The organism is Tistrella mobilis (genome assembly GCF_039634785.1).
Taxonomy (GTDB): Bacteria; Pseudomonadota; Alphaproteobacteria; order Tistrellales; family Tistrellaceae; genus Tistrella; species Tistrella mobilis.
On sequence record NZ_JBBIAB010000008.1, the window covers coordinates 1 to 56650 of the forward strand.

56 protein-coding genes and 1 tRNA gene are annotated in these 56650 nt (G+C 67.4%); 21 read left to right on the forward strand and 36 right to left on the reverse strand.

The features are described from left to right. The 3 genes from WI697_RS12970 to WI697_RS12980 form a co-directional block, all read left to right on the forward strand. On the forward strand, positions 1-290 hold a 290-nt coding region (locus tag WI697_RS12970), incomplete at its 5' end, for an ISAs1 family transposase (RefSeq protein ID WP_345958754.1). A 172-nt stretch (positions 291-462) separates the two neighbouring features. Further along, positions 463-1677 (forward strand): argininosuccinate synthase, encoded by a 1215-nt coding sequence (locus WI697_RS12975; protein ID WP_062769523.1) that lies wholly within the window; start codon positions 463-465, stop codon positions 1675-1677. A 196-nt stretch (positions 1678-1873) separates the two neighbouring features. After that, on the forward strand, positions 1874-3289 hold the full coding sequence (locus WI697_RS12980; RefSeq protein ID WP_345958755.1) for a homospermidine synthase: 1416 nt from the start codon (positions 1874-1876) through the stop codon (positions 3287-3289). A 61-nt stretch (positions 3290-3350) separates the two neighbouring features. Here the strand turns inward: WI697_RS12980 and WI697_RS12985 are convergent, their stop codons facing one another. The 6 genes from WI697_RS12985 to WI697_RS13010 form a co-directional block, all read right to left on the reverse strand. Beyond that, positions 3351-3707 carry a hypothetical protein gene (locus WI697_RS12985; RefSeq protein ID WP_345958756.1) on the reverse strand — a complete coding sequence of 119 codons (357 nt, stop codon included), beginning with the start codon at positions 3705-3707 and terminating at the stop codon, positions 3351-3353. Then, positions 3697-4143, reverse strand: a complete 447-nt coding sequence (locus WI697_RS12990; protein WP_345958757.1) for a Panacea domain-containing protein — start codon at positions 4141-4143, stop codon at positions 3697-3699. The genes WI697_RS12985 and WI697_RS12990 overlap by 11 nt, the downstream gene beginning before the upstream one ends. Positions 4144-4279: 136 nt before the next feature. After that, positions 4280-4828: a 2'-5' RNA ligase family protein gene (locus WI697_RS12995; RefSeq protein ID WP_345958758.1), complete on the reverse strand. Its 549-nt coding sequence runs from the start codon at positions 4826-4828 to the stop codon at positions 4280-4282. A 31-nt stretch (positions 4829-4859) separates the two neighbouring features. Continuing rightward, complete coding sequence (gene folD, locus WI697_RS13000) at positions 4860-5756, reverse strand: bifunctional methylenetetrahydrofolate dehydrogenase/methenyltetrahydrofolate cyclohydrolase FolD (RefSeq protein WP_345958759.1); 897 nt, start codon at positions 5754-5756, stop codon at positions 4860-4862. Positions 5757-5840: 84 nt separating this feature from the next. Continuing rightward, a complete protein-coding gene (locus WI697_RS13005) occupies positions 5841-6191 on the reverse strand; it encodes a DUF167 domain-containing protein (protein ID WP_014746614.1) in 351 nt (116 codons plus the stop codon). Positions 6192-6195: 4 nt separating this feature from the next. Then, positions 6196-6510, reverse strand: a complete 315-nt coding sequence (locus tag WI697_RS13010) for a YggT family protein (RefSeq protein ID WP_014746613.1) — start codon at positions 6508-6510, stop codon at positions 6196-6198. Positions 6511-6710: 200 nt separating this feature from the next. Between WI697_RS13010 and WI697_RS13015 the strand changes: the two genes are divergently transcribed. Then, a tRNA-Ala gene (locus WI697_RS13015) sits at positions 6711-6786 on the forward strand. A 102-nt stretch (positions 6787-6888) separates the two neighbouring features. Continuing rightward, positions 6889-7368, forward strand: coding sequence for a preQ(1) synthase (gene queF / locus WI697_RS13020; RefSeq protein WP_062763057.1), 480 nt, complete (start codon positions 6889-6891; stop codon positions 7366-7368). A gap of 89 nt (positions 7369-7457) precedes the next feature. Here queF and WI697_RS13025 read toward each other — a convergent pair whose 3' ends face one another. The 20 genes from WI697_RS13025 to ccmA all read right to left on the reverse strand — a co-directional run bounded on the left by WI697_RS13025 (position 7458) and on the right by ccmA (position 24707). Next, a complete protein-coding gene (locus WI697_RS13025; RefSeq protein ID WP_296715592.1) occupies positions 7458-8666 on the reverse strand; it encodes an ABC transporter substrate-binding protein in 1209 nt (402 codons plus the stop codon). Positions 8667-8751: 85 nt separating this feature from the next. Then, positions 8752-9459 (reverse strand): ABC transporter ATP-binding protein, encoded by a 708-nt coding sequence (locus WI697_RS13030; protein ID WP_062763059.1) that lies wholly within the window; start codon positions 9457-9459, stop codon positions 8752-8754. Continuing rightward, on the reverse strand, positions 9446-10222 hold the full coding sequence (locus WI697_RS13035) for an ABC transporter ATP-binding protein (RefSeq protein ID WP_345958760.1): 777 nt from the start codon (positions 10220-10222) through the stop codon (positions 9446-9448). The genes WI697_RS13030 and WI697_RS13035 overlap by 14 nt, the downstream gene beginning before the upstream one ends. Continuing rightward, positions 10219-11262 (reverse strand): branched-chain amino acid ABC transporter permease, encoded by a 1044-nt coding sequence (locus WI697_RS13040; protein WP_345958761.1) that lies wholly within the window; start codon positions 11260-11262, stop codon positions 10219-10221. Before WI697_RS13040 ends, WI697_RS13035 begins: the two co-directional genes overlap by 4 nt. A 4-nt stretch (positions 11263-11266) precedes the next feature. Continuing rightward, positions 11267-12127, reverse strand: a complete 861-nt coding sequence (locus WI697_RS13045; RefSeq protein WP_345958762.1) for a branched-chain amino acid ABC transporter permease — start codon at positions 12125-12127, stop codon at positions 11267-11269. A gap of 283 nt (positions 12128-12410) precedes the next feature. Next, positions 12411-12587, reverse strand: a complete 177-nt coding sequence (locus WI697_RS13050; RefSeq protein ID WP_228382237.1) for an HNH endonuclease — start codon at positions 12585-12587, stop codon at positions 12411-12413. Between the two features lie 125 nt (positions 12588-12712). After that, on the reverse strand, positions 12713-13399 hold the full coding sequence (locus tag WI697_RS13055; RefSeq protein ID WP_345958763.1) for an ABC transporter permease: 687 nt from the start codon (positions 13397-13399) through the stop codon (positions 12713-12715). Between the two features lie 3 nt (positions 13400-13402). Continuing rightward, positions 13403-14125, reverse strand: coding sequence for an ABC transporter permease (locus WI697_RS13060; protein ID WP_296715587.1), 723 nt, complete (start codon positions 14123-14125; stop codon positions 13403-13405). Positions 14126-14265: 140 nt separating this feature from the next. Then, entirely contained in the window at positions 14266-15039 is a 774-nt protein-coding gene (locus WI697_RS13065) for an ABC transporter substrate-binding protein (RefSeq protein ID WP_062763068.1), read from the reverse strand. A 197-nt stretch (positions 15040-15236) separates the two neighbouring features. Further along, entirely contained in the window at positions 15237-15758 is a 522-nt protein-coding gene (locus WI697_RS13070) for a MarR family winged helix-turn-helix transcriptional regulator (protein WP_062763070.1), read from the reverse strand. Between the two features lie 137 nt (positions 15759-15895). Next, positions 15896-16672, reverse strand: a complete 777-nt coding sequence (locus tag WI697_RS13075; protein ID WP_345958765.1) for an ABC transporter ATP-binding protein — start codon at positions 16670-16672, stop codon at positions 15896-15898. A gap of 129 nt (positions 16673-16801) precedes the next feature. Then, a complete protein-coding gene (ccmI, locus tag WI697_RS13080) occupies positions 16802-18226 on the reverse strand; it encodes a c-type cytochrome biogenesis protein CcmI (RefSeq protein ID WP_345958766.1) in 1425 nt (474 codons plus the stop codon). Beyond that, complete coding sequence (locus WI697_RS13085) at positions 18223-18927, reverse strand: cytochrome c-type biogenesis protein (protein WP_345958767.1); 705 nt, start codon at positions 18925-18927, stop codon at positions 18223-18225. The genes ccmI and WI697_RS13085 overlap by 4 nt, the downstream gene beginning before the upstream one ends. After that, positions 18924-19460 carry a DsbE family thiol:disulfide interchange protein gene (locus WI697_RS13090; RefSeq protein ID WP_014746598.1) on the reverse strand — a complete coding sequence of 179 codons (537 nt, stop codon included), beginning with the start codon at positions 19458-19460 and terminating at the stop codon, positions 18924-18926. The genes WI697_RS13085 and WI697_RS13090 overlap by 4 nt, the downstream gene beginning before the upstream one ends. A gap of 12 nt (positions 19461-19472) precedes the next feature. Further along, positions 19473-21488 (reverse strand): heme lyase CcmF/NrfE family subunit, encoded by a 2016-nt coding sequence (locus WI697_RS13095; RefSeq protein WP_345958768.1) that lies wholly within the window; start codon positions 21486-21488, stop codon positions 19473-19475. Beyond that, positions 21488-22048 (reverse strand): cytochrome c maturation protein CcmE, encoded by a 561-nt coding sequence (ccmE, locus tag WI697_RS13100; protein ID WP_014746596.1) that lies wholly within the window; start codon positions 22046-22048, stop codon positions 21488-21490. Before ccmE ends, WI697_RS13095 begins: the two co-directional genes overlap by 1 nt. Next, positions 22032-22286, reverse strand: coding sequence for a heme exporter protein CcmD (gene ccmD, locus WI697_RS13105; RefSeq protein ID WP_323755106.1), 255 nt, complete (start codon positions 22284-22286; stop codon positions 22032-22034). Before ccmD ends, ccmE begins: the two co-directional genes overlap by 17 nt. A gap of 196 nt (positions 22287-22482) precedes the next feature. Further along, positions 22483-23211 carry a heme ABC transporter permease gene (locus WI697_RS13110; protein WP_062763076.1) on the reverse strand — a complete coding sequence of 243 codons (729 nt, stop codon included), beginning with the start codon at positions 23209-23211 and terminating at the stop codon, positions 22483-22485. Between the two features lie 162 nt (positions 23212-23373). Then, a complete protein-coding gene (ccmB, locus tag WI697_RS13115; protein ID WP_345958769.1) occupies positions 23374-24048 on the reverse strand; it encodes a heme exporter protein CcmB in 675 nt (224 codons plus the stop codon). Next, complete coding sequence (gene ccmA, locus WI697_RS13120) at positions 24045-24707, reverse strand: heme ABC exporter ATP-binding protein CcmA (protein ID WP_345958770.1); 663 nt, start codon at positions 24705-24707, stop codon at positions 24045-24047. Before ccmA ends, ccmB begins: the two co-directional genes overlap by 4 nt. Before the next feature lie 154 nt (positions 24708-24861). Between ccmA and WI697_RS13125 the strand changes: the two genes are divergently transcribed. Further along, on the forward strand, positions 24862-25509 hold the full coding sequence (locus WI697_RS13125) for a LysE family translocator (protein WP_014746591.1): 648 nt from the start codon (positions 24862-24864) through the stop codon (positions 25507-25509). A 27-nt stretch (positions 25510-25536) separates the two neighbouring features. Here WI697_RS13125 and WI697_RS13130 read toward each other — a convergent pair whose 3' ends face one another. Then, complete coding sequence (locus WI697_RS13130) at positions 25537-26256, reverse strand: GntR family transcriptional regulator (protein ID WP_345958771.1); 720 nt, start codon at positions 26254-26256, stop codon at positions 25537-25539. 124 nt (positions 26257-26380) lie between these two features. Here WI697_RS13130 and dctP point away from each other — a divergent pair, with 124 nt between their 5' ends. The 6 genes from dctP (at position 26381) to WI697_RS13160 (ending at position 31956) form a co-directional block, all read left to right on the forward strand. Continuing rightward, on the forward strand, positions 26381-27403 hold the full coding sequence (gene dctP / locus WI697_RS13135; protein ID WP_345958772.1) for a TRAP transporter substrate-binding protein DctP: 1023 nt from the start codon (positions 26381-26383) through the stop codon (positions 27401-27403). Positions 27404-27477: 74 nt separating this feature from the next. Further along, positions 27478-27999: a TRAP transporter small permease subunit gene (locus WI697_RS13140; protein WP_345958773.1), complete on the forward strand. Its 522-nt coding sequence runs from the start codon at positions 27478-27480 to the stop codon at positions 27997-27999. Beyond that, positions 27989-29305 carry a TRAP transporter large permease gene (locus tag WI697_RS13145; protein WP_062763086.1) on the forward strand — a complete coding sequence of 439 codons (1317 nt, stop codon included), beginning with the start codon at positions 27989-27991 and terminating at the stop codon, positions 29303-29305. The genes WI697_RS13140 and WI697_RS13145 overlap by 11 nt, the downstream gene beginning before the upstream one ends. Before the next feature lie 10 nt (positions 29306-29315). After that, positions 29316-29480, forward strand: a complete 165-nt coding sequence (locus tag WI697_RS13150) for a hypothetical protein (RefSeq protein WP_345958774.1) — start codon at positions 29316-29318, stop codon at positions 29478-29480. A gap of 5 nt (positions 29481-29485) precedes the next feature. Further along, positions 29486-31216: an L-arabinonate dehydratase gene (gene araD, locus WI697_RS13155; protein ID WP_345958775.1), complete on the forward strand. Its 1731-nt coding sequence runs from the start codon at positions 29486-29488 to the stop codon at positions 31214-31216. A 14-nt stretch (positions 31217-31230) separates the two neighbouring features. After that, the gene (locus WI697_RS13160) at positions 31231-31956 is read left to right on the forward strand and encodes a ribonuclease activity regulator RraA (protein WP_345958776.1); all 726 of its coding nucleotides are present in this window, start codon (positions 31231-31233) and stop codon (positions 31954-31956) included. Positions 31957-32064: 108 nt separating this feature from the next. Here WI697_RS13160 and WI697_RS13165 read toward each other — a convergent pair whose 3' ends face one another. The 7 genes from WI697_RS13165 to WI697_RS13195 form a co-directional block, all read right to left on the reverse strand. Then, on the reverse strand, positions 32065-33306 hold the full coding sequence (locus tag WI697_RS13165; protein WP_345958777.1) for a phenylacetate--CoA ligase family protein: 1242 nt from the start codon (positions 33304-33306) through the stop codon (positions 32065-32067). Positions 33307-33374: 68 nt separating this feature from the next. Continuing rightward, entirely contained in the window at positions 33375-34226 is an 852-nt protein-coding gene (locus WI697_RS13170; RefSeq protein WP_041606622.1) for an ABC transporter ATP-binding protein, read from the reverse strand. Between the two features lie 94 nt (positions 34227-34320). Then, the gene (locus tag WI697_RS13175; protein WP_345958778.1) at positions 34321-35553 is read right to left on the reverse strand and encodes an ABC transporter substrate-binding protein; all 1233 of its coding nucleotides are present in this window, start codon (positions 35551-35553) and stop codon (positions 34321-34323) included. Positions 35554-35710: 157 nt separating this feature from the next. Continuing rightward, a complete protein-coding gene (locus tag WI697_RS13180) occupies positions 35711-36781 on the reverse strand; it encodes a branched-chain amino acid ABC transporter permease (RefSeq protein ID WP_345958779.1) in 1071 nt (356 codons plus the stop codon). 10 nt (positions 36782-36791) lie between these two features. Then, positions 36792-37685 carry a branched-chain amino acid ABC transporter permease gene (locus tag WI697_RS13185; RefSeq protein ID WP_014746579.1) on the reverse strand — a complete coding sequence of 298 codons (894 nt, stop codon included), beginning with the start codon at positions 37683-37685 and terminating at the stop codon, positions 36792-36794. A gap of 99 nt (positions 37686-37784) precedes the next feature. After that, positions 37785-39713, reverse strand: coding sequence for a long-chain fatty acid--CoA ligase (locus tag WI697_RS13190; RefSeq protein ID WP_345958780.1), 1929 nt, complete (start codon positions 39711-39713; stop codon positions 37785-37787). Then, entirely contained in the window at positions 39713-40510 is a 798-nt protein-coding gene (locus WI697_RS13195; RefSeq protein ID WP_345958781.1) for an ABC transporter ATP-binding protein, read from the reverse strand. The genes WI697_RS13190 and WI697_RS13195 overlap by 1 nt, the downstream gene beginning before the upstream one ends. An 890-nt stretch (positions 40511-41400) precedes the next feature. Between WI697_RS13195 and acnA the strand changes: the two genes are divergently transcribed. Beyond that, complete coding sequence (gene acnA, locus WI697_RS13200) at positions 41401-44103, forward strand: aconitate hydratase AcnA (protein ID WP_345958782.1); 2703 nt, start codon at positions 41401-41403, stop codon at positions 44101-44103. A 231-nt stretch (positions 44104-44334) separates the two neighbouring features. Next, the gene (locus tag WI697_RS13205) at positions 44335-45879 is read left to right on the forward strand and encodes an MFS transporter (protein WP_345958783.1); all 1545 of its coding nucleotides are present in this window, start codon (positions 44335-44337) and stop codon (positions 45877-45879) included. Here the strand turns inward: WI697_RS13205 and htpG are convergent. Then, on the reverse strand, positions 45867-47813 hold the full coding sequence (gene htpG / locus WI697_RS13210) for a molecular chaperone HtpG (protein ID WP_345958784.1): 1947 nt from the start codon (positions 47811-47813) through the stop codon (positions 45867-45869). The two genes, WI697_RS13205 and htpG, sit on opposite strands and share 13 nt — an antisense overlap. A gap of 245 nt (positions 47814-48058) precedes the next feature. Between htpG and WI697_RS13215 the strand changes: the two genes are divergently transcribed. The 7 genes from WI697_RS13215 to WI697_RS13245 all read left to right on the forward strand — a co-directional run bounded on the left by WI697_RS13215 (position 48059) and on the right by WI697_RS13245 (position 55036). Continuing rightward, a complete protein-coding gene (locus tag WI697_RS13215) occupies positions 48059-50701 on the forward strand; it encodes a helicase-related protein (RefSeq protein WP_345958785.1) in 2643 nt (880 codons plus the stop codon). After that, positions 50698-51132, forward strand: coding sequence for an RNA-binding S4 domain-containing protein (locus tag WI697_RS13220; RefSeq protein WP_345958786.1), 435 nt, complete (start codon positions 50698-50700; stop codon positions 51130-51132). Before WI697_RS13215 ends, WI697_RS13220 begins: the two co-directional genes overlap by 4 nt. 248 nt (positions 51133-51380) lie before the next feature. After that, the gene (gene fdxA, locus WI697_RS13225; RefSeq protein ID WP_062763106.1) at positions 51381-51719 is read left to right on the forward strand and encodes a ferredoxin FdxA; all 339 of its coding nucleotides are present in this window, start codon (positions 51381-51383) and stop codon (positions 51717-51719) included. A gap of 454 nt (positions 51720-52173) precedes the next feature. Continuing rightward, positions 52174-52671 carry a CarD family transcriptional regulator gene (locus WI697_RS13230; protein WP_014746569.1) on the forward strand — a complete coding sequence of 166 codons (498 nt, stop codon included), beginning with the start codon at positions 52174-52176 and terminating at the stop codon, positions 52669-52671. Between the two features lie 237 nt (positions 52672-52908). After that, positions 52909-53808, forward strand: a complete 900-nt coding sequence (locus WI697_RS13235) for an RNA polymerase factor sigma-32 (protein WP_062763107.1) — start codon at positions 52909-52911, stop codon at positions 53806-53808. A gap of 296 nt (positions 53809-54104) precedes the next feature. Continuing rightward, complete coding sequence (locus tag WI697_RS13240) at positions 54105-54539, forward strand: PaaI family thioesterase (protein ID WP_345958787.1); 435 nt, start codon at positions 54105-54107, stop codon at positions 54537-54539. Between the two features lie 17 nt (positions 54540-54556). Then, a complete protein-coding gene (locus WI697_RS13245) occupies positions 54557-55036 on the forward strand; it encodes a PaaI family thioesterase (RefSeq protein WP_345958788.1) in 480 nt (159 codons plus the stop codon). A 13-nt stretch (positions 55037-55049) separates the two neighbouring features. Here the strand turns inward: WI697_RS13245 and WI697_RS13250 are convergent, their stop codons facing one another. Then, positions 55050-56567 (reverse strand): M48 family metalloprotease, encoded by a 1518-nt coding sequence (locus WI697_RS13250; RefSeq protein ID WP_345958789.1) that lies wholly within the window; start codon positions 56565-56567, stop codon positions 55050-55052. Between the last annotated feature and the right edge of the window lie 83 nt (positions 56568-56650).

The window sequence follows — 56650 nt, forward strand, 5'->3', positions numbered from 1 at the left end:
CTACCCGCTATTACCTCTCCTCCGCCCGCTTGTCCGCCGCCGCCTTCGCCAAGGCCGTCCGCGGCCACTGGGCCATCGAGAACGGCCTGCACTGGGTTCTCGACACCACCTTCCGCGAGGACGAGGCCCGCGCTCGCAAGGACCACGGTCCGGAAAACCTCGCCATCATCCGAAAACTCGCCCTCAACGTCCTCAAAACGGCCAGGCCAACCATCTCCATCCGTCGCAAGCGAAAGCGATCCGGATGGTCCGACGCATTCGCCCGATCCGTCATCGGGCAAATGCGATAGCCCTGCGGACCGTCCCCGCACCGGTTGCCGCCGCGCGCGTTTGCACTATACTGCGCCGATCCGCGGCCCCTCGGGGGCCTGGGCGGCGCGTTTGCGGCCGTCCGCATGGTTCCTGCCGCCGCGATGCCCGCACCTTCCGCCCACATCCTGTCGTTCCCGGGGGCTTCAGATCATGAGCCGCGACGTCAAGAAAGTCGTCCTCGCCTATTCCGGCGGTCTCGACACCTCGATCATCCTGCGCTGGCTGCAGGAGAATTACGGCTGCGAGGTCGTCACCTTCACCGCCGATCTCGGCCAGGGCGAGGAGCTGGAGCCGGCGCGCGCGAAGGCCGAGATGATGGGCGCATCCGAGATCTTCGTCGAGGATCTGCGCGAGGAGTTCGTGCGCGATTACGTCTTCCCGATGTTCCGCGCCAATGCCCTTTACGAGGGCGTCTATCTGCTCGGCACCTCCATCGCCCGGCCGCTGATCGCCAAGCGCCAGATCGAAATCGCCCGTCAGGTCGGCGCCGATGCGGTCGCCCATGGCGCCACCGGCAAGGGCAATGATCAGGTCCGTTTCGAGCTTGGCTATTACGCGCTCGAGCCCGGCATCAAGGTGGTCGCACCCTGGCGCGAATGGGATCTCAACTCCCGCACCAGGCTGATCGACTATGCCGAGAAGCATCAGATCCCGATCGCCAAGGGCAAGCGCGGCGAGGCGCCGTATTCGACCGACGCCAACCTGCTGCACATCTCTTATGAAGGCCGCGCCCTGGAAGATCCCTGGGTCGAGCCGGACGAGGAGATGTTCACCCGCTCGGTCTCGCCCGCCGCGGCCCCCGACGAGCCGACCTATGTCGAGATCTCGTTCGAGCGGGGCGATGCGGTCGCGATCGACGGCGAGGCGCTGACGCCTGCGGCCCTGCTGACCCGCCTGAACGATCTGGGCGGCGCCAACGGCATCGGCCGGCTCGATCTGGTCGAAAACCGGTTCGTGGGCATGAAGTCGCGCGGCGTCTACGAGACCCCGGGCGGCACCATCCTGCTGGTCGCGCATCGCGCGATGGAGAGCCTGACCCTCGACCGCGGGGCCTCGCACCTCAAGGACGAGCTGATGCCCCGCTATGCGGAGCTGATCTATAACGGCTTCTGGTTCTCGCCCGAGCGCGAGATGCTTCAGGCGCTGATCGACCGGAGCCAGGAGAACGTCACCGGCACCGTCCGGCTGAAGCTGTTCAAGGGCAATGTGATCGTCGTCGGCCGCAAGTCGCCGAAGAGCCTCTATGACGAGGCCTTTGCGACCTTCGAGGCCGACCAGGTCTACGACCAGCGCGATGCCCAGGGCTTCATCAAGCTGAACGCCCTGCGTCTGCGTCTCGGCGCGCGCCGCGGCGATCGCCGCTGAGCGGACCCGGCGGGGGCGGCGCCGGTTTCGTGAACCGGTCCCGCCCGCATCGCTTGATGACAAAGCCTTGAAATCTGTGACGCGCGCGGTGGACAAGCCGCGCGCGTCGCCGTTCCATAGAGAGCTGACCGTCCGCATCCGCGGACGGACGGACGGCCGGCGCCGCCGGCGTCTCCCAAGGAGTGCATTTCGCATCATGACCAAGCACGCCGCACTTCCCGGCCGCCTGCTGATGCTCGGCTTCGGCAGCATCGGACAGGGTGTCCTGCCGCTGATCCTGCGCCATATCGACATCACCCCGGACCGGATCACGATCATCTCGCCCGACGATGCCGGCAAGGCCGTCGCGGAGGAATACGGCGTCACCTTCCTGAAGATGGCGCTGACCCGCGAGAACTATGCGGCCGAGCTGGAGCAGCGGCTGGGCCAGGGCGATTTCCTCTGCAACGTCTCGGTCGAGGTGTCGAGCGTCGCCCTGATCCGCAAGTGCCGCGAGCTGGGTGCGCTTTACGTCGACACCTGCGTCGAGCCCTGGCCGGGCGGCTATACCGACCCCGACCTCTCGCCCTCGCAGCGCAGCAACTACGCCCTGCGTGAGAGCGCGCTCGACGTGAAGCGCGAGCTGGGTGCCGGGCCGACCGCGGTCATCGCCCATGGCGCCAATCCGGGCCTGGTGTCGCATTTCCTGAAGGCGGCGCTGCTGGACATCGCCGCGGCGAGCGGCATGGATGCGACGCGGCCCGAGAGCCGCGAAGGCTGGGCGGCGCTGGCCCGGGATCTGGGCGTGAAGGTCGTCCATATCGCCGAGCGCGACACCCAGAAGGGCCTGCCGCCCAAGGAGCGCGGCGAGTTCGTCAACACCTGGTCGGTGAACGGCTTCGTGGGCGAGGGCTGCCAGCCGTCGGAACTCGGCTGGGGCACGCACGAGCCGGAGCTGCCTCCGGAGGGCCGCCGCCACGATTTCGGCTGCGATGCCGCGATCTACCTGATGCGTCCGGGTGCCGGCACCCGCGTGCGCACCTGGGTCCCGAGCGAAGGCCCGATCCACGGCTGGCTGATCACCCATAACGAGTCGATCTCCACCGCCGACTATTACACGCTGCGCGACGAGGCGGGCGAGGTGGTCTATCGGCCGACCTGCCATTACGCCTATCACCCCTGCGACGAGGCCGTGCTGTCGCTGCACGAATTCGCCGGCAAGAACTGGGAACTGCAGCCCCGCGTCCGCATCCTGATGGACGAGACCCAGCCCGGCGGCGTCGACGAGCTGGGCGTGCTGGTCAACGGCCCGGCCAAGGGCAGCTACTGGTACGGCTCGCAGCTGACCATCGACGAGGCCCGCGAGCTGGTCCCGCACAACAACGCCACCAGCCTGCAGGTGACGGTGTCGGTGCTGGCGGCGATGATCTGGGCGATCGAGAACCCGAATGCCGGTGTGGTCGAGCCCGAGGATATCGACGAGCGCCGCATCCTCGAGATCTCGACCCCCTATCTCGGCACCATGGCCGGCTACTGGACCAACTGGACCCCGCTTCAGGACCGCGAGACCCTCTTCCCCGAGGATCTGGACCGGAACGAGCCCTGGGCGTTCAAGAACGTCATCGTGCGCTGATCCGCAGCGCGGATCGGTTCTGACGACAAGGCCCGGCCCGCGATTGCGGGCCGGGCTTTTGTCATGATGAGGGTGATCCAGGACGATTCTGGATTGCCTCTGTGATGCGGCCAACCAATTTGTCGATCAGCATCTGGAACTCTTCAATCCCCATGCGACGAGCGAGAACGAGCAGCAGGATTGTTTGAAGGACTATCAGGGAGAGCGGCCCTGTCCAGCTATCCAGAACGGAGAAAAATACGACGTCAAGGAGTATGATGATGATCAGAATAAAAATGAAACGCTCTTCGCGTCGAGCGTCTCGTTCTGCCTCCAGGTTCTGTATTAAATTTGCCAGGCTTGCGTCTTCGGAACGCTCCAGCTGATGGGAAATCTTCCCTAAAACAGCCGATGTGTCATCCTGTTCATCATGAACCACTTTTCAGCCGCCTTGCGTATTCTTCGAGGATGGCTTCATTGGGGATGACTGCGCCTCTAGTGTCAGGGCGGTAATGCTGCGCCCAGGCACCTTGATCCCAATGCGTGACACCCACCAACTGTCCTGGCGTCATATTGCGCAAGCTTTGGAAGGTGCGTTCCATAACGTCTTTTGCTACCGGATCCGTGACTGGTGCAACCGTGTGGAATACCGGACCAATCTCATTGCGACCGAAGGCTTTCACGTGATGGTAGAGCGACGGCTCAACCGGACCGTAATCCCATGCTTCAAAATGGCCGTCTATCAATGGCGTTCCAGTCCGACCAAGATGCATCATATGCGAGATATAAAGGAGCTTCTGGAGTTTAAGATTACTCAGGCTCCATTCGGATGCTTCACACAGATACTTCGCGGCACTCAATGTCGGAACGGTCATCGCAATCTCCTCGCCCGAATGTTTTTGTTTTGTTCTGCGGACGTTACGAATCTTCCAGGCAGGTATATTATATAGTGCTGACTATGAGTTTTGTCAAAGCATCACCGTGGGCATGGTTGATTTTCATAAAAAATAATCAATCAAAACTTCTGTTGGTTGTATGAAGCTCATACTTCGCAACCTCATTCATCTGAAAACCATCAATCCCGACAAGACGTATAGCCTCCATCCGCCCCCGCACCGGCAACGGCCAGGCGTCGGCGGCGAAAGCCGCGGCGGCTGCCGTGACCGGCTCCGCTTCCAGGGCACCGGTCAGGGTCAGATGCGGATCGAAGGGGGTGTCCGGGCGGCGGGTCGGAAGGCCCGGACCATCATGCAGGGCGGCGTGAAGGCGGGTGAGCGGCCCCCTGCCGTCGAGCGCGCGCAGATAGAAGGCGTATTCGCGCCGCCCGTCGTCCAGATGGGTGTGCGGATCGCCCAGGGTCAGATCGAAGGCCGGTTCCGTGGCCGCAAGGGCAGCCAGGGCGGTTTCAAGGGCCGGCCGACAGGCCATGGCGGCACCGAAGACCAGTGTCAGATGCGGGGGCACCAGGGTGGCCCGCGCCGGTTCGTGGCGGCGGCGGAAGGCATCGATCCGATCGGCATCGGCGGCAGCGAAACGCGGGAGGCAGAGGACATAGAGCATCGACCGTCGCTCCCCTCCCCTGACGTTCCGCTCAGAGCTGGGTCATGTCGATGCCGCGGCGGGCACAGGCCGCCTGCAGCGTGTTCGAGAGCAGGCAGGCGATGGTCATGGGGCCGACGCCGCCCGGCACGGGCGTGATATGCGCCGCCACCGCCTTGACCTCGTCGAAGGCGACGTCGCCGACCAGGCGGTCCTTGCCGCCGTCGGTCGCCGGCGGCAGGCGGTTGATGCCGACATCGATCACGGTCGCACCCGGTTTGATCCAGAAGCCGCGCACCATCTCGGGCCGGCCGACGGCGGCGACCACGATATCGGCGGTGCGCACCATCTCGGGCAGATCCTTGGTGCGCGAATGCGCGATGGTGACGGTGCAGTCGCGGCCGAGCAGCAACTGGCCCATCGGCTTGCCGACGATGTTGGAGCGGCCGATCACCACGGCATGCCGGCCGGCCATGTTCTGGCCCAGGGTCCGGTCGAGCAGCATCAGGCAGCCGAGCGGGGTGCAGGGCACCAGGGCCGGCTGACCGGTGGCCAGACGGCCGGCATTGACCGGATGGAAGCCGTCGACATCCTTGGCCGGATCGATCGCCTCGATCACCTTCTGGGCATCGATCTGGCGGGGCAGCGGCAGCTGGACCAGGATGCCGTCGACCTCGGGATCGGCGTTCAGCTGCGCCACCAGGTCGAGCAGGGCCGCTTCGGAGGTGTCGGCAGGCAGCTTGTGTTCAAGGCTGCGCATGCCGGCCGCTTCGGTCTGGCGATGCTTGTTGCGGACATAGACCTGGCTTGCCGGATCCTCGCCGACCAGCACCACGGCGAGGCCGGGGCGGATGCCATGGCGGGCATAGAGGCCGCCGACGCGGGCCGCGGTGGCGGAACGCAGATCCGCAGCGACGGCCTTGCCGTCGATGAGTTCAGCTGAAGCCATGGGGTGTGTCTCCTTCGGGAGTCGGGCTCAGTTACCGAGGTCGGGCTCAGTTACCGGGGTCAGGCTCAGTTACCGATGTCCGGCTCAGGCGCCAAGGCCGCGGGCGCGGGCGGCGATGTCTTCGGCATCGGCGAAACCCTCGCCCTCGATGCCCAGCCGCTTGGCACGATCGGTCACGCCCTGGACGACGCGGACCCGGTTGCGGGCGATGCCCAATGCCTCGGCGACCAGCCGCTCGACCGCGGCATTGGCCTTGCCGTCCTCGGGGGCGGCGGTCACCTTCACCTGGAGCCGCATCCGGCCGTGGCCGTCATCGCGGGCAGGTTCTATGGCGGCCTTGCGCGCCTTGGGCTGCACCTTCACGAAGATCGAGACATTGGCCGGCCCCTCGCGTTCGACCGCGGGAGCCGCCATGCCGGTCATATCGTCGCTCATCGGATCAGTACATCATCCCGTAGGCATAAGGTGCTAGCCAGCCATTGACCACGATCTTGAGGAAGTTCAGCAGCAGCAGCAGGATCAGCGGCGACAGGTCCAGCCCGCCGAGGCTGGGCAGGAAGTTGCGGATCGGGCGCAGCACCGGTTCGGTGATCCGGTGAATGAAGCTGCCGATCGCGTAGACGACCTGATTGTTGGTGTTGACGACGTTGAACGCCACCAGCCAGCTCAGGATGACACTCGCGATCAGGATCCAGGTGTAGATCTCGATCGCGGCATTGAACAGGAAGAGCAGGCCTTGGAGAAGCGACGCCATGCGGGGCTCCCTCGTACTCGGGCTGCCGCATGTCCGATGCGGCGTTCTGACGGGTCGGGGCGGAGTATAGCGCAGCCGTCGCGGGCGGCCAGTCGATTGTGACGATTCTCTGAGAGAGGCGCTTGACAGCATCCCGCCCTCACGCCAATATCCGCGCCGTTCACCACCGGTGCCCGACGGGCTTCCGGCGGGGCGGGTGCGGGGCCGTAGCTCAGTTGGGAGAGCGCTAGAATCGCACTCTAGAGGTCGAGGGTTCGACTCCCTTCGGCTCCACCAATTCCCGCTTGAACGCGACTGACTGACGAAAAGGCCGGCTTCTGCCGGCCTTTCGTGTTTCCGGACCCGTGTTTGTCCGGAAGGCGCTGCCCCGAGGAGGTGATGCCCGTGACCGGACCGTCCGAAACCATCTATGCCGGGCTGGAACAGCTGGGACGGAGCACCGACCTCCCGGCCTCGCCGGATCAGGCGGTGCTGGAGCGGGTGGCGAACCCGCATCCGGGCACGCGCTATGCGGTGCGCTTCGTCTGCCCGGAATTCACCTCGCTCTGCCCTATCACCGGCCAGCCGGATTTTGCGCATCTGGTGATCGACTATGTGCCGGGCGACTGGCTGGTCGAGAGCAAGTCGCTGAAGCTCTATCTGCACGCCTTCCGCAACCATGGCGACTTCCACGAGGCCTGCACTGTGGGCATCGGCAAGCGCCTGGCGGAGCTGCTTGCACCGGAATGGCTGCGGATCGGCGGCTACTGGTATCCACGCGGCGGCATTCCGATCGACGTGTTCTACGCCACCGGGCCGGTGCCGGCCGATCTCTGGATCCCGGATCAGGGCGTGCCGCCCTATCGCGGCCGGGGCTGAGGACGGAAAAACCGGGCTGAGGATGGAAAGCCCGACCGTCGGGGCCGACGGCCGGGCTTTTGCGGGCGGATATAAGGGGCGTTGCCGGCTTACTTGAACGGCAGCGGCACGTATTTGCCGTTCTCGACCACCGTCATCTGGAAGGCGCTGGCCATGTTGTTCTCGGCGTCGACGCCGGTCAGCTCATAGGGGTTGCGGTCGGCGGGCAGGGTCTTGGAGGCTTCGGCCAGCGCACCCATGATCTTCTCCGGATCCTCGGTGGTGCCGGCGAGTTCCATCGCCCGCACGAAAACCATCAGCGCGGTATAGTTCAGGCCGATTTCCGCCACCGCTTCCTCGTTGGCGCCATACTTCTCCTGGTATTTCTTGATGAAGGCCGGCGCGTTCTTCGAGGGGTAGTATTCGAGCGGCAGATTGCCGACCAGGCCGTTCATCATCTCGATGGGGACGATGTTGTCCATCTCCTCGGGCTTGGCCTGATCCATGATCACGAAGCCGCCCTTGAAGCCCTGCTCGCGTGCCGCCTGCACGATCAGCGCGGTCGGCTGCGACGGGCCGCCGATGAACAGCACATCGGGCTTTTCCGACAGCGCCTTGGCGACCGCGCCCGAGAAGTCGGTGGTGGTGCGATAGTCGACGGCGTTGTCCGTCAGCACCTCGCCGCCCATCTCCTTCCAGGTGGCGCTGAAGCCCTTGGTCCATTCCTTGGCATAGGCGTGGGTGCCGGGGATCATGCCCAGCCGCTTGCCGAACCGGCTCATCGCCGCCTCGGCATAGGGCTTGAACAGGGCATTGTAGCGCGGCGGGATCATCATCTGCAGCGGGTTGCCCTGCTTCAGGATCGCGGGCTCGCTGGTATAGGCGCCGATGATGAATTTCTGCGGCCCCTTGGTGTTGAAGCCCTGCGCCGCCAGGATGCCGCCCGAATGGGGGATGAACACGATCCGCGCGCCGTTCTGATAGACCAGACGCTGGGCGTTCACCGCCGTCTCGTTGGGCAGGTAGCGGTCGTCCAGAGACTGGATTTCCAGCTTCACCTTCTGGCCGCCGATATCCATGCCGCCGGCCGCGTTCACGTCGTCGGCCGCCATCTCCAGGCCGCGGAGCGCGTTGCGGCCATAGAGCGCCGCACCGCCCGACAGCGGGCCCGAATAGCCGATCACGGCGCTGTCGGCGGCCTCGGCTGCGTTGCCGGCGAACAGCGTCGCGCCGGGCAGCGCCATCACCGCCGCCACGGCCGCCGCGATCAGAACCCGCCGGCGGGTCGTCTTCCGGATCTCGTCGATGACCATCTTCATGACATCTTGCCTCCCTTGACTGTCCCGGTTCCGTGCCGGGTTTGCCGATCCCTGGTGCGATCCGAGCGTCGTCGTCCTGTCTGCGTCAGGCGCCGACATAGGCGCGGCGGACCTCGTCGTCGGACATCAGCGCCTCGCGCGTGCCCTCGGTGGTGATGTGGCCGGTCTCGATCACATAGCCGCGGTCGGCGATGGCGAGAGCGGCATGGGCGTTCTGCTCGGCAAGCAGCACCGTGGTGCCGCTGCGGCAGATCTCGGCCGCCGCATCCAGCACCTGGCGGACCACCAGCGGTGCCAGGCCCAGCGTCGGTTCGTCGAGCATCAGCAGGCGCGGCCGGCCCATCAGGGCGCGGCCGATCGCCACCATCTGCTGCTGCCCGCCCGACAGCGAGCCGGCCGGCTGGTCGGCCTTCTCCACCAGAATCGGGAACAGCTCGTGGACCCGGGCGAGGGTGCGGGCGACGGCGGCCTGGTCGCCGCGGCAGGTATAGGCGCCGAGCATCAGGTTCTTGGCGACCGACAGATCGGGGAACAGCCGCCGGCCTTCGGGGCAGTGGGCGATGCCCCGGGCCACGATCTTTGCCGGCGCCGCTTTGGAAATGTCGTCGCCATCGAAGACGATCCGGCCGCGGGTGACACGGTGCAGCCCGCTGATCGTGCGGAACAGCGTGCTTTTGCCGGCGCCGTTGGCGCCGAGCAGCACCACCAGCTCCCCCTGACCCACCGTGATCGAGATGTCCTGCAGCACCCGGAAGGCGCCGTACTGGACCGAAACCCCGTCAAGCGTGAGCATGGGCGTCGCTCCCCAGATAGGCGGTGATCACCGCATCGTCGGTGCGGATCTGGTCGGGCGTGCCCTCGGCGATCTTGCGGCCGTGATGCAGCACCATGATCCGGTCGCAGAGCCCCATCACCATCTTCATCTTGTGCTCGATCAGGCAGACGGTGACCCCGGCCTCGGCGATGCGTCGGATCAGCCGACCCAGATCATCGGTCTCTTCCGGATTGATGCCGGCGGCGGGCTCGTCGAGCAGCAGCAGCCGGGGGCCGCCGACCAGGCCGAGCGCAATCGCGGCGCGCTTCTGCTGTTCCTGGCTGATCAGCCCGGCCGGGCGATGGGCGACATCGGCAAGGCCGACGAAATCCAGCGCCTCCATCGCCCGCATGCGGGCCTCGGCGCTCTCGCGGCGCTCGCGCGGGCTTGCGATGAGGGCATCGAGCAGCCCTGCCCGGGTGCGGTGGCGATAGCCCACGATCACATTCTCGAGCACGCTCGCCTCGGCGAAGAGATGCGTGGTCTGAAAGGTGCGGGCCATGCCGCGCGGCGGCATGTCGTGGGTGCGCAGCCGGGTGACGTCCTCGCCGCGGAAGGTGATGGTGCCCGATGTCGATCGGTAGAACAGGCTGATCAGGTTGAAGAAGGTCGACTTGCCGGCGCCGTTGGGGCCGATGATGCCGGTGATGCCGCCTTCCTCGACGGCAAAATCCACATCACCCACCGCAACGAGCCCGCCGAAGGCCTTGGTGAGGCCGCGGGTTTCCAGGATGGCGGTCATGGACGGACGGTCTCCCCGGTCTGGCCGCGGACGGGGGCGGCGCTGCGCGGGCGCGGCCGGTCGGGCATCAGGCGGTGCAGGATCAGACCGGCGGCGCCGGCGATGCCATAGGGCATGAAGATCACCAGTGCGATCAGCGCCGGGCCGAAGGCCAGCATCTGGTACTGCTGGAAGGCCTGCAGAAACTGGGTAAGGGTGTAGACCAGCAGCGTGCCGATCAGCGGCCCCGAGATCGAGGCGATGCCGCCCAGCAGCACGTAGAGCAGCATGTTGAAGGTGATGTCGACCGAGGCGATGTCGGGGCCGAGGAAGCCGATGAAGCTGGAATAAAGCCCGCCCGCCACACCGGCATAGATGCAGGCCATGGTGAAGGCCAGCCGCTTGGCCGACATCACGTCGATACCGGATGCCGAGGCGAGCGGCTCGCTCATCCGCACCGCGAGTAGGGTGCGGCCGAAAAGCGACGACTTGATCCGCCAGGCGCAGAGCATGGCGAGCAGCAGGAAGCCCGCGGTCAGATAATAGCGCGAGGTGAAGTCGTCGAACGTGATCGGCCCGATGGGGCTGGGGCCTGGAATGCCGACCACGCCGATCGGGCCGTTGGTCAGGCTCTCCCACTTGTCGAGCACCTGGTAGATGATCATGCCGACGGCGAGGGTGAAGATGGCGAGGTAGTGGCCCTTGGCACGCAGGCAGATGCTGCCGACCACGAAGCCGATCGCCCCGGTGACCAGAATGGCGACCACCAGCGCCGGCCAGAAGGGCCAGCCCAAATCGGTGGTGAGCAGGGCCACGGCATAGGCGCCGATGCCGAAGAAACCGGCATGGCCGAGCGAGAGCAACCCGGTATAGCCGAGCGCGATGTTGAGCCCGTAGGCGCCGATGGCGAAGATGAAGCCGGTCAGCACCACCTGCATGTGATAGGGGTTGGTGACGACCAGGGGCAGGGCCAGCACGGCCACCAGGAACAGGCCGAGCCAGACCCGGCTGACCAGCCGGCGCCGAGGGTTGACCGGCGGGCGGGGATCGGGATGTGTCATCGCCTCAGGCCCCCTTCGCGAACAGGCCGGAGGGACGAACGGTCAGCACGAGCGCCAGGATCGCGAAGGCGATCAGATCCTGATAGTCGGTCGCGAGATAGGTACCGCCCAGGCTTTCGGCGAGGGCGAGGCCATAGCCGCAGACGATGGCGCCGGCCACACTGCCCATGCCGCCGATCACCACGATCACGAAGGCCTTGAGGCCCACGACCAGCCCCATGGAGGGCGAGATCAGGTTGATGGGTGCGATCAGTGCCGCAGCAGCCGCGGCGAGGCCGGCGGAGAGCGCGAAGGTGATCATCGAGATCCGCTCGGGATCGATGCCGACCAGCTGCGCGCCCACCCGGTCCTGCGACACCGCTTCGATCGCAGCACCGAGGGCGGTGCGCTTCAGGAACAGGAACAGCACCGCCATCAGCCCCATGCCGGCGACGATCAGGATCAGCTTCTGTTCGGTGACCGTGGTGCCCCAGAGATCGACGACCGCACCATAGGGCGAGGGCAGCCGGCGGAAATCCGCCCCCCAGACCAGCTGCGCGAAGGCCTCGAGGAACAGCATCAACCCCACGGCCGCAATCATCATGTTCACATGGGGGGCGTGACGCAGTGGCCGGAAGGCCAGCCTTTCGACCAGGACGCCGACCACGGCGAGGGCGGCCACCGCCAGCACCATGCCGATCCAGTAGTGCAGGTCCAGCCCGGTCACGGCGGCAAAGGTGACATAGGCGCCCAGCATATAGAGATGCCCGTGGGCGAAGTTCGGGATCTCCATCGTTCCGTAGATCAGTGTCACGCCAAGGGCCACAAGGCTGTAGACACTGCCCAAGACCAGACCATTCATGACCTGTTGGGCAAACAGCTCCATCGCGCGCATCCCTCCCAGGGTGTACCCGGCAGGCCTCGGGTGGTGGCGGCTGCGTGGCGCGCGCACGTCTTCCCGGCCCTCCGGTGGCCGGGCGCGAAACACGCCGGCCATTTGTCCCGGAAGCTTAGCGACGGATTTTCATCTCGGTCAAACGTCTAATTGAAATAGATGTCTGTGGCGAAATTCTGCATTGCACAAAAATTTCGCGTTCGGTGATCAGATCGGCGCAGGATTGCGCGGCTCGTGGGCGGACATGCAGCGCAATATGTCTCGGATACCGATGTCAGCGCCGGCGTCGGCTGCGGCCGTGTCGGCCCGGCAGTTCGGGCCAGTCGACCAGCTCTGGCGGCCGCTTCGCGATCCAGCGCAGGAAGCCCTGCATCTCGGGCGCGGCCCGCAGCGCCTCGGCGGTGTTCAGGTCGCGGGCCAGGCGCTTCTCGTCGAACAGGCGGTGGATCATGCGATGGCAGATCCGGTGCAGCACGGCCTGTTCGCGCCCGCCTTCCGAGACCGGCACCCAGTGGTGCCGGTCGGTGGCCGCCGCCAGATCGGGCAGCGGCCGGCGGCAGATGGGGCAGATCGGGGTCAGCGGCGGGCCATGTGGCGGTTGAGCCGGGCCTCCACGCGGGCGAAGACCCGGGTCAGCAGCAGGGTGATGACGAGATAGATCACCCCAGCGGCCAGGAACAGTTCGGTCACGGCGAAGGTCCGCGAGATCAGGGTGCGGGTGACCCCCATCAGGTCGAGGATGGTGATGGTGCTGGCGAGCGCGCTCGCCTTGATCATCAGGATCACCTCGTTGCTGTAGGCCGGGAAGCCGTAGCGGATCGCGATCGGCAGGATGATCCGGCGGAAGGTGAGCGCCCGGCTCATGCCCAGCGCCTGGGCCGCCTCGATCTGGCCGCGGGGCACGGCCTGTATGGCGCCGCGCAGGATTTCCGCGGTATAGCCGCTGGTGTTGAGCGCGAAGGCGATGATCGCGCACCAATAGGGCTCCCGCAGGATCGGCCACAGAAAACTGCTGCGGATCGCCGGAAACTGCGACAGGCCGTAATAGATCAGGAACAGCTGCACCAGCAGCGGCGTGCCGCGGAAGAAGAAGATATAGCCGCGACCGAACCAGGCGAGCAGCGGGTTCTGCGAGATGCGCGCCATGGCGACCACCAGGGCGAGGGCCGCCCCGATGATGAGCGCCAGGGCGACGAGCTGGAAGGTGGTGCCCAGACCGCCGGCCAGCCGCTCCCAATTGTCGAAGATGACTTCCCACCGCATCGCTCAGGCCCTCGCGCCGGTGGCGGGCGCCGGTGCGGCGCGCCGGCCGGTGCCGCGGGCGGCCCAGCGTTCCATGCGGGCGATGCCGATCTCGGCGATCAGGGTGAAGAACAGATAGATGAGTGCCGCGGCGAAGAAGAAGGTGAAGGGCTCCCGCGTGGCGCCGGCGGCGACATGGGCCTTGCGCATCAGCTCGTCGAGCGCCACCACCGACACCAGGGAGGTATCCTTCATCATCACCAGCAGCAGATTGCCGAGGCCCGGCAGGGCCAGCCGCCAGACCTGCGGCAGGACGATGCGCCGGAAGGTCAGGCGCGGGCTCATGCCCAGCGCCCGGGCGGCTTCGATCTGGCCCTTGGGCAGGGCCGCAAGCGCGCCGCGGAACACCTCGGTCGCATAGGCGCCATAGGCGAGGCCCAGCGCCACCACACCGGCGACGAAGGGGCTGACCGAAACCTGGGTCTGGGCGCCGGCGGCGGTGAGGGCGTTGTTCACGATCACCGGCAGGGCGAAGAACACGAACAACACCACCAGCAGCTCGGGAATGCCGCGGATGACGGTGGTATAGGTCTGGCCGATGCCGCGCAGAACCCGCGACCGGCTGGATTTGGCAAGAGCGCCCGCAAGGCCCAGCACCAGCCCCAGCGCCAGCGACGGCGGGATCAGGGCGAGCGTGATTGCCGCCCCCTCGATCAGCAGGCCGCCATAGCCTTTGAAGTCGAACATCGAAGCGGGACCGTTCCCTGAAAGCGGTGCATCGTCCCGGCGTCGGGCCGATGCCATCGAACCGCGAAGGCCGGGACATCGCTGCCCCGGCCATCCGACGGTTCCGGTCGACAGGCCCCGGCCATGGGCCGGGCAGGCGGTCACTCGCCGTAGATGTCGAAGTTGAACCACTTGTCGTTGATCTGCTTGAAGGTCCCGTCGGCGCGGATCGCGGCGATCGCCTCGTTGAACTTCGTCACGAGCGCGGTATCGCCCTTGCGGACCGCAACGCCGATGCCTTCGCCGTACCACTTCGGATCGGCAACCGGCTTGCCCACGAAGTGGAAACCCTGGCCGTCGCTGGTTTTCAGCCAGTCACCCAGGATCGGCTGGTCGGCAAGCGTGAGGTCAGCGCGGCCCGAGACCATGTCCAGATTGGCCTGATCCTGGGTGTCGTAGAGCCGGATATCACTGTCCTTGTAGTTGTCTTCCAGATAGGTGACGTGGGTCGTCGACCGCTGGACGGCGATCACCTTGCCGGCCAGTGCCTTGGGCGAGGTGTCGTCATAGGTCTTGTCCTTCGGCGCCACGAACTGGCCGGCCGACAGGGCGTACTTGCTGGAGAAGTCCACCGACTGCTTGCGATCCTCGGTGATCGACATCGCCGCGATGATCGCATCGTATTTGTTGGCGAGCAGGCCCGGAATGATGCCATCCCAATCCTGGGCGACGATCTCGCACTCTGCCTTCATCTTTGCGCAGAGGGCATTGGCGATGTCGACGTCGAAGCCGTCGAGCTTGCCCTGCTCGTTCACGAAGTTGAACGGGGGATAGGCACCCTCGGTCGCGATGCGGATCTTGTCGGCCGCGGCAGCACTGCCGGTGGCCAACCCCAGTCCGATGACGGCGGCGCTCAGGATACGGAAAATGCCCACGTGTCGATCTCCCTCGACGATACTCGATCCTTCCGCACCGTCCGGGGCCGGCCTTCAGGCACGGCCCACCGGCTCCCCCGAACCGGCGGCCGGACCCTGGGGCCCCGCCGCTGACGGATGCGGTATTGCTAAGATCTAGTAAAGCCGGGCCGCAGGGGCCGGTTCAACGACAAAACGCGGGCAAGGCCTGTGAAACGTCAGGATGCGTGGGCAGTGGCCCCATGCTCGTGATGGGCGCGACCGGCAACCCGCATCGCGGGGCGATCGATCTGGCCAAGCCGGGTCGGGTCGGCCGCCAGAACCTCCATCACCTGCCGCCAGGCTTCCGCCGCACCGGGGCCGACGGCCGCGAAGGCCTTGTCGAGATAGCCGGTCTGCAGGGCCGACAGCCGGGCTTCGAGCTTCGCGCCTTCGTCGCTGAGCCGCACATTCAGCATCCGCCGGTTCGACGGCACCGGCGTCAGCAGAACCAGCCCCTGATCCAGCAGCTGGCGCATCGGCCGATGCAGCGCCTGACGCGACACCCTGAGCTTGTCCAGCAGGTCGGTCAGCGTCATGTCGGGGCCCCCATGCCCCACGAAATACAGAATCCGATGGTGCGACCGGTTCAGACCCCGTTCGGCCAGAATGCGATCAGGTTCCTCGACGAGGAAGCGAAACGCGAAGTGGAACAATTCCAGATCACGATCGTTGCTGCCGCCCTCAGTGCAGGATGCCATCAGCTTTGCTCCATGCGCTCGTTATGTTTCTTGCGCAACTGGTTTCTGGCAGATCATGAAGCGACATGCCTGATCAGTCACGACCTGTACACAAGATATAACACGAGAGTTAACTATGTGTATCCGGCGCTCCAGAATTATCGCAGCCGGCTTGCAAGAAACTGACGACAACGGTCGTTGACTGGGTTTTCGAAGACCTGTTCAGGGGGGCCGTCTTCGGCGATGACCCCCTGGTCGAAGAACGCGACCCTCGAAGACACCTCCCGCGCAAAGCCCATCTCATGCGTGACGATCAACATCGTCCGGCCTTCTTCAGCAAGACTGCGAATGACACGCAATACTTCGCCGACCAGTTCGGGATCGAGTGCCGAGGTCGGCTCGTCGAACAGCATCACGCGGGGATCCATGGCCAGCGCCCGGGCGATGGCTGCGCGCTGCTGCTGGCCGCCTGAAAGTTCCGCAGGATAGTGCCCGGTCTTGTCGCCGATGCCGACCTTCTCGAGCAGGCGACGGGCGGTATCGGCGGCCTCGTCGCGGGGGCGGCCGAGCACATGGACCGGCGCCTCGGTCACGTTCTCGAGCACCGTCAGATGGGGCCAGAGATTGAAGCTCTGGAACACCATGCCCAGCCGGGCGCGGATACGGTCCAGCTGGCGGGGATCGGCCGGCTCCATGCCGCCGCCACGTGCGGGCTTCAGGCGGATCTCCTCACCATCGACACGGACGACGCCCTGATCGGGCATTTCCAGCATGTTGATGCAGCGCAGGAAGGTGCTTTTGCCCGATCCGCTGCTGCCGATGATCGAGATCACATCGCCTTCGGCCGCCTGGAGAGAGACCCCCTTCACCACCTCCAGATCACCGAAGCGCTTGTGCAGGCGCTCCACCTCCAGCGCCCAGCGTGTCGTCGTCATGTGCCCCCTTCATGGCCGCCGCCGGCCGTTCTGGTTTCGCCGATCCCCGCCGCCCCTTCGGACGAGGCCTGTCTCTGGGACGGGATTATGACGGGCGGGCGGCCCGGAGGAAACCGGCAGTGGCACCGATCACTCGGCAGGTGGCGGCACGTCGCTGGTGGTATCGTCGAGCGCGGTGATCCGGGCCTCGACCTGACGCCGGTCGGGCGAGTCCGCGGGCAGCACGTCGAGCAGGCGATGCCACAGGCTGCGGGCCTGATCCAGCTCGCCGTCGCGGGCATGGACCTCGCCCCCCAGCCAGAGCGCCATGTCGTGTTCGGGCGCCAGCGCCAGCGCCCGGTCGCGGGCGGCGCGGGCGGCGGTGATGATCCGCGGGTCGAGGTCGCCGTCGTCCGGAACCTCGACCCGTGCCTGCATCAGGGCGAGCTGCAGGTCCATCACCCGCGGATTGGCTTCGGCGCCGCGGGCAAGGGCAGCGCGCGCCGCCGCCGGATCACCGAGAACGGTGTAGGAGCGGGCGAGACGCAGCCAGCCATCGGGGTCCTCGGGCGCGTTTTCCAGGCGCGAGGCCAGCCCCTGAACCATGCCGCGGATCATTTCGGCCTGGGCGGGCGGCACGGCCATGCCGCCGGGTGCCTCTGCGGCCTCGCCCGGGCTGCGCCAGCTTTCGGGGATGAGGCCTGCGACCGGCCGGCCAAGATCGCCGGCGGCGCGGCGGATCTGACGTTCCAGCTCGGCCCGCCACGGGGCGTCGGCGGGGGTGTCGGCGGCAAGCGCCACCCAGCGTTCCAGCGCCTCGGCAATCCGGCCGCCCTGGGCATCGGCAAGGCCCAGATAATAGCGGGCCGCGGCATTGCCGGGATCGCGGGCGACGGCACGGTCGAACAGCACCCGGGCATGCTCGTCGACCTGTCCGCCGCGGGCGATCACCTCGGCGGCGGCGGCGCTGGTCAGCAGGTCGACGTCATCGGGGGCCAGGGCCAGCGCCCGGGCGAAGGCGCGGGCGGCCTCGTCATGGCGCCCCAGGCTGCTCAGCGCGCGGCCGAGCAGGGTCCAGCCACGGGGGTCCTCGCTGTCGGCGCCTTCAAGTTTGGTCGCAAGCTCTTCGGCCAGCTTCGCCAGATCGGCATCGCTCGCCCGGGCAAGCGGCCGTTCCGCCGCCGGATGGTCGGGCAGGCCGGGCTGGCCCAGACGCAGATAGACGCCGACGGCGATCATCGGCACCAGCAGGATCAGGATCGCCGCCAGGCGGTTGGCCCGGCGTCGTTCCTTGCGGCCTGAAGGCGCATGATGCGGTTCCGCCCCGCGGGCGGCATCGGCGGCAAGCAGCCGGCGCTGGATCTCGAGCCGCGCGGCCGTCGCCTCCTCGGCCGTCAGCCGGCCCTGGGCGAGTTCGGTATCGACCTCGGCCAGCTGATGGCGGTAGATCGCGATGTCTCCCAGCCGGGCGGCCCCGCGTTCGCGGGCGCGACCTTTCAGCACCGGCAGCAGCAGCACGGTCAGGGCAAGCAGAGTGACCAGGGCGATGACCGCCCAGAACCAGAGACCGGTCATGTCTGGGGGCGTCCGTCCTTGGGCGGCGTGTCGTCTTCGTCGGATCCGGAGGCATCGGGGGCGCCGTCATCCGCGCCGGCCGCCCGGGTCTTGTCCGGCGCCGGATCGAAGACCTCGTCCGTGCCGGATGGGGCGGGACCGGTTTCGTCGAGCAGCCGGGCCAGGCGCCAGGCCTCGTCGTCGTCGAGCGGGCGGGCGAAGCCATCCTCGGCGGCGCGGGCGGCATAGGCGCGGCGCTGGCGGCGGATGAAGCCGATCGCGATCGCAGCCCCGACCAGCAGGGCCAGCGCCGGGGCGCCCCAAAGCAGATAGGTGGTCGACTTGACCGGCGGCCGCATCAGAATCCAGTCGCCATAGCGGTCGACCATGAAGGTCAGAATGTCGTCGCGGCTGCGGCCGGCCGCCACCTGCTCGCGCACAACCTGACGCAGGTCGCGGGCCAGTTCGGCATTGCTGTCCTCGATCGACTGGTTCTGGCAGACCAGGCAGCGCAGTTCCTTCGAGATCTCGCGCGCCCGGCGCTCTTCCGCCGGGTCGGCCAGCGGAACCTCGGGCTGGGCGAGCGGGCCCGGGGCCACGCTGCCGGGGGCCGGCATTTCCTGGGGCGCACGCTGTGCCGGGGCGTCGGTCTGCTGGGCCAGCACCTGCGGGGCGGAGACGACCAGCAGGGCGGCGATCGCGAGGCAAGCGGCGCGGGTCATTCGGCCGCCTCCTTCAGCAGCGGACGGATGCGGTCTTCCAGCGCCTCTTCGGTCAGCACGCCGATATGCTGGGCCAGGATGCGGCCCCGGCCGTCGACCACGAAGGTTTCCGGCACGCCCGAAATGCCGAACTCGATGCCGGTCCGGCCGTCGATATCGGCACCGATGCGGGTATAGGGGTCGCCATGGCGGTCCAGCCAGCGGCGGGCATCCTCGGGCCGGTCCTTGTAGTTGATCCCGACGATGCGCACACCCTCTTCGCGGGCCATCTTCATCAGCAGGGGGTGTTCGGCCAGGCAGGGCACGCACCAGGACGCGAAGAAATTGACCAGAACCGGCCGGCCGTCAGCCAGATCCGCCGCGGCGAGCCCCTGCTCCCGGCCCTCGATCGGCCCGAGCGCGAAGGCCGGGACCGGCTTGTCGATCCGGCCCGACGGCACGGCCCGGGGGTCGAGGTCGAGCCCGGTGAGAAACACCCCGGCCAGTGCCAGGAACACCAGCACCGGCAGGACGTAGATCAGACGCTTCAGCATCGGCGCGGCCACTCACTCGGCGGGGGCGGGGGGCAGAGAGCCGGTGGTCTGCGGGGTCCGGGCGCGGCGCGGCGCCCCGACCCTGAGGCGCCGGTCGCTCAGCGATATCATGCCGCCGAGTGCCATGACCAGCGCGCCGCCCCAGATCCAGGGCGTCAGCGGGTTGTGATAGAGCCGGAAGCTCCATCTGCCGTTGACCGGCTCGGCACCCGCCAGGGCCACATAGACGTCGGCGATGCCGTTGGTCCGGATGGCGGCCTCGGTGGTGGTGGTGCCCTGGGCGGGATAGAAGCGGATCTCGGGGCTGAGCTTCGCCACCGCCCGCGCGCCCGGTCCGTCGCCCGACATCAGGCGCAGATCGCCCATGGTGCTGCGGTAATTGGGCCCCGGCTGCTGGGTGACGCCGCGGAATTCGACCACCCGGCCGCCGATCTCGGCGCGCTCGCCGGGGGCGAGCGTCACGGTCTTTTCGGCCTGCCAGATCGACGCGCCGGTGATGCCGAGCACCAGAATGCCGACGCCCAGATGGGCGACCGCCGTGCCCCAGGCGGCGCGCGGCAGATTGCGGGCACGGCGCCAGGCGGTGCCGGCACCCTTCGCGATCTGGATGCGCTCTGCGACATCGGCCAGGCTGGCGGCCACCAGCCAGACGCCGAGCATCAGGCCAAGCGCGCCGAGCGCACCATCGACCGAGATGCCACCGACGAAGAACCCGGCCGCCGCGGCAAGCAGGGCCGCGACCATGGCGAAGCGCAGTCGCTGGAGCACGGCCCCCAGATCGCCACGCTTCCAGGCCAGCGACGGGCCCATACCGGCCACGATCAGCAGCGGCACCGCCAGCGGCACGACCGTGGCATCGAAGAAGGGCGGGCCCACGGTGACCTTGGCGCCGGCGAAGGCATCCAGGAACAGCGGATAGAGCGTGCCGATCAGCACGGTGGCGGCCAGAGCCGACAGCAGCAGGTTGTTGACCACCAGCCCGCTTTCGCGGCTGACCGGGGCGAACAGCCCGCCGGGCTTCAGCGTCGGCGCCCGCCAGGCATAAAGGGTGAGACCGCCGCCCACCACCACGCACATGAAGCCGAGCACGAAGACGCCGCGGGTCGGGTCGCTCGCGAAGGCGTGGACCGAGGTGATGACGCCCGAGCGGACCAGGAAGGTGCCGAGCAGGCTGAGCGAGAAGGTCAGGATCGCGAGCAGGATGGTCCAGGATTTCAGCGTGTCGCGCTTCTCGACCACGATCGCGGAATGCAGAAGGGCGGTGCCGGCCAGCCAGGGCATCAGCGAGGCGTTTTCGACCGGGTCCCAGAACCACCATCCGCCCCAGCCGAGCTCGTAATAGGCCCACCACGAGCCGAGCGCGATACCGATCGTCAGGAACACCCAGGCCGCCAGCGTCCAGGGCCTGACCCAGCGCGCCCAGGCGGCATCGACCTTGCCTTCGATCAGGGCTGCGATTGCGAAGGCGAACGCGATCGAGAAGCCGACATAGCCGAGATAGAGGAAGGGCGGATGGAAGGCGAGGCCGGGGTCCTGGAGCAGCGGGTTGAGGTCGCGCCCCTCTGCCGGCGGCGGCATCAGCCGGTCGAAGGGGTTGGAGGTCAGCAGCATGAACAGCAGGAAGCCGATCGCGATCATGCCCTGGACCGCAAGCACCCGCGCCCTGAGCGAGGGCGGCAGATTGCGGCCGAACAGCGCCACCGCGCCGCCATAGAGGGCCAGGATCGTGGCCCAGAGCAGCAGCGAGCCCTCGTGATTGCCCCAGACGCCGGTGATCTTGTAGAGCAGCGGCTTGGCGGTGTGGGAATTGGCCGCGACCAGCAGCACCGAAAAATCGCTCTGGACGAAGGCGACGGTCAGGGCCGCAAAGGCGCCCAGGATCGACAGCATCTGGGCCATGGCCGCCCCGCGGCCGGCGGCCATCAGCGCCGCATCGCCGCGCGCGGCCCCGATCAGCGGCACCACCGCCTGGACGATGGCCATGGCGAGCGCCAGGACCAGGAGGTAGTGGCCGAGTTCGGCGATCATCAGCTGGGATCCCCGCTGCCGGTCTTCAGAAGCTTCTGGTGGCTGCCTTCGGGCGTGCCTTCGCCGTGCCAGGTGCCGGCACGCTTCATGGCGTCGACCACCTCGGGCGGCATATAGGTCTCGTCATGCTTGGCCAGAACCTGTTCGGCGGTTACGGTGCCGTCGGGTTCCAAGCGGCCTTCGGCGACGATGCCCTGGCCTTCGCGGAACAGATCGGGCAGCAGGCCGTCGTAATGGATGACCAGGGTCTTGGCACCGTCCGAGACGGTGAAGGCGACATTGGTGCCGGGGCCGCGGATCACGCTGCCGGCCTCGACCAGGCCGCCGACCCGAAGCCGGGTGCCGGGTTCTACCTGCTTCGCCTGAATGTCGCTCGGGCTGTAGAAGAACAGCAGATTGTCGCGGAAGGCGCCCAGAACCAGGGCGACCGCCACGGCGACCAGCAGCAGGATGCCGCCCAGCGCATACATCCGGCGACGCTTGCGGTTGAAGCGCCGGGGGGCAGGCGTGCGGGCGGCGGTGCCGCGTCCGGCGGCGGAAGCTTCAGGCGCGGGCGGCATCGTCGGTGGCTCCGTCGGTGCGGGCGGCGGTGCCCGGTGCGGAAGGGGCAGGGCGGCGGCGGCGTGCGCGCCGGTCCAGCCCCAGCGCCTCTAGCCGGGCCAGGCGGGCCTCGGCGCGGCGCAGCGCCACGCGGGCCTGCAGCCACACCCCCGCCAGCACCACAAGGGCGAAGCCGAAGGAGGGCCACACATAGGCGGCATAGCCGCCCATCGCCAGGAAGGTTTCGAGGTCGTTCACCGCCGTCATGTCCTCAACAATGATCGTCGTCCGGCGGGCCCGGCGCGATCTTGCGCAACAGATAGTGTCAGGCCGGGGCCCGCGTCCAGTGCTGCGGCAGGCTTGCGCCGCTATGTCGCGGAAGTTGCGTGACAAAAATCCGCGGGGGTCGGGTCGGTTCCGGTCTTTGGCCTGTTCCGGTTATCTACTGTTCCCGTCACTCGGCGCGGCCGAGCGCCGCCTGCATCTCCAGGCTGCGCGCCCGGCGTTCCAGAAGTTCCGTCCGCGCGCGCAGGCAGACGATCGCCACGAAGATCAGCGTGAAGCCCAGCGCCATCGCCAGCAGCGGCCAGAGCATGGACGGGTGGATCGAGGGCGCATCGAGCTTCGAGATCGTCGCCGGCTGGTGCAGCGTGTTCCACCAGTCGACCGAGAACTTGATGATCGGCAGGTTGACCACACCCACCACCGCCAGGATGGCCGCCGCCTTGGCACCGCGTTCGGGCGCATCGAAGGCGTCGCGCAGCACCATATAGCCCAGATACAGGAAGAACAGCAGCAGCACCGAGGTCAGCCGCGCATCCCAGACCCACCAGGTACCCCACATCGGCTGGCCCCAGAGCGCGCCGGTGACCAGCGCGATGGCGGTGAAGGCGGCCCCCGCCGGCGCGATCGCCTTGGCGGTGACGTCGGCCACGCCGTGGCGCCAGATCAGGTAGACCGCGCTCGACACCGCGAGGCCGGCATAGGAGAACATCGCCATCCACGCCGCCGGCACATGGACATACATGATCCGGAAGCTTTCGCCCTGCTGATAATCGGGCGGCGCCACGAACAGGCCGAGATAGAGCCCGACCAGGATCAGGGCCAGCCCCGCCAGCGCCGCCGGGCGGCGGACGCGGTCGACGATGCGGCCATAGAGGGTGGGATTGGCGTAGCGATGCATCGCGGACGGGACCCCGCCGGCTGAAGGAAGAGATGGAACACGGGTTCCGGAACCCGCACCCGCGAGGAGGTGCACGCCTGGCGGCCGGGCGTCAAGCCTTGCCGGGCCTGCGCGACCATCGGACGCGGTCCGGAACGCCCAAGTGTCGCGCGCAGGCCCCGATCAGTCCAGCCCCGCGCGCAACCCGGCAGCCGCGGCCAGCGGTGCCAGCGCGAGGGCGAGCACCGAGCCTGCGGCAAGCAGCATCAGATGCGGCCCCATGGGCAGGCCGTTCGCCGCCGCTTCGACGGCGCCGACCCCGAAGATCAGCACCGGAACATAGAGCGGCAGCAGCAGCAGCGGCATCAGCGCCGCCCCGCGCCGGGCGCCCAGGGTGAGGGCGGCGCCGATCGCGCCGATCAGCGACAGCGCCGGCGTGCCGAGGGCGAGCGAGGCCATCAGGGCGGGGATGAGCCGCAGCTCCGCCTGCAGCATGATCGCGACCAGCGGTGCCATCAGGATCAGCGGCAGGCCCGTGGTCAGCCAGTGGGCCGCGGTCTTGGCCAGCACCACGACCGCGAGCGGCGCGGGGGAGAGGGCCAGACCTTCGAGCGCCCCGTCATTGCGGTCGGCATCGAACAGCCGGTCGAGCGAGAGCAGCACGGCGAGCAGCGCCGATGCCCAGACCACGCCCGAGGCGATCCGCGCCAGCACCTGCGGGCCGGGGCCCACACCCAGCGGGAAGAGGGTGGCCGCCACCACGAAGAAGGCGAGCACGGCCACGACATCGCCGGACCGGCCGGCGGTGCGAGCCAGATCGCGGATCAGGATGGCGCTGAAGGTGCCGGCCAGGCTCATGGCGCCGCCTCCTCGATGTCGAGCGGCACGGCCCGGTCGTCCAGGCCGAGGGCCAGATGGGTTGCGGTGACGACCATGCCGCCCTGGTCGAGATGATCGCCGATCAGCCGGGCGACCAGGGACTGACCGTCGCGGTCGAGTGCTGTGGTGGGTTCGTCCAGCACCCAGAGCGGACGCCGGGCGAGCAGCAGGCGGGCGAGGGCCAGGCGCCGGCGCTGGCCGGCCGAAAGTACCCGCACCGGCAGCTCGGCCAGATGCGGGATGTCGAGAGCCTCCAGCGCTTCGGCCACCCGTGCCGCCCGCAGCGGCCGCGGCACGCCCAGGATCGCTGCCCAGTGCCTGAGATCGGCGCCGGCTGCGAGTTCGGCGGCGATGCCATCGCGATGGCCCAGATAGTGGAGCCGTTCCCGCCAGGGGATGTCGTGATCCTCGCGATCGACGCCGTTCCAGAGCACCTGCCCCGCATCGGCGCGCACGAAGCCCGCCAGGATGCGCAACAGCGTCGATTTGCCGGCGCCGTTGCGGCCGGTGACGACCAGCGCATGGCCGGCCTCCAGCTCCGCATCCAGGCCGATGAAGATCGGCCGGTCGCCGCGGAAGCATGCCAGCTCTTGCAGCGTCAGCCGGTCTGGGGTCTCATCCAGCGGGTCCGTGGTCACGCGATCCTCATGAAACGGCCTCGGTCGACGGCTTCCGGGCTTGCCTTCGGGGCGCCACAATGCATAGACCAAAGGGCGCTTTGCGAAAAGGCCGGGATCCGATCCAGATGGCAAAGACGACAGGAGGACAGATGGCGGAGCGGACGATCGGCGCATGATCCTGTCCAGCTTCCTCGCGGGCATCGGCATCGGTCTGGTGGTCGCGGCCCCGGTGGGGCCGGCGGCGGTGATGGTGATCGGGCGCAGCCTGGACCGCGGCTGGCGGGTGGGCTTCGTGACCGGCCTGGGCGTCGTGCTGGCCGATCTGGTCTATGCCGGCATCGCCGTGGCGGGGCTCGGCTGGATCGAGCAGATCTATGCCTTCGAGCGGCCCTTGCAGCTGTTTGCGGGCCTGCTGCTGCTGATCATGGGGCTGGTGACCGCGACCGGCGCGCTCAGCCGCGACGGCGGCCAGATCACCGCCTTGCCCAACCCGACCTATCACGGTCGCAACCGGGTGATGGCCGCCTGTTCCGGCTGCATCGCCACTTTCGCGCTCACCATCGTCAACCCGACGGCGGTTGCGGCCTTCCTTGCCCTGTTCGCGACCCTCGGCCGCTTCGCCGAAGACAAGATCCCGCTTCTGGGCGGCATTGCGGCGGGTGGTGCGCTGTGGTGGGCGGGTCTTGCCTGGGGCGCGGCCCATGCCGGCCGCAAACTCGCGCCGCGCTGGCCGATGCGCATCAAGCGCGGCGCCGGTGCCGTGCTGGCGGCGATCGGCGCCGGCGTGCTGGTCTATACCGGGATCGACTACTGGTCCTGACTGGTCCTGACGCTGGCGGACCTGCCCTCAGAAATAGTCGGGATGGCGCTCCATGATCCGGGCGACGGCGCTGAGCGTGCCCGAAAGATGGCCGCGTACCGCCTCTTCCACGCCGGCCGTATCGCCCGCATCGATCCGGTCCAGAATGCGGCCGTGATAGTCCAGAATGCCCTGGGCCTTGCCCGGATCGACCAGGTTCAGTGCGCGAAGCCGGTCGATATGGCCGGACCGTTCGGCGATCATGTACCAGAGATCGGGATGGCCGACGGCGTCGTAGAGCGCCAGATGGAAATGCCGGTCCAGGATGGAGAACCGCTCGATATCCCCATCGGCGAAGGCCTGGCCCTGCAGATGCAGCAGGCGACGGGCATAGGCCGTCAAGTCCGCCGGTGTCTGGTGGCGGGCGATGGTCTTGGCGACCTCGATCTCGATCGCGAGCCGCAGGAACTGGGTCTCGCGGGCATGGGCGATATCGATCTTGGCAACCACCGTGCGCGACTGGGGGAAGATCTCGACCAGCTTCTCCCGTTCCAGCCTCAGGAAGGCGTCCCGCACCGGCGTCTGGCTGACGGCATATTCCTCGGCAAGCTGGGTGCGCGACAGCAGGGCCCCCGGCTTCAGCTCCAGGTCGATGATCCGGCGCCTGAGTGCGGCATAGATGCCCTGCGATGCCAGCGGCCGCCGGTCCAGATCGGCCAGCGTGGCGATGTCGGTGAAGTCGGGCAGGACGGATCGCCTGGGGGACATGGGCGGCGGGCTCCCTGAAGCACTCTCTTCCCGGACCATATCAGATGTTGCGTCAGGGCAACTAATATATTAGTGCTTTTGTCAACGAGGTGATCAAACCCTCGATGCCCAGGGAGGATATGGAATGCGCCCGACGATCACGGCCCTCGCGGGCCTGGTGGCCTGCGCCTTCGCGGCACCGGCCACGGCCGCGACCTACACCATCCAGACGTCGTTCAATGCCGGCGACTTCTCGACCCAGTACCTTACCGAGCACTGGCTGCCCAGGATCGCCGAGATGACCGGCGGCCGGGTGGAAATCGCCCTCACGCCCAACGGGTCGGTGGTGCCGGCCAAGGAGACGCCCCATGCCGTCGGGCTGGGCGTGATCGACGGCGACTGGACCTCGGTCAACTATTTTTCGGGGCTGGAGCCCGCCTTCGCCATCCTGGGCGATCTGATCTCGGGCTACGACACGCCGCAGCAGATGGCCGGTTTCTGCGAAAACGGCCCTGGCGAGGCGGTCTGGCAGAAGGCGCTGGACGAGGTGTCCGACGGCGAGGCGCATCTGGTCGGCTGCGCGCCTTACAGCCGCGAGGCCCTGCCGGCGCGGGTGCCGATCCAGACCTTCGACGATCTGAAGGGCAAGAAGATCCGGGCGCCCGAGGGGCTGGCCTCCGCCGTGTTCCAGGCGGCCGGCGCAAGCCCGGTCTCCATCCCGTTCTCGGAAGTCTATGGTGCGCTTGAAAAGGGCATCGTCGATGCCGCCGACGCCTCGGCCTATGTCAACAATGCCAGCACCGGGCTGAACGACGTCGCGCGCTATCCACTCTATCCCGGCATCCATTCGATGCCGTCGATGCAGCTCTCGTTCAATCGCGAGAAATGGGAAGACCTTTCCGAGGCCGACCGGAAGGCGCTGCGGGACTGGTTCTACATGGCGATGGCCGATCTGACCCGGGTGGTCGCCGAACAGGATGCGGCGCTGGCCGCGAAGGATGCCGCCGCCGGTAAGGTCGAGGTCATCGACTGGGCCCAGGCCGACCGCGACAGGCTGCGCGACGTCGCCCGCATCGAATGGGAGAAGTTCGCCGCCAAGGGTCCGCTCGCCAAGGAGGCCCTGGACGCCAACCTGGCCTATATGAAGCAGATCGGCCTGCTGAAGTGATCGCCGGCCGGTCGCGGTGTCGCCATGGCGGTGCCGCGACCGGCCTGGAGTGGATTCCGTCAGCGGGAGGCCCGATGAGACGGTTCTTCGCCTGCTGCGCCGCGGCCATGGACCGGGTGAGCGTCTTCACCGGCCAGGCCTGTGCGTCGCTGTTCTTCGCCTGCATCGCCCTCTCGGCCCTGGAGGTGGTGATGCGCTACGGCTTCGATCACCCCACAAGCTGGTCAATCGAGGTGACCATGGCGCTCTGCGCCACGGCCTGGGTGCTGTCGGTCGGCTATGTCACCGAGCGCAACCGCCACATCTCGATCACCATGCTCGAAATCCTGGTCGGCCCGAAGCTCTGGCACCGTTTCCGCCTGATCCAGATCCTGGTGTCGATCGGCGCCGTAACCGGCCTGATCCTGGCGATCTGGAGCCCGGCCATGCGGGTGATCGCGCGGCCGGAATATTCCGGCACGGCGCTCAATTCCATCCAGCCCAGCTACCTCAAGGTCGTGCTGCTGGCGGGGTGCGTGCTCTATGTCGCGCAGCTCTTCGCCAACCTGATCCGCTGGTTCCAGGGGACCGAGAAGGAAGACGGCGGTGGGCATTGAGATCATCACCATCCTGATCGTCCTGGGCCTGCTGGCCCTGATGGCGATCGGCATTCCGCTCGGCGTCACCACGCTTACGGTGTCGCTGGTGACGGCGGTGCTCTATTTCGGTGAACGCGCCGGCTTCTTCATCGTTTCGGCCAATGTCACCGAGGTCCTGCACAAATACGAACTGATCGCGGTGCCGTTCTTCGTGTTCATGGCCAATGTGCTGGAACGATCGGGGATCGCGCATACGCTGTTCGAAAGCATGGCGATCCTGGGCGGGCGTTTCCGCGGCTCGGTCGCCGTGCAGACCACGGTGGTGGCCGTTGTCCTGGCCGCGATGAGCGGCATCATGGGCGGCGAAATCGTGATGCTGGGGCTGATCGCCCTGCCGCAGATGCTGCGTCTCGGCTATGACCGCAAGATGTCGATCGGCATCATCTGTGCGGCCGGTGCGCTGGCGACGCTGATCCCGCCCTCGGTGGTGCTGATCGTCTACGGCCTGGCCGCCCAGGTCTCGATCACGAAGCTGTTTGCGGCCTCGGCCGTGCCTGGGCTGCTGCTCGCCTCGCTGTTCATCGCCTATGTGCTGGTGCGGGTGCGGCTCAACCCGTCGCTGGCGCCGATCTACGACATCCCCGAAACCGGCCTGCCCTTCGTGCAGCGCCTGCGCTTTCTGAACGGTGCCATCCTGCCGGCCGTGCTGATCATGGCGGTTCTGGGGGTGATCTACAGCGGCGTCGCCACGGTGACCGAGGCGGCGGCGATCGGTGCGGTCGGATCGCTCGTGGTCGCCGCGGTGCGGGGTGAGCTGTCCTGGACCATGGCCCGCGACGCCATGCGGCGCACGGCACTGACGGTCGGTTCGATCATCTGGCTGGTGCTGGGGGCGGTGTCGCTGATCGGCATCTATAACCGGATCGGCGGCGGCGACTTCCTGCGCGGCATGCTCACCTCGCTCGACATCGCGCCGATCTGGGTGATCGTGGTGATGATGGCGATCGTGATGGTGCTGGGCACCTTCCTTGAATGGATCGCCATCCTGTTCATCACCGTGCCGATCTTCGCCCCCGTGGTTCAGGATCTGGGCTACGACCCGGTCTGGTTCGGCGTGCTGTTCGCGATGAACATCCAGATCTACTACCTGTCGCCGCCCTTCGGTCCGGCCTGTTTCTTTCTGAAATCGGTGGCCCCCAAGGATGTCGAACTGCAGGAGATCTTCGCCGCGGTGATGCCGTTCATCGCCCTGCAGGCGGTAGGCCTGCTGCTGGTGCTGGCCTTCCCCGACATCGCCCTCTGGCTGCCCTCGCTGGTGGAATGAGGAGGCATCGATGCGACCCGACGACCCGATCCAGGATCAGGACGAGGCGGTGACCGCCGCCGATTTCGCCGCGGCCGAGGCGGCCGACGGCTTCGATTTCGGCAACTGGCCGGAAATTGCCGGCGGCCTTGCCGCCGCTGCCCTCACCTGGCTGATTTTCGCCTTTACCGGATGACCCCCATGACCAGGACCTATGACGAGCTGCGCTCGGCGCGCTGGTTCGCGCCCGACAATTTCCGCGGCTTCGGGCACCGCTCCCGAACCCTGCAGATGGGCTATGACGAGCAGGACTGGGCAGGCAAGCCGGTGGTGGCGATCCTGAACACCTGGTCCGACATCAATCCCTGCCATCAGCATTTCAGGCAGCGCGTCGACGACGTGAAGCGCGGCGTGTTCCAGGCCGGCGGCTTTCCGATCGAGCTGCCGGCCCTGTCGGTCAGCGAGAATTACGTCAAGCCGACGACGATGCTCTATCGCAACATGCTGGCGATGGAGACCGAGGAGCTGATCCGCTCCCACCCGGTCGACGGCGTGGTGCTGATGGGCGGCTGCGACAAGACCACCCCCGGCCTGGTGATGGGCGCGATCTCGGCCGGCTTGCCCGCGATCTATCTGCCGGCCGGGCCGATGCTGCGCGGCAATTGGGAAGGGCGCACCCTGGGCTCCGGCTCGGATGCGTTCAAGTACTGGGACGAACGCCGCGCCGGCACCATCACCGAGGCGCAGTGGAAGGGCATGGAGCGGGGCATCGCGCGCTCTTACGGCCATTGCATGACCATGGGCACGGCGTCGACCATGACGGCGATCGCCGAGGCGCTTGGGTTGACGCTGCCGGGGGCCTCGTCCATTCCGGCCGCCGATTCCAACCACATCCGCATGTCGGCCGACTGCGGGCGGCGGATCGTGGGCATGATCTGGGAGGATCTGACCCCGGCCAGGATCCTGACGGCGGCGGCCTTCGACAATGCGGTGACCGTCGCCATGGCCACCGGCTGCTCGACCAATGCGGTGGTGCATCTGATCGCCATGGCCCGGCGGGCCGGGGTCGATCTCACCCTCGACGACCTGGATGCCAAAAGCCGGGTGACCCCGGTGATCGCCAATATCCGCCCGGCCGGATCCACCTATCTGATGGAGGATTTCTTCTATGCGGGCGGCCTGCGGGCGCTGATGGCGCGGCTGGGCGACAGGTTGCATCGCGACTGTCTGACCGTGACCGGGCGCACGCTGGGCGAGGGGATCGAAGGTGCCGAGGTCTGGAACGACGACGTCATCCGCACGGTCGACAACCCGATCTACAACGAGGGGTCGCTCGCGGTGCTGAAGGGCAACCTCGCCCCCGACGGTGCGGTGATCAAGCCGGTGGCCTGCGATCCCAAATTCCTGGTCCATGAAGGGCCGGCCATGGTCTTCGACAGCTATCCCGAGCTGAAGGAAAAGCTGGACGACGAGGATTGGGACATCACCCCCGATGCCGTTCTGGTGCTGCGCAATGCCGGCCCCAAGGGCGGACCGGGCATGCCCGAATGGGGCATGATCCCGATGCCCAGGGCGCTGCTGAAACAGGGCTGCCGCGACATGGTCCGGCTGTCGGATGCCCGGATGTCGGGCACCTCGTTCGGTGCCTGCGTGCTGCATGTGGCGCCGGAATCCTATGTCGGCGGCCCGCTCGCCCTGTTGCGGACCGGCGACATCGTGCGCCTCGACGTGCCCGGCCGCCGGCTGGACATGCTGGTCGATTACGACGAGATCGCCCGGCGCCGGGCGGCCTGGACCCCGCCGCCGCCGCGCTTCCACCGGGGCTGGGGCTGGATGTTCACCAACCACATCCAGCAGGCCGATAAGGGCTGCGATTTCGACTATCTGGAGACGTCCTTCGGGGCGCCCGTCGACGAACCCGTGATCTATTGAAGGCAGGCCGCCAGATGACCGGACATCCGCTGAAGGACGAGACGCGCGTAAAGCTTGCCCGCGTTTCGACCGCCTCGCTCGCGACCGCGCTGTTCAAGCGTGGCCTGCGCAATCAGTTCATCCAGGGCGCCGTGCCAGTGGCCTGGAAGGGGCGGAGCATGGTCGGCCCGGCCTTCACGCTCCGCTACATCCCGGCGCGGGAGGATCGCAACCCGATCACGGTCTTCCGCGATCCGGAGCACAGGCAGCGCGTGGCGGTGGAAACCTGCCCGCCGGGCCATGTGCTGGTGATCGATGCCCGCAAGGATGCCCGTGCCGCCTCGGCCGGCTCGATCCTGGTCACCCGGCTGGAAATGCGCGGCTGCGCCGGCATCGTCACCGATGGCGGCTTCCGCGATGCCGAGGGGATCGGCCGGCTGGACATGCCGGCCTATCACGCCCGCCCCTCGGCCCCCACCAATCTTACTTTGCACGAGGCGATCGAGATCAACGGGCCGATTGCCTGCGGCGATGTCGCGGTCTTCCCCGACGACGTGCTGGTCGGCGATGCCGACGGCGTGATGGTGATCCCGGCCCATCTTGCCGACGAGCTGGCGGCGGAATGCACCGCCATGGAGAGCTATGAGGATTTCGTGCTGGAGCGGGTGAAAGCGGGAGACACGATCATCGGCCTCTACCCTGCGACGAAGCAGGAGAACCTCGACGCTTATGAAGACTGGCGGCGCGACACCGGGGAATGATCCTGGAGGGTGAGCCGCCCTTCATCCATCCGCTCAAAAAAAAGCGGGGCGCGGCCTTGGGCCGGCCCCGCGAGATGGGCTGCGGGAGGATGGATAAGGAAGGCTCACTCAATCATAGACCCGGGCGTCCTCGATAACCTTGCCGTCGCCGGGCAGGGCGCCCGGGGTCACCAGTTCCACCTCGGCCCGGAGATTGGCTGCGGTGCGGAAGGCGTCGGCCAGCCGGCCGGCAAGACCATCGGCACCGGCTTCCGGCACTTCACAGCGCAGGACCGCCGTGTCCCGGCCCTCGGGGTTGGTGACCACCAGCCGGGCGCGCGAGATGCCGCCCACGGCCTTCAGCGCCTGGGCGACCTGCCCCGGATGGACGAACATGCCGCGGATCTTGGTGGTCTGATCAGCCCGGCCCAGCCAGCCGCGCAGGCGCATGCCGGTGCGTCCGCAGGGGCTGGTGCCGGCCATGAAGGCCGACAGGTCGCCCGTTGCGAAGCGGATCAGCGGATAGGTGCTGCTGAAGGTGGTGACGACCACCTCGCCGATCTCGCCCTCGGGCACCGGATCCCCCGTGCCGGGGCGGACGATCTCCACAATCAGATCCTCGTCCAGGATCATGCCTTCAGAGGTCGGGCCCTCATAGGCAATCTGGCCCAGATCCGCCGTGCCGTAAACCTGGCCCACGGTGACGCCGCGCCGCCCCAGTTCCTGACGCAGGGTCTGGGTCAGGGCTTCACCGGTCACGAGCGCCTTGGTGATGGTCACGGCCTGCCCGGCCTCTTCCTGCCGCTCCAGCAGCAGCTTCAGGAAGGAGGGCATGCCGGTGAAGGCGGTGGGCTTCAACTGGGCGATGGCCGCCAGCTGCTGTTCGGTATTGCCGCCACCGGCCGGGATCACCGCGCAGCCGACGGCACGGGCACCGGTGTCGAACATCCAGCCGCCGGGGGTGAAGTGGTAGGCGAGGGTGTTGTGCACCACGTCGCCGGGGCGGAAACCCGCCGCCCAGCAGGCGCGGGCGAAGCGGAACGGATCAGGCCCCGCGCCCTGCGGGTCGTAGATCGGCCCCGGAGACATGAACAGATGGGCAAGCTCGCCCGGTGCCTGGGCATTGAGCCCGCCGAACGGGGGCTCTGCCGCCTGACGGGTGGTCAGTTCGGATTTGCGCAGCACGGGCAGCGTGGCGAGGGCGGCGCGATCCCGAATCGCCGGGGCGTCCACCGCGGCCAGCAGCCGGGCCATGGCCGGAGCCTTGGCCTTGGCGAGGGCGATCTGCGCCGGCAGCCGTGCGAACAGTCCCGCCTCCCGCCGCTCGGGATCCATGGTCTCACGGTCGTCGTAATGGATGCTGTCGGTCATCGTCCTGTACCGGATGCGGGGGCGGCGGGCGCCCGTCGGTGTCTGGTTGCGGGAGAAGTGGCCGGAGATCAGAGCCAGCGCTTGCGGCGCTTGAACGACTTGATCGACTTGAACGACTTGCGCTCACCGCCACCGGTGCCGAGGTAAAATTCCTTCACGTCCTCGTTGCCCATCAGGTCATCACGGCTGCCGTCGAGCACGATCTTGCCGTTTTCCATGATGTAGCCGTAAGAAGCGTGCTTCAGGGCCTGACGGGCATTCTGCTCGACCAGCAGAATGGTCATGCCCTGTTCTTCGTTGATCTGCTTGATGATCGAGAAGACCTCTTTCACCAGCAGCGGTGACAGGCCCATCGACGGCTCGTCCATCAGGATCAGTTTGGGGCGCGCCATCATGGCGCGACCGATCGCCAGCATCTGCTGCTCACCGCCCGAGAGATAGCCTGACAGCCCGGTGCGTTCCTTGAGGCGCGGGAAGTAGTGATAGACCATCTCGATATCGGCCTTCACCCCGCTGTCACGACGGGTATAGGCACCCAGGCGCAGGTTCTCGGCGACGGTCATATCCTCGACCACGCGCCGGCCTTCCATCACCTGGAACAGGCCGCGCTTCACGATTTCCTGGGGTTCGAGCCCGCTGATCTTCTCGCCCATGAACGTGACGTCGCCGCGGGTGATCTCGCCATCCTCGCTCTTGAGCAGGCCCGAGATGGCCTTGAGGGTGGTCGACTTGCCGGCGCCGTTGGCCCCCAGCAGGGTCACGATCTGACCCTGGGGCACGTTCAGGCTCACGCCATGCAGCACCAGGATCACGTCGTTGTAGACGACCTCGATGTTGTTGACGGTCAGGATCGGCTCGGCTTCCGCTGCTGGGCGGGCGCCGGTGCCGGGCCGGGGGCCGGATGTGGCGGTCTGGGTCATCGACATGCGAGGTCTCGTGCAGGAAAGAGTGGTCGGGTCGGGAAGAGGGGAGGCCCCGTCCGCCGCCGTGACGCGGCAGACGGGGCCCGTCGGATCACCAGCCCAGCCACTCGGGGCGGCGGTCGATCCGGGTTTCGGCCAGGCGGTTCATGGCGAACTTCCCGTCCTTCACCTCACCCTGATAGACATACATGTCGATCGTCCCGCGATGGTCCTCGGGCGTCCAGGTGGAGGGGAAGCACACGCCTTCCAGGCCGGCCGGCACCCAGTCGGTCTTCTGGTACATGCCCTGCTTGATGTTCGGCCCGGTGACGCCGCCATTCTTGTCGGCCCACTCCATGGCTTCCTTCATGTAGAAGGCCGTGCAGACGCCGCGGACATAGTGGACCGGGCGATAGCCGTCGCCACCGGCGATCTCGTGCACCAGCTTCATGCCCGGGGCATCGTCCTGCCAGGTGGCGGAACCGACCACCCAGACCACGCCGTCGGCGGCGGAACCGGCGGCCTCGGCGGCGCTCTCGTCGAAGCCCCAGATGTTGGCCATGAACTGCGCTTCGACGCCGACGGTCTCGCAGCTCTTCAGCAGCGAAATGTTGGAACCGGCCGTGTTGCCCAGGTAGGCGTAGTTGGCACCGGATTCCTTCAGCGTCAGGCACTGCGCCTTGAAGTCGGCGGGGGCGAGCGAGTACTGGATCGCCGGCAGGACGTCGAAGCCCAGCTCCTTGGCGTATTCCTCACCGGCCTTGCGGGCGGCATTCGGGTAGGGGTGGTTGTCGCCCATATGGACGTATTTGGGCTTACCTTCCTTGCCCTGCTTCTTCCAGTCCTCGGCGGCCCACTGCAGCATGCCGCGCAGCGCATCCGAATAAGACACGTTGTAGAAGAAGTTGTAGGGAGCCGGCGCCTTGACCACGCCCGACTTGCCGGTCGGATCGGTCAGATGGGCGGAATAGGAGCCCGAGTAGTAAGGCATCTCGTCCTTGGCCAGGAAGCCGACCAGGGCTTCGGTGTCGGCGGTGCCCCAGCCTGCGATCGCCACGGCGCCGAACTCCGACACCCAGCGCTTATAGGCGGCAATGGCGCGCGGTGCCTGATAGGAATAGTCGACGGTATCGGCGTTGATCTGCTTGCCGTTGATGCCGCCATGGGCATTGATCCAGTTGAAGGCGTCGATCTTGCCTTCCGAGAACGGCTTGCTGACCGTCGAGGTCGCACCGGTGTAGTCGACCAGGTTGCCGATCTTGATGTCGTCGGCCGCGATCGCCGCTGAGGCGGTGCCGGCGACCAGGATGGCGGCGAACGCGCCGGTCAGAGTCTTCCTGGACATGTGTCTCTCCCTGAAGAAGCGGAATGCTTCGTTCTTGTCTTCGATCGCAACCGTTGTCGGCTGCGGATGGGGCGGGCGGGGTGCATACGCGCGAAGCGCGAGATCCGGGCCCGCCGGGGCCGGGTTCCGTCGCGGCGGGGGCCGCGACGGCAACGGATCAGTACGAGAACGGATAGAGTTTCCAGTAGGCCTTGATCTGCCGCCACCGATGGGCGAGCCCGTCGGGTTCGAAGATCAGGAACAGGACGATGACCAGGCCGATCGCAGCCTCTTTGAGGAAGGCGACATTGGTCATGAACGAGGCGCCGATCAGTCCGGCCCCGTTCATGGCCGAGACGACGCCTTCCAGAACCTCGGGCAGCAGCACCATGAAAGCCGTCCCCATCAGCGTGCCCATCACCGAGCCGAGGCCGCCGATGATGATCATGCCCAGGAACTGGATCGACAGCAGGATGGTGAAGCTTTCGACCGAGACGAAGCCCAGATAGTGGCCATAGAGCGCGCCTGCGATGCCGGCGTAGAACGAACTGACACCGAAGGACATCAGCCGGTATTTGGTGAGGTTGACGCCCATCACCTCGGCCGAGAGATAGTGATCGCGCACCGCCACGAAGGCCCGGCCGTCGCGGGAGCGCAGCATGTTGGTGGCCAGCAGGAAGCAGATCACCATGAAGACGAGCGCCACGTAGTAGAAGTTGTGCTCGCCATAGGCTTCCCAGCCGAACAGCGAGAACGACTGGGCGAGTGCGCCCGCCGAACCGCCGGTGAAGAAGTCCGCCCGCGAGAAGAAGTCCTGCAGGATGAACTGCGACGCCAGCGTCGCGATCGCGAGATAAAGACCTTTGATCCGCGCTGCAGGGATGCCGACGATCAGGCCGACCGCCGTGGTCATGAGCCCGGCGAGCGGGATGGCGAGCACCACCGGCACGTCGTAGGTGTTGTTGAGGAAGGCGGACGAGAAGGCACCGAAGCCGAAGAAGGCGGCATGGCCCAGCGAGATCTGGCCGGTGAAGCCGACCAGGATGTTGAGGCCGAGGGCGGCGATGCCGTAGATCGCGATCGTGATCGCCAGATTCATGTGGTACTGGCTGGCGATCAGCGGGAAGAGGGCCGCAAGGATGAGGCCGAGGATGGCGAAATTCCGCGACCATTTCGTCGGGAAGATCGTGGTGTCCTTGGCGTAAGAGGTCCGGTAGTCGCCGCAGGGGCGGAGGGACATGCTGCTCATGGTTCCGGCCTCACACGCGCTCGATGTTCTTGGTGCCGAAGAGCCCGTAGGGCTTGATCATCAGGATGATGATCAGGACGTAGAAGGGGGCGACGGCATAGAGGTTGCCGATGTGCAGGAACTGCCCGTCGACATATTCCGCCATGTTCTCGAGCACGCCGATGATCAGGCCGCCGACCACCGCGCCGATGATGGAGTCCAGCCCGCCCAGGATCACCGCCGGGAACACCTTGAAGCCGAAGAGCGACAGGCCGGCCGAAACGCCGTTGACGATGCCCACCACCACGCCGGCCAGCGCCGAGACCACCGCCGAGATCGCCCAGGAGATGGCGAACATCTGCTTCACCGAGACGCCCAGCGACTGGGCGACCTGCTGGTTGAAGGCGGTCGCCCGCATGGCGAGACCGATCTTGGAGAATTTGAAGAACCAGGCGAAGAGACCCATGGCGATCAGCGAGATCACAAGGCTCATCACATAGGCGGTCTGGACCTGGAGGCCCAGGATGGTGACCGAGCTGGTCTCGAAGATCGGCGGGAAGGGTTGCACGAACACGCCGAACATCCACTTCATCATCGCCTGGAAGAAGATCGAGAGCCCGATCGTCACCATGATCACCGAGATGATCGGTTCACCGATCAGCGGCCGCAGCACCACCACCTGAAGCAGGATGCCGAACACCACCATGAAGGCGAGGGTGAAGAGGAAGGACCAGAAGAAGGGCAGCTGCAGATCGGTCATGATCCACCAGCACACCCAGGCGCCGATCAGCAGGAATTCGCCCTGCGCGAAATTGACGATCTGGGAGGCCTTGTAGATCAGCACGAAACTCATCGCGACGACGCCGTAAAGCGTGCCGACGATCAGTCCATTGACCAGAAGTTGTACGAACAGTGAAGACGTCATGGCGCGGAAAGCTCCTCGCTTGCGCAGGGCCGGCGATGCGGCCCCTCCGGGCGGAAACCTGGGGCCCAAGCGGGCCCGAAACCTGGCGGGGCGCGGCGGTCAGCTCGCCTTGCGCAGCGGTACCACCGGCGCCCCCAGGTCGACGATGCGCAGGACCGTCTGAATCCGCGCCTGCTTGCCGTCCTGGAAGGTGATGGTGGTATCGATGTCGATGTCGTCGCGGCCGTCGTAGATCGCGTCGATGATCCGGCCGTAGCGCTCGTTGATGACGTTGCGCCGCACCTTGCGGGTGCGGGTCAGCTCGCCGTCATCGGCGTCCAGCTCTTTGTAGAGCAGCAGGAAGCGCCGGATGCGCTGGGCCTCGGGCAGGGTCTCGTTCACCCGCTCCACTTCCTGACGCAGCAGATCATAGACATCCGCCCGCGCCGAAAGGTCGGTATAGGTGGTGAACGCGATGCCCCGCTGCTCGGCCCATTTGGAGACCACCGAATAGCGGATGCACAGGATGGCCGAGATGAACGGCTTCTGGTTGCCCAGCACCACGCATTCGCCGATGAAGCTCGAGAATTTGAGCTTGTTCTCGATGAACTGGGGCGAGAAGCGCACCCGGTTCGCGGTTTCGGCGATGTCCTTGATGCGGTCGATGACGACCAGATGGCCCTTTTTGTCGAAGTAGCCGGCGTCGCCGGAATACATCCAGCCGTCGCGCAGATCCTCGACCGTCGCCTTCTCGTTCTTGTAGTAGCCGGCCATCAGCCCGTCATGGCGGGCGACGATCTCGCCCACCCCGTTCTCGTCGGGCGCGACGATCCTGATCTCGACGCCGGGGAAGGGCTTGCCGACCGTGTTCATGTCGACGTCGTCGGCCAGATGTACGGTATAGGCGCCGGCGGTTTCCGTCTGTCCGTAGATCTGGCGCAGCGGCACCCCCAGGGCCTGGAAGAACTTGAAGGTGTCGGGACCGAGCGCCGCACCGCCGGTCGCCGCCGATTTCAGATTGGAGAAGCCCAGCCGGTCGCGCAGCGCCCGCAGCAGCACGAAATCAGCGAGTTTCGATCGCCGTCCCTGCTCCAGCGCCTTCAGCGCCCGCTTCATGCCGAAATCATAGAGCGCATTCTTGAGAGGCGTGCTCTCCATCATCCGGGCGCGGACATCGGCCGCGATCTGTTCCCAGACGCGCGGCGCCAGCAGCACGAAGCTTGGTCCGATCTCGCGCAGATCGGCCATCATCGTCTCGGGCTCTTCGACGAAGTTCACCCGGATGCGGCAGATCAGCGGCTGTGCCACGGCGTAGATCTGCTCCATGATCCAGGGCATGGGCAGCACCGAGACGTAGTCGTCGGTCGGACCTTTGGGGTCGACCATCAGATAGCGCGCGCAATGCTCGAGAAAGCGCCCGCCCTGCAGCATGGCCATCTTGGGGTTCGAGGTCGTGCCCGATGTGGTGCAGAGGATGGCGACGTCGTCGCCCTTGCCGGCAGCGAGTTCCCGTGCATAGCGGTCGGGCTCCCGGCCGTGGAGCGCCCGGCCGAGTTCATAGACCTCTGCCAGATCCTTGAGCCGCGGATCGTCGTATTTGCGCATGCCGCGCGGATCGGCATAGACGATGGTCCGCACCGTCGGGATGTCGTCGCCGAGTTCCAGCAGCTTGTCGACCTGCTCTTCGTCTTCGCACAGCACCACATGGGCGCCGGCATAGTTGAGCAGATAGGCGACTTCGCTCGACATGGCGTCCTGGTAGATGGCGAGGCTCATGCCGCCCAGGGCATGGATCGCAATCTCGCCATAGAGGGCTTCAGGCCGGTTCTTGGACAGGATCGCCACCACCTCGCCCCGGGCGACGCCGAGCGAAATCAGGCCGAGCGCCATCTCTCGCACCCGGTCGTTGTAGTCGGACCAGGTGAACTCGTTCCAGATGCCGAATTCCTTCTCCCGCAGGGCCACCTCGGACCCGTGGGTGGCGGCGTTGTGCGCGAGCAGCTTCGGCAGGGTGTCGTGGACCGTGAAATCGGGGAATTGCTGGGACATCACGCCACCGCCTCTTCGTCGTCGTCCTCGCCGAGATAGGCCTTCTTGACGTGCTCGTCGTTGAGCACGTCTTCGGCCGTGCCTTCGGCAAGCTTGCGCCCGAAATCGAGCACCATGATCCGATGCGAAATGTCGGCGACCACCCCCATGTCGTGTTCGATCATGATGATGGTCATGCCCCATTCCTCGGAGAGGTCGATGATGAACCGGGCCATGTCCTCTTTTTCTTCGAGGTTCATGCCGGCCATCGGCTCGTCGAGCAGCAGCAGCTTGGGTCTGAGGGCGATCGCCCGCGCCAGCTCCACCCGCTTGCGCAGGCCGTAGGAGAGCTGCCCCGCCGTCGCACGGCGGACATGGGCGATCTCGAGGAAATCGATGATGTCTTCCACCGCACGGCGGTGTTCCAGCTCTTCGCGGCGGGCGCCGCCCAGCCAGTAGAGCGAGCCGGTGAAGACGTTGTTCTTCAGCAGGTGATGCCGGCCGACCATGATGTTGTCGAGCACGGACATATGGCCGAAGAGCGCGAGATTCTGGAAGGTCCGGCCGATGCCGAGGGCGGCGCGGTGGTTGGGCGAGAGCCCGGTCACGTCGCGGCCTTCGAACAGGATGCGGCCCTCGGTGGGCGTGTAGCGGCCCGACACGCAGTTCAGCATCGAGGTCTTGCCGGCACCGTTCGGCCCGATGATCGAGAACAGCTCGCCGGGCCGGACGTGGAAGCTGACCTCGGTCAGGGCGCGCACGCCGCCGAATCGCAACGATACGTCCTTGACCTCCAGGAGCGGGGTCTGTTCGCCCATGGGCCTCGGGTCTCCCTGTATGGGGCGCGACGGGCAACGGCTCCCGGTGTCCATCCGTCGTTCCGCCCGGTCCTCCCCGGCATCCCCAGATGCCAGACCGGTCACGGAAGCTGCGGCGGCTGCGCCTCGTTCTTTGTTTTGTCATGCCGTTTTGTCATGACATTACATCACCACGCTGCCCCGGGGGTCAAATCCCAAGTGGCGTGCCGAGTGTCTGTTTGCCAAAGTTACGAAGGCAAACCCAGCAATATTTCAATAACGCCGTTATCATACTGGAGGATGACGTCCCCAGGCCTTGGCGATACGGTGTGCAAGGGTGGATGATCACACACGCAAACTGTCGATGATCACGCCGATGATCACGCGCGCGGCCATCGGTTCGCATGGCCGGATCCGGTCTGATCGGCAGGGGCGCCGCTCGACGAGAGGTGCGGCCGAAGAGCCGGTGACGGCTCGCCCCATCGTTCCGGCACGCGCGATGCACGGTGACGGCACTGCGCTGCGGTGCTGCCCGAACCAGCCCTGCGCCCGCCCCCGGGCCCACCCCAGACCATCGTGCAAGGCGGCGGTTTTCGTGGACTTTCCGGGCGATCCCTGATATCACGGCGCGCGAACGCGGCATCGACGCCGCGACGTCCGTTTGCGGTGCACCAGCCCGAAAGCTTCGGCCTTCGGACGGGGCCGCAACAGGATGGCCGCGGCGGACGCCCGTCTGTCCGCCGTCCGACCCGACCCCTCACCGATGCCGGTACCGGTCTTATCGACCGCCGCCTGCCCCGGCCCGAGGTGACGCGGCCGCCGGCGAGGCGGGCCCGTCACCCGTCGCCCGAACGCGATGCCCGTCAGTCGATAAGACAAGGCGACAAGGTCCATCGTGAGGAGAGGTCGTCGTGACAGCGAACCGCCTTGACAGCTTCAGCACCCGTTCGACCCTGACGGTCGACGGGAAGGCGTATGACTATTTCAGCCTGCCCAAGGCGGAGGCCGCCGGCCTCGAGGGTGTCTCGCAGCTCCCCTTCTCGCTCAAGGTGCTGCTTGAGAACCTGCTCCGCTACGAGGACGGCCGCAGCGTCACCGACGCCGACGTCAAGGCCCTCGTCGCCTGGGTGAAGGACCGCAAGAGCGATCACGAGATCGCCTACCGTCCGGCCCGCGTTCTGATGCAGGACTTCACCGGCGTGCCGGCGGTCGTGGACCTCGCCACCATGCGCGCGGCGATGAAGCAGCTCGGCGGCGACGTCAACCGCATCAACCCGCTCTCGCCGGTCGACCTCGTGATTGACCACTCGGTGCAGGTCGACCGCTTCGGCACCCCGACCGCGTTCGAAGAGAACGTCGACCTCGAGATGGAGCGCAATGCCGAGCGGTATTCGTTCCTGCGTTGGGGCCAGGGCGCGTTCAACAACTTCCGCGTCGTGCCCCCGGGAACCGGCATCTGCCACCAGGTGAACCTGGAATATCTGGCGAAGACCGTGTGGACCGCCGAGGAAGACGGCCGCACCGTCGCCTATCCCGACACGCTGGTCGGCACCGACAGCCACACCACCATGGTCAACGGCCTGGCGGTTCTGGGCTGGGGCGTGGGCGGTATCGAGGCCGAGGCCGCGATGCTGGGCCAGCCCGTCAGCATGGTCATCCCCGAGGTGATCGGCTTCAAGCTGACCGGCAAGCTCAAGGAAGGCACCACCGCCACCGACCTCGTGCTGACCGTCACCCAGATGCTCCGCAAGAAGGGCGTGGTCGGCAAGTTCGTCGAGTTCTACGGCGAAGGCCTCGACAACATGGTCCTCACCGACCGTGCGACCATCGCCAACATGGCGCCGGAATATGGTGCCACCTGCGGCTTCTTCCCGATCGACGGCGAGACGCTGAACTATCTGCGTCTGTCGGGCCGTGACGACGAGACCGTGGCGCTGGTCGAGGCCTATGCCAAGGCCCAGGGCATGTGGCGCGAGGCCGGTTCGCCGGATCCGGTGTTCACCGACACCCTCGAACTCGACATGTCGACGGTCGAGCCCTCGCTCGCCGGTCCGAAGCGCCCGCAGGACCGCGTGCCGCTCTCGACCGTGCCGGCCTCGTTCCGCGAGAGCCTGCCGACCCTGACCAAGAACAAGGGCACCGCCGCCGACGCCGTCGCCGAGGTTGCCGGCGCCGATTACAAGCTGACGCACGGCCATGTCGCCATCGCCGCGATCACCAGCTGCACCAACACGTCGAACCCCGACGTCATGCTCGGTGCCGGCCTGGTCGCCAAGAAGGCGGTCGAGCGCGGCCTGACGGTGAAGCCCTGGGTCAAGACCTCGCTCGCTCCGGGATCCAAGGTCGTGACCGAATATCTGCGCGCCGCCGGCGTGCAGGATGCGCTCGACGCGCTCGGCTTCAACCTGGTCGGCTATGGCTGCACCACCTGCATCGGCAATTCCGGCCCGCTGGCCGAGCCGATCTCGGCGGCGGTCAATGCAAGCGATCTGGTCGTGACCTCGGTGCTGTCGGGCAACCGCAACTTCGAAGGCCGCGTGAACCCCGACGTGCGCGCAAACTACCTCGCCAGCCCGATGCTGGTGGTGGTCTACGCGATCGCCGGCTCGGTTCTGGTCGACCTCGACAAGGAGCCGCTCGGCCACGACAAGGACGGCACCCCGGTCTTCCTGCGCGACATCTGGCCGACCTCGGCCGAGATCCGCGAGACCGTCCGCTCGGTCATCACCTCGCAGATGTTCCGCGGCGAATATGCCGACGTGTTCTCGGGCGACGCCGCCTGGCAGGCCATTCAGGCGCCGGAAGGTGAGACCTACGAATGGGACGACGCCTCGACCTACGTCAAGATGCCGCCTTATTTCGACGGCATGTCGCCGGTGGCGTCCGACGAGATCGCGCCGATCAACGGTGCCCGTGCTCTCGCCATCCTGGGCGACAGCGTGACCACCGACCACATCTCGCCGGCCGGTAACATCGCGAAGAACAGCCCCGCCGCCCGCTATCTCACCGAGCATGGCGTGGCCCCCGCCGACTTCAACTCGTACGGTGCCCGTCGCGGCAACCACGAGGTGATGATGCGCGGCACCTTCGCGAATGTCCGCATCCGCAACGAGATGGTCCCGGGCGTCGAGGGCGGTTACACCCGCCACATCCCGACCGGCGAGCAGCTCAGCATCTATGATGCGGCCATGCGCTACATCGATGCCGGCACCCCGCTGGTCGTGGTCGCCGGCAAGGAGTACGGCACCGGTTCGTCGCGCGACTGGGCGGCGAAGGGCACCATGCTGCTGGGCGTGAAGGGCGTCATCGCCGAGAGCTTCGAGCGTATCCATCGGTCGAACCTCGTCGGCATGGGCATCCTGCCGCTGGTCTTCGGCGAGGGCTGGGACCGGGCGAAGCTCGGCCTCGACGGAACCGAGACCTTCGACATCGTCGGCCTCGGCAACGACCTGAAGCCGCGCCAGGCGCTGACCCTCAAGGTCACCCGCGCCAATGGCGAGGTGGTCGAGGCGCCGCTGGTCTGCCGCATCGATACCCTCGACGAGCTCGAGTACTACAAGAACGGCGGCATCCTGCACTATGTGCTGCGCCGCATCGCGAGCGGCCAGGCCTGATCGGCCTGTCTCACGCCGACATTCGCACGCCCCGGCGCCTCTGGCGCCGGGGCGTGTGTCGTTTCGGCGATAATTCCCGGCCCCGGCCGGCAGCGGGTGGCATGGCCGGGCGGCGCATGGTTTACTGATCCTCATGTCGTTTCACCGGATGCACGGGCCCTGCGGTCGCACCGGTGCCGCCCTTTTCCGCCAGACAGGACGGCCGGAGGTTCACGGCCGGATTTTCATCCGATGAGTACGGTTCTCGCCTCAGTCGCCGCGGTGCTGCTCAGCATCGCCATCGCCCAGCTGGGCAACGGCATGCTCTCCTCGCTGGTGGGTCTCAGGCTCGCCGTCGAAGGGGTCAGCACGATCGCCATCGGTCTGGTCGGTGCGGCCCATTTCGTGGGCTGGATCATCGGTGCCGCCACGGCCCAGCGGGTGATCGTGCGGGTCGGGCACATCCGGGCCTTTTCGGCCTTTGCGGCGATCGGCTCGGTCGCGATCCTGTCGCTCGGCTTCTTTCTGGATCTGGTCGGCTGGGCATTGCTGCGTGTCGTCACCGGCTATTGCATGGCGGCGCTGTTCATGACCGCGGAAAGCTGGCTCAACTCGGCCAGCACCAACCAGACTCGCGGCAAGGTGCTCTCGGCCTATATCATCTCGCTCAACCTGGCGCTCGCCGGCGGTCAGTTCCTGCTGACGCTGGAAGACGTGCGGATGCCGCTGCTCTACGCGCTTGCCGCCATGGCCCTGTCGCTGGCCCTGGTGCCGCTGGCGCTGACCCGCAGCCTGACACCCGAGATCCATGCCGCACCCCGGCTCGGCCTTCTGTCCCTCTGGCGGGTTTCGCCGCTGGGTCTCGCCGCCGTGGTCTCCAGCGGGCTGATCATCGGCAGTATCCAGGGCGGTATGGGTGCGGTGTTCGCGCGCGGCATCGGCCTGGACACGGCCGGGGTGTCGGCTTTCGTCGCCACGGTTTTCCTGGGCGGTCTGTTCCTGCAATGGCCGGTGGGCTGGCTGTCGGACCGGATCGATCGCCGCCGCGTGCTGGCGGGGGCTGCGATCATGGTGACGATCGGCAGCCTGGTGGTGATGGCCGGGGCCGGCAGCATGGCCCAGGCAGAGACGCCGGCCGACGGCATACTCGCGGGCTCGGGGCTTCTTGCCGGCATCATCCCGGAAACGGCCGCCATCTGGCTGCTGTTCATCGGCGCCGTGATCGTGGGCGGTGCCGGTTATGCGCTCTACCCGGTCGCCACCGCCCATGTGAACGATCTGGTCGAACCGGGGCGGATGATCGCCGCCGCCGGCGGGCTGGTGCTGGGCGGCGGGCTCGGCTCGGCGATCGGCCCGATCATGGCCTCGGGCATCATGAGCCTGGTCGGTCCCTCGGGCCTGTTCGCCTGGGCGGTGCTGGCCGGGGCGGTTCTGGCGGCCTTTGCCATCTATCGTGCCCGGATCCGGCCGCAGGTGCCGGCCAGCGCCAAGACCCCGGCCGTGGTCTCGCCCCGTACCACGCCGGTGGTGACGGTGATGGCGACCGATATCTCGGGCGCCGAGCCGCCGCTGGAAAGCGACGAGGCGATGATGGCCGCAGCCACGGAAGCACCTGCCGTCGACCCGGTGGTGGTTCCTGAAGCGGTGATCCTGCGGAACGGCGACGTTCCGGCGGAACCGGTCGAGCCTGCCCGCAAGCCGGCCGGGGGTCACGAAAACGGGGCCGCCGACGGATCGGCGACCCCGGATCAGGGCGGCACGGATGCCCCCGCGCCGAAGGATGATCAGGCGCGATAGGCGCGGGTCATCAGCTGGGCCAGCCGGCGGGCAAAGGCGGCGGGATCCGCCGGCGCCTCGCCTTCGGCCAGCCGTGCCTGATCGAGCAGCAGCTCGGCCGGCTCGGCCAGCGCGGCGGCGCGGGCCGCCGCATCCTCACCCGCCTCGGCAGCCAGGCCCTTCAGGGCCTTCAGCAGGGCATGGTCGGGGTTGATCTCAAGGATCGGTGCCCGCACCGGGCCGCCGCGGCCCGACCGCGCCAGCAGCCGCTCCAGCGCCGGGTCCGGCCCGTCGCTGCCGGCGGCGAGGCAGGCCGGGCTGTCGACCAGCCGGGCCGAGGGCCGCACCGCCCGCACCCGGTCACCCAGCGCCCGCCCGATCAGATCGGCCAGGGCGGCACCGTCGATGCCGGCCTCACCTTCGGCGGCCTCGTCCTTCGTTTCAGGCGCGGCCTTGCCGTCTGCATCCACTTTGGGGAAGGCCGCGAGTTCGTCGTCGGCGACGCGGCCCACGGCGCGGATCGGCTTGCCGTCGAAATCGGGCGCGATCATGGTCCAGAAGCCGTCGATCGGGTCGCCGAGCAGCAGCACCTCCAGCCCGCGGGCTTTGAAGCCTTCAAGCTGCGGGCTGACCCGCGCCGCCTCGACGCTGTCGCCGACCATCACATAGATCGCCTTCTGCTCGGGCTTCATGCGGGCGACATAGTCGGCGAGGCTGGTCCAGCCGTCGACGGCGGTCGACCGGAAGCGGGCGAGGCCCAGAAGACGGTCGCGGTTCTCGAAATCCTCGTACAGGCCTTCCTTGACCACCGCCCCGAAGGCATCCCAGAAGCGTGCATAGCCCTCGGCATCGGACTTTGCCCGCCCTTCGAGTTCGCCCAGCACGCGCTTCACCAGACCCTGGCGGATCCTGGTCAGCAGCGGCGTGTTCTGCAGCATCTCGCGGCTGACGTTCAGCGGCAGATCGGCGCTGTCGACCACGCCGCGCAGGAAGCGCAGCCAGCCCGGCAGCAGGGCTTCGCAGTCATCGGTGATGAACATCCGCCGGACATGCAGCCGCAGGCGCGGCTTGCGCTCGGGCTCGTAGAGATCGGCCGGCCGTTCGGTCGGGATGAACAGCAGGTTGGTGTATTCGATCGTGCCTTCATTGCGGTTGTGGATCACCGCCCAGGGCTCGTCGAAGGCATGGGAAATGTCGCGATAGAAGGCGGTATAGGTCTCGGGCTCGATCTCGGCCTTGGGCCGGGTCCAGAGCGCCTGAGCGGCGTTGATGGTTTCGACGCCCTCGTCCTCCTTGCCGCCCTCGGCCTTGCGCGGATCCAGCCGGATCGGCAGGGCGAGATGGTCGGACCAGCGCTTGACCACGGCCTTCAGCCGCCAGGGGTCGAGGAATTCGGCGGCATCCTCCTTGAGGCGCAGGATCACGTCGGTGCCGACGGCGTCGCGGGCGATCGCCTCGATCCGGTAGCCGCCGCGGCCGTCCGAGGTCCAGCGCCAGCCCTGCGGCTCACCCAGCCTGCGGGTTTCCACCACCACCTCGTCGGCGACCATGAAGGCCGAATAGAAGCCGACGCCGAACTGGCCGATCAGGCTGCCGTCCTTTGCGGCATCGCCCGAGAGCTTCTTCGCGAATTCGGCCGTGCCTGAGCGGGCGATGGTGCCCAGATTGGCGATCAGCTCGTCGCGGTTCATGCCGACGCCGGTGTCGGAGACGGTGAGGGTGCGGGCGCCGGCATCCGGCGCCAGGGTCACCGCCGGGTCGCCGGCGCCCTCCGCCAGGGCCTCGTCGGTCTGCGCCAGGAACCGGCGCTTGTCGCAGGCATCGGCGGCATTGGCGATCAGCTCGCGCAGGAAGACTTCGCGCTCGCTGTAGAGGGCATGGGCGACGATGTCGAGGATGCGGCCGACATCGGCATCGAACACGCGGGTCTCTTCAGTATCGAGGGCTTCAGCCATGGGATCAGGTCCGTTCGGCAGGGCAATGATGGAAGGGCGAAGGTCGGCTGGCAGCGGCAGCCGGCCACACGCGGTCAGGCATGCGCGGGTGGCGCGAAAGCCTGCCCGATATATGTGCGGTTCGTCACGGATCAAGGGCGTGGCCGCACCCTCGGTGCCATGGGGCGGCCGTCGTCATCCGGCCGTCTTCATTCCGTCGCAGATCCGCACTTGAACCGGAGGCGCGGCCGTACGATTCTTCTCTCATGACGATTGCGCCCGAAGGGTCGGCACGGCTGCGTGCGGTGCTGGGCCCCACCAATACGGGGAAGACCCATCTTGCCGTGGAGCGGATGCTGGCGCATCGCACGGGCATGATGGGTTTCCCCCTGCGTCTTCTGGCCCGCGAGGTCTATGACCGGGTGGCCCGGGCCAAAGGGGCCGACAAGGTCGCGCTGATCACCGGCGAGGAAAAGATCGTGCCCCCCGAGGCGCGCTATTTCCTGTGCACGGTCGAAAGCATGCCGCTGGATCTGGGCGTCGAGTTCCTCTGCGTCGACGAGATCCAGCTCGCGGCCGACCCGGACCGCGGTCATATCTTCACCGACCGTCTGCTCCATGCCCGCGGCTTTGCCGAGACCATGTTCCTGGGCGCCGAGACCATCGCGCCGCTGATGCGCCGCCTGCTGCCGGGCATCGAGATCGACAGCCGGCCGCGCATGTCGAAGCTGGTCTATACCGGCGCCAAGAGCCTGACCCGCCTGCCGCCGCGCACCGCGATCGTCGCCTTCTCGGCCGCCGACGTCTATGCCATCGCCGAGATCATGCGCCGCCAGCGCGGTGGTGCGGCGGTGGTGATGGGCGCGCTCAGCCCCCGCACCCGCAATGCCCAGGTCGAGATGTATCAGGAGGGCGAGGTCGACTTCCTGGTGGCGACCGACGCGATCGGCATGGGGCTCAATCTGGATGTCGACCATGTCTGTTTCGCTGCCACCCGCAAATTCGACGGCCGCGATCTCCGGCCGCTGACGGCGCAGGAACTGGCCCAGATCGCCGGGCGGGCCGGCCGCCATCTGCGCAATGGCAGCTTCGGCACCACGGCCGAGATCGGCGGCCTGTCGCCCGATCTGGTCGAGGCGATCGAGGATCACGATTTCCAGCCGCTGCGCCGGCTGTTCTGGCGGTCGCGCGAGCTTGATTTCCGCAGCGTCGAGGCGCTGCTGCGCAGCCTGGACGTGCAGCCCCATCTGGATGCGCTCGCCCCCGCCCCGCCGGCGGAAGACCATCTGGCGCTCGCCCATATGGCGCGGCAGCCCGAGCTGATGGCCCGTGCCCGCGGCTACGAGGCGGTGAAGCTGCTCTGGGAAGTCTGCCGGGTGCCCGATTTCCATGCGGCGGTGGGCGCGGCCCATGTCGGCCTGCTGCGCCGGCTGTTCCTGCACCTGACCCAGCCTGAGCGCGAGGGGCGGCTGCCGGGGGCCTGGGTCGGCGAGAATCTGGCCCGGCTCGACCGGGTGGACGGTGATCTGGACCGGCTGACCGAGCGGCTGGCCCGGATCCGCACCTGGAGCTATGTCGCCAACCGCCCCGGCTGGCTGGCGGATCCGGGGGAGTTCCAGCTTCAGGCCCGGCGGATCGAGGACCGGTTGTCGGACGCCCTGCACGACCGGCTGACCCAGCGCTTCGTCGATCGCGACATGGCCCGTGCGAGCCGTCAGGCCGAGGCCTGGCGGGCCGTGGAGCCGGTGGTCGCCCATGACGGCGCCGTCGAGCTGGACGGCCGCGAGGTCGGCAGGCTGGACGGTTTCGACTTCCGGCCGAGCGGAGAGGCGGCGGGTCTGCTCGAGATCCGCCCGGTCCGCGACCGGGTGCGCAAATCGATCCGGCGCTTCCTGGAGGCGCGTTTCGCCCGGCTGGCGGCCCGCGACGATCTGGGCCCGGTGGTGGCGCTGGTCGAAGAGCCGGGGGATGCCCCGGCCGTCACCGTGGAAGGCGCCGTGCTCGGCCGGCTGGGCGCCGAGCCCGACGGCCGGCCGAAGCTGGTTCTGCCGCATCGCGACCATCTTCCGTCCGAGGCCACGACCGATCTTGTCCGTCGGGTCGAGGCCGTGCTGGCGGCCAGGGCCGCCGAGGCCGACGAGCCGCTGCTGCGGCTGGAGGCGGCGGCGCTCAAAGGCGCTGCCCGGGGGATCGCCTTCCGGCTGGTCGAAGGCGGCGGGGTCGCGCCGGCAGAGGCGGCAGCCGATCTGGTTGCCGGTCTCGATGCGGACCAGCGCCAGCGCCTCGCCCGGTTCGGTGTCCGGCTGGGGCGGCGCTGGCTGTATCTGAAGCCGCTGTTCGAACCGGCGCGGATCCGGATGCGGCGTCCGTTCCTGGCGGCACGCTACGGAGGCTCTCTGCCCGAGGCCGCCGACGGGGTGCGAACCTCGCTCACCCTGCCCGATGCCGCCGGGGCCATCCGTGCCCTGGCCGCTGCGGGATATCTTGCGGCCGGCCCGCGCGCGGTGCGCGTCGACATGATCGAGCGGCTGGATGCCGGGATCAGGGCGGGGCTGCGCGAGGCGCGCGACGGTTTCACGGTCGAACCCGGCCTGCTGGCGCCGCTCGGTTGCCCCCAGGCCGAGGCACCGGCCCTGCTCGCCGCGCTCGGCCATCCGGTCCGGACCGCCGAGGACGGGCGGATGACGGTGCTGCCGGCGCGGAGCGATCGTACCCGCAAGCCGCATCGCGGCCGCAAGCCGGCCCGGCCCCCGGCCGCAGCGGCGCCGGCCGTCGACCCCGGCAACCCCTTCGCCAAGCTCGGCGCCCTGGTTCAGGACGCCGGATCCCCGGCCACCCCCGCGCGGGAGCGCGATGGGCGGCCATCGTCCCAAGGCTCCGCACGTATCCGCAGAGGTGCCAGCCGATGACCCAGAGGCCCGCCACGGACCAGATCGACCACCCCTATCGCAACCGCTCTTCCGACAAGGATGCCGTCGGCTTTGCCGCGATCCTGCCAACCGACGACCTCGCCCTGACCGCGGGCGTCGACGCCGGCCGCCAGCGCCTGGACAAATGGCTCTGGTGTGCGCGCTTCTACAAGTCGCGCACCCAGGCGGCGCGGCTGTGTGCCGACGGGCTCATCCGGCTCAACCGGATGCCGGTCACCAAGGCGGCCCAGATGGTGAAACCGGGGGACGTCCTCACATTCTCGTGGGGCAATCGGATCCGGGTGGTACAGGTGGCACGTCTGGCTGAGCGGCGGGGCCCGGCGGAAGAGGCGCGGGGGCTCTATACCGATCTGCGTCCGGTGGCCACGGCGGCGCCGATGCTTGCCGAAACGGCGGCGGCCCCGGCCTGAGACGGCCGGTCTGCGGCACGCAATCCGACGGTGATCAGACATGCGACCACATTCGCTGTTGTGGATCGGCCGGAAAAATGCTTCCACAAAGGACTTTTCCGGCGCTGCGGATTGAGTATGGTTGCGTCAGAAGGCAGGACCGCACTGCGATAACGCACGTGTTGGTTGTAAAATGATGCGCCGTCCGACGGTTGCCGCTCCGTGGGCCGTCCTACGCCGCCGAACGTGTTCCGAGGAGAGCAGCAATCATGGCCTACGTGGTCGTCGACAACTGCATCAAGTGCAAGTATCAGGACTGCGTCGAGGTGTGCCCCGTGGATTGTTTCTACGAGGGCGAGAACATGCTGGTGATCCATCCCGACGAGTGCATCGATTGCGGTGTCTGCGAGCCGGAATGCCCCGCCGAGGCAATCAAGCCCGACAGTGACGACGGTCTGGAACAGTGGGCCGAACTGAACCGCAAATATGCCGAGCTGTGGCCGAATATCAGCCACAAGGGGGATGCGCCGGCGGATGCCGACGAATGGAACGGCGTCCCCGACAAGCTTGCCAACCACTTCAGCGAGAAGCCCGGCCAGCAGGGCTGACGCCCGAAGTTCTTCTCCTGAGCGCGAACACCTTCGCCCGGTCGGTTCCGGCCATGCGGATCAGGCCCCGCGCACATGCGCTCGACGCATGTGCGCGGGGCTTTATCTCGTAAGCCCGTCATGTTATCTTCATTTTTGCACCAGGATGACGAGTCCGAGACCCCCGGTGGGTCTCCAGAGCCCGGTCGAGGATGGTTCCCTTCAGCGGAGCCGGCGGCCGGACCCCGATCGTCATCGGCAAAATGAGTCCCGCGGCCCGGAGCGCGAGCCCCCGGCCGTCTCGTCCTCCCGAAGCGGCATCGCCGCGTTGCAGCATGCCCGGGTGCTTACAAGGATGTGAGCGCCAGGGGTGGTTTTTCCGCCGACCCTGCCGGGCCGCCTTTGGATGGCTGCGGCGGGAGAGGCTTGCACGGCGGTCCCTGCGGGAGCGGTTCGTCAGAACGGAAGCGGAGCCATGGCGAAGAAGAGGTTCGGTACCGGCGACATGGTCGTCTATCCGGCGCACGGCGTCGGCAAGATCGAAGCGGTTGAGGCACAGGAGATCGCGGGCATGCCGCTCGAGCTCTATGTGATCCGCTTCGACGACGATCGGATGACGCTGAAGGTGCCGGTGATCAAGGCCGAGAAGGCCGGCATGCGGGCGCTCTCGACGATGGTCGAGATGACCACCGCCCTCGACACGCTGAAGGGCCGGGCACGCGTCCGCCGCGCGATGTGGAGCCGCCGCGCCCAGGAATACGAAGCCAAGATCAATTCGGGCGACCCGACCTCGATCGCGGAAGTGGTGCGCGACCTGCATCGCACCGGCGATCAGGCCGAGCAGTCCTACAGCGAGCGGCAGATGTATCAGCTGGCGCTCGACCGGCTGGCGCGGGAATACGCCGCCGTCGAGCAGCTGGACTTGAAGACCGCCGCGATCAAGCTCGAGACCCTGCTCGACGCCGCCGCCTGACCGGCAGATCACCGGCGATCCGGTTTTGAACCGCCCGGGCCTTCGCGCCCGGGCGGTTCTTTTTTTGCGGCCCGTTGCGTGCCCGTTGCCCCGACGGTCAAAAAAATCCGTCCGGACTGCATCCGAATCGGCCCGCCCGGTGTTTTTCCTGCAGGCCGGGTGATCCATTGCCCGCCTGACCGCGTAGACCGGAGGCAACAAGGCAAAGACTCGGCGCAAGGACGACGGGAGACGGCCATGGCGTACCTCGACACCCAGGACTCGCAGACCGCCGACCGGCGGTACATCCGACAGTCGATGCGGGCCCCCCTGCTCGAACGCGAGGAAGAACTGGCCCTGGCCCGCGCCTGGCGCGAGACGGGTGATGAAGCCGCCCTGCACCGTCTGGTCAGCGCCTATGCCCGGCTTGTGGTCTCCCTGGCTGCCCGCTTCCGGAACTATGCACTGCCCATGGGCGATCTGGTTCAGGAAGGCAATGTCGGGCTGATGATGGCTGCAAGCCGGTTCGATCCCGATCGCAATGTCCGCTTTTCGACCTATGCCATGTGGTGGATCCGCGCCGCGATCCAGGACTTCATTCTCCGCAACCACTCGATCGTCCGCACCGGCACCACCGCGGGCGACAAGTCGCTGTTCTTCAATCTGCGCCGGTTGCGGGCCCGGCTGGGCGAAGGCACCAACGGCCCGATCAGCCATGAGGGGCGGATGAAGATCGCCCTGGAGCTGGGGGTCGATGTCGCCGCCGTCGAGGCCATGGAGGGCCGGCTTTCGGCCGCTGATCAGTCGCTCGATGCAGGCGTCGACAGCGAGGGCGGCGGCGACAGCTGGGTCGATTTTCTGGCCGATGATCGCCCTGGCCCCGAGGAAGTGGTGGTCGAACTGCGCGATGCGGGCACCCGCTCCCGCTGGCTGCGCCGGGCCTTGCGCGAACTGAACGACCGCGAACGGGTCATCATCCATGAACGCCGCCTGCGCGAGGACGCCGTCACGCTGCAGGAACTGGGCGAGGAACTCGGCATCAGCAAGGAGCGCGTCCGCCAGATCGAGCAGCGCGCCATCGAGAAACTCCGCTCGTCGATCACCCGCCAGATGCGCGAGGCCGGCGAGCGTCACCGGATTGAGGCAGTGGCCGGCTGACCGGCCCGTCTCTCATCAGGTTCGCGAAGGCCTGCCCGTGCAGCCAGCCTGCCGGTCTTCGTGGACACTCTGTCGCATGGCGAACGTCACTATGCCCCGGCTCCGGCCGGGGCTTTTTTTGGCGAGCCCTTGGGAGGGGATCGGGTGTCGGGGAGCATCGCCTGACCGAAGACCCGGCTATGCCAATGATATTTAAAACTTTATTGGGCGGATTGCCCCGGGCGCCCGCTGCCGGGCGGTGATAGTCTTCCAGGCGATCCGATGTTGTTTGCGCCCTGTACCGACGGAGAAGATCCATGACGGCTGAACCGGCCGGCGACCCGCCCATCCCCGAAGGCTTCGTATTGCACGATCGCCGCAGCCCGGTCACCGATCCCTGGCGGCCGATCTGGGCCAGGCGGAGCGATACGGCGTTTCAGCTGGGGCTGTATCTGGCCGAGGCGCATACCAATTCGCGCGGTCTTGCCCATGGCGGGCTGATTTCGGCGCTTGCCGACAATGCCATGGGGCTGACTTGCTGGCTCCACCGGCCCGAGTCCGGCGGGCTGGTGACCGTGAACCTCTCGGTCGACTTCATGGGGGCCGGGCGCATCGGCCAGTGGCTGGAGATCCGGCCCGAGATGATCCGGACCGGGCAGACGCTGGCCTTCGCCCGGGCGCTGATCCTGGCCGATGATGCGGTCATCGCCCAGGCTGCCGCCACCTTCCACGTCGCGCCGCCGCGCAGCTGATCCCGGAGACGTCGCCCATGTCCGACACCGTCGCCCCTGGCACCATTGACCCTGGCACCATCGACGCGGGCGCACGCCTGCGGGCCTTCGTGCTGTCCATGCCTGCGGCCCGGCTGCTCGGCTTCGATTTTCTGGACGTCGCCCCCGGCCATGTCGTGCTGGACCTGCCCTTCCGGCCGGAACTGGGCGAGCATCAGGGGTTGTTCCAGGGCGGCATCCTGGGGGCGCTGGTCGATTTCGCCGGCGCCTCGGCCAATGCCACCCTGCTCGGGCCGTCGGAGGCGTTGATGACGCTAGACTACACGGTCAAGCTGCTGCGCCCCGCCAGGGCGGCCGGGCTCAGAGCCATCGGCCGGGTGATCGATGGCGGCGGCCGGATCGGTGTCGCCTCAGCCGAGCTGTTCCTGCGGGATGCCGATGGCCGGGTGGATGATACCGGCCCGGTCGCGACCGGACTGGTCTCCACCCGGCGGGTGGATCTCCGGCCCCGATCCTGATCTCAGGCGTACATTACTGGACGACCAGGCGCACCCTGGTTCCGGGCTCGGGCGTCTCCCCGGGCTTCAGGCCGTTGAGCAGGCGGAACAGACCTTCCGGATCCTCGTTCAGCGCCATGCGCTTCACCAGGCTGTCGACCGTGTCGCCGCGCTTGACCGTGACGACGTCGAGGCGCAGTGGCTTCACCGCCCTGGCCTCGGCTTCGGTCAACCTGTGGAAGCTGTAGGTGAAGCGCCGCAGATCCTCCTGCACCTTCGGCAGCACGTCGACCGGCGTGATCAACTGAACCCGATAGACCGTGTCGGCATCGGCGCGCAGGATGATGGGCCGGACCTCAAGCGTCGTGCCGCTGCGATCCCGCACCCGGGCGACACCGGTGGCACCGTCCATGCCGTTCACCGTGATGCGTTCGACATTCTGCAGGCGCGGCTGGCCCTCGGCGGCGCTGCGGGCCAGCACGTCCGTCAATGCCATGTTGCGCGGCGCGCGGGCCATGTCGAAGACGAAGCGGGCACCCTCCGGACCGTAGCCGGTGATGTTCTCGTCGCTGTTGATGATCGCGTAAGAGGGCGGGGCCTCAAAGGCGAACCGCAGCTCGGGATGCTTGAAGCTGCGGCCGTTGATCACGCCCTGCGCACGCGACGAGCCATAGACCATGCCGTCGATGGCCTCCAGCTGGGGCTCCACCGGCCGCACGCCCGTGGCGCCACCCGCCAGCTGCACGGCGCGGGCCACCCGGTCGGGCGTCCGCGGATGCGAGGCCATCAGGTTGAACTGCTCGGCCGGGTTGTCCTGGCCGCGCAGCTTCGCCTCGTAGCCGGAATAGTCGTTCAGCCGCTGCAGGAAACTCGCCATCGCACCGGGGTCGTAGCCGGCGGCCTGAAGATAGCGCGTGCCCCGTTCGTCGGCCTCGAATTCCTGGTCGCGGCTATAGGACTGCAGATAGACCTGCGCGCCCATATTGGCGATGTTGGCCACCGTGCTGCTGCCCAGAACCGCCCCCAGCAACCCGGCGCCGACCTGGGCGATCATGCCGGTGCTCATGCGCTGGGCCGAATGCCGGGCGGTCACGTGACCGATTTCATGCGCCATCACGCCAGCCAGCTCCGCCTCGTCATGGGCCAGGGCGATCAGGCCGCGGGTGACGTGGACATAGCCGCCGGGCAGGGCGAAGGCATTCACGATCGGGCTGTCGATGATGGTGAAGGTGAAGGGCTGATCCTTCATCTCGGTCACCGCCATCAGCCGGAAGCCGATATCCTCAACATAGCGCTGCAGCTTTTCGTCCTTGTATTCGCCGCCGAAGGCCTTCACCAGCTTCGGGTGTTCTTCAGCACCCATCTGAGAGGCCTGCTCGTCGCCGATCAGGTTGAAGCCCTGGCTGCTGGCGGGGCCGCCGGCGCAGCCGGCCGCCATCACGCCGATGACCGCCGCGCCGATCAGCCGACGCAGGCCATGCATCCGACGGGACCGGCGGGCGGGATACGGATCGCGGTCGGAGGCGGGGGCGATCACGGGTGCTGCGGGCATGGGGCTCGGCCTCGTGAAGGATCGGGAGCTGTTGAACGGCAGAAGCCGGAAGACGACGCGGCTGGCCGAGACAAAGATGGCGG

Bases quoted from the DNA above. Each gene is read 5' to 3' on its own strand.
- WI697_RS12975 (WP_062769523.1), top strand. From the start codon at position 463: ATGAGCCGCGACGTCAAGAAAGTCGTCCTCGCCTATTCCGGCGGTCTC.
- WI697_RS12980 (WP_345958755.1), top strand. From the start codon at position 1,874: ATGACCAAGCACGCCGCACTTCCCGGCCGCCTGCTGATGCTCGGCTTC.
- WI697_RS12990 (WP_345958757.1), bottom strand. From the start codon at position 4,143: ATGACCGTTCCGACATTGAGTGCCGCGAAGTATCTGTGTGAAGCATCC.
- WI697_RS12995 (WP_345958758.1), bottom strand. From the start codon at position 4,828: ATGCTCTATGTCCTCTGCCTCCCGCGTTTCGCTGCCGCCGATGCCGAT.
- folD (WP_345958759.1), bottom strand. From the start codon at position 5,756: ATGGCTTCAGCTGAACTCATCGACGGCAAGGCCGTCGCTGCGGATCTG.
- WI697_RS13005 (WP_014746614.1), bottom strand. From the start codon at position 6,191: ATGAGCGACGATATGACCGGCATGGCGGCTCCCGCGGTCGAACGCGAG.
- WI697_RS13010 (WP_014746613.1), bottom strand. From the start codon at position 6,510: ATGGCGTCGCTTCTCCAAGGCCTGCTCTTCCTGTTCAATGCCGCGATC.
- queF (WP_062763057.1), top strand. From the start codon at position 6,889: ATGCCCGTGACCGGACCGTCCGAAACCATCTATGCCGGGCTGGAACAG.
- WI697_RS13025 (WP_296715592.1), bottom strand. From the start codon at position 8,666: ATGAAGATGGTCATCGACGAGATCCGGAAGACGACCCGCCGGCGGGTT.
- WI697_RS13030 (WP_062763059.1), bottom strand. From the start codon at position 9,459: ATGCTCACGCTTGACGGGGTTTCGGTCCAGTACGGCGCCTTCCGGGTG.
- WI697_RS13035 (WP_345958760.1), bottom strand. From the start codon at position 10,222: ATGACCGCCATCCTGGAAACCCGCGGCCTCACCAAGGCCTTCGGCGGG.
- WI697_RS13040 (WP_345958761.1), bottom strand. From the start codon at position 11,262: ATGACACATCCCGATCCCCGCCCGCCGGTCAACCCTCGGCGCCGGCTG.
- WI697_RS13045 (WP_345958762.1), bottom strand. From the start codon at position 12,127: ATGGAGCTGTTTGCCCAACAGGTCATGAATGGTCTGGTCTTGGGCAGT.
- WI697_RS13050 (WP_228382237.1), bottom strand. From the start codon at position 12,587: ATGATCCACCGCCTGTTCGACGAGAAGCGCCTGGCCCGCGACCTGAAC.
- WI697_RS13055 (WP_345958763.1), bottom strand. From the start codon at position 13,399: ATGCGGTGGGAAGTCATCTTCGACAATTGGGAGCGGCTGGCCGGCGGT.
- WI697_RS13060 (WP_296715587.1), bottom strand. From the start codon at position 14,125: ATGTTCGACTTCAAAGGCTATGGCGGCCTGCTGATCGAGGGGGCGGCA.
- WI697_RS13070 (WP_062763070.1), bottom strand. From the start codon at position 15,758: ATGGCATCCTGCACTGAGGGCGGCAGCAACGATCGTGATCTGGAATTG.
- WI697_RS13075 (WP_345958765.1), bottom strand. From the start codon at position 16,672: ATGACGACGACACGCTGGGCGCTGGAGGTGGAGCGCCTGCACAAGCGC.
- ccmI (WP_345958766.1), bottom strand. From the start codon at position 18,226: ATGACCGGTCTCTGGTTCTGGGCGGTCATCGCCCTGGTCACTCTGCTT.
- WI697_RS13085 (WP_345958767.1), bottom strand. From the start codon at position 18,927: ATGACCCGCGCCGCTTGCCTCGCGATCGCCGCCCTGCTGGTCGTCTCC.
- WI697_RS13090 (WP_014746598.1), bottom strand. From the start codon at position 19,460: ATGCTGAAGCGTCTGATCTACGTCCTGCCGGTGCTGGTGTTCCTGGCA.
- WI697_RS13095 (WP_345958768.1), bottom strand. From the start codon at position 21,488: ATGATCGCCGAACTCGGCCACTACCTCCTGGTCCTGGCGCTCGCCATG.
- ccmE (WP_014746596.1), bottom strand. From the start codon at position 22,048: ATGCCGCCCGCGCCTGAAGCTTCCGCCGCCGGACGCGGCACCGCCGCC.
- WI697_RS13110 (WP_062763076.1), bottom strand. From the start codon at position 23,211: ATGCATCGCTACGCCAATCCCACCCTCTATGGCCGCATCGTCGACCGC.
- ccmB (WP_345958769.1), bottom strand. From the start codon at position 24,048: ATGAGCCTGGCCGGCACCTTCAGCGCCATCCTGATCCGCGATCTGGCT.
- WI697_RS13125 (WP_014746591.1), top strand. From the start codon at position 24,862: ATGATCCTGTCCAGCTTCCTCGCGGGCATCGGCATCGGTCTGGTGGTC.
- WI697_RS13130 (WP_345958771.1), bottom strand. From the start codon at position 26,256: ATGTCCCCCAGGCGATCCGTCCTGCCCGACTTCACCGACATCGCCACG.
- dctP (WP_345958772.1), top strand. From the start codon at position 26,381: ATGCGCCCGACGATCACGGCCCTCGCGGGCCTGGTGGCCTGCGCCTTC.
- WI697_RS13140 (WP_345958773.1), top strand. From the start codon at position 27,478: ATGAGACGGTTCTTCGCCTGCTGCGCCGCGGCCATGGACCGGGTGAGC.
- WI697_RS13150 (WP_345958774.1), top strand. From the start codon at position 29,316: ATGCGACCCGACGACCCGATCCAGGATCAGGACGAGGCGGTGACCGCC.
- araD (WP_345958775.1), top strand. From the start codon at position 29,486: ATGACCAGGACCTATGACGAGCTGCGCTCGGCGCGCTGGTTCGCGCCC.
- WI697_RS13160 (WP_345958776.1), top strand. From the start codon at position 31,231: ATGACCGGACATCCGCTGAAGGACGAGACGCGCGTAAAGCTTGCCCGC.
- WI697_RS13165 (WP_345958777.1), bottom strand. From the start codon at position 33,306: ATGACCGACAGCATCCATTACGACGACCGTGAGACCATGGATCCCGAG.
- WI697_RS13170 (WP_041606622.1), bottom strand. From the start codon at position 34,226: ATGACCCAGACCGCCACATCCGGCCCCCGGCCCGGCACCGGCGCCCGC.
- WI697_RS13175 (WP_345958778.1), bottom strand. From the start codon at position 35,553: ATGTCCAGGAAGACTCTGACCGGCGCGTTCGCCGCCATCCTGGTCGCC.
- WI697_RS13180 (WP_345958779.1), bottom strand. From the start codon at position 36,781: ATGAGCAGCATGTCCCTCCGCCCCTGCGGCGACTACCGGACCTCTTAC.
- WI697_RS13185 (WP_014746579.1), bottom strand. From the start codon at position 37,685: ATGACGTCTTCACTGTTCGTACAACTTCTGGTCAATGGACTGATCGTC.
- WI697_RS13190 (WP_345958780.1), bottom strand. From the start codon at position 39,713: ATGTCCCAGCAATTCCCCGATTTCACGGTCCACGACACCCTGCCGAAG.
- WI697_RS13195 (WP_345958781.1), bottom strand. From the start codon at position 40,510: ATGGGCGAACAGACCCCGCTCCTGGAGGTCAAGGACGTATCGTTGCGA.
- WI697_RS13205 (WP_345958783.1), top strand. From the start codon at position 44,335: ATGAGTACGGTTCTCGCCTCAGTCGCCGCGGTGCTGCTCAGCATCGCC.
- htpG (WP_345958784.1), bottom strand. From the start codon at position 47,813: ATGGCTGAAGCCCTCGATACTGAAGAGACCCGCGTGTTCGATGCCGAT.
- WI697_RS13215 (WP_345958785.1), top strand. From the start codon at position 48,059: ATGACGATTGCGCCCGAAGGGTCGGCACGGCTGCGTGCGGTGCTGGGC.
- WI697_RS13220 (WP_345958786.1), top strand. From the start codon at position 50,698: ATGACCCAGAGGCCCGCCACGGACCAGATCGACCACCCCTATCGCAAC.
- fdxA (WP_062763106.1), top strand. From the start codon at position 51,381: ATGGCCTACGTGGTCGTCGACAACTGCATCAAGTGCAAGTATCAGGAC.
- WI697_RS13230 (WP_014746569.1), top strand. From the start codon at position 52,174: ATGGCGAAGAAGAGGTTCGGTACCGGCGACATGGTCGTCTATCCGGCG.
- WI697_RS13235 (WP_062763107.1), top strand. From the start codon at position 52,909: ATGGCGTACCTCGACACCCAGGACTCGCAGACCGCCGACCGGCGGTAC.
- WI697_RS13240 (WP_345958787.1), top strand. From the start codon at position 54,105: ATGACGGCTGAACCGGCCGGCGACCCGCCCATCCCCGAAGGCTTCGTA.
- WI697_RS13245 (WP_345958788.1), top strand. From the start codon at position 54,557: ATGTCCGACACCGTCGCCCCTGGCACCATTGACCCTGGCACCATCGAC.
- WI697_RS13250 (WP_345958789.1), bottom strand. From the start codon at position 56,567: ATGCCCGCAGCACCCGTGATCGCCCCCGCCTCCGACCGCGATCCGTAT.